The sequence below is a fragment of the Brevundimonas sp. FV1ps31S genome (assembly GCF_058681265.1).
Window position 1 is genome coordinate 3,536,598 of record NZ_CM178735.1, and the last position, 55,983, is coordinate 3,592,580.

Sequence of the window (55,983 nt, forward strand, 5' to 3'; positions counted from 1 at the left end):
GGAGCCCTGTCAGCATCAGGGGCAGGGCCTTGATCCGTCGCGCCATGGCGGCGGGCGTTTCCGGCAGGGGGCCGGCTTCGCGCAGCAGGGCCGCAGCGACCGGCTCCAGGCCCGCCGTCTTGCGCAGATGGTTGGACCAACTGGCCTTTCCGCGCGGACGGGACAGGCGCTCGGTCAGTCGTTCGGTCGTCAGATCCGGCTTCAGGTCGATCTCGATCAGCGTCTGTTCCTGCGCCTCCACCGCCGTCCGCAGCTGGGCCGACAAGGCGTAGACGGTTCCGCCCTCGAGCCCGTATCCGGCGATCATGGCCTCGCCGCGCACGGTGCGGCCGTCATGGGTCAGGGCGACGCCCTTCAACGGTTGACCGGCGAACCGGTCGCGAAACACCGGGGACCAGCCGATGTCGAAACCGGCGTTGGCCGGTCGAAACGGCGTCGTCGGCGCCTCCAGCCAGCCCATCCAGGCGCCGTCCGAACCCAGACGCGGCCAGCTGGCGCCGCCCAGGGCCAGGACCAGGGCGTCCGGCCGTTCCAGGCGCTCGCCGTCGGCGGTCTCGAAGGCCGGCGCCCCGTCCCGCCACCCGACCCAGCGTGACCGGGTGCGAATCTCCACCCCCAGGCTTTCGAGCCGCGCCAGCCAGGCCCGCAGCAGGGGCGAAGCCTTCATGGCGCGGGGAAACACCCGGCCGCTGGAGCCGATGAAGGTCGGCTGACCCAGAGCCTCGACCCAGGCCGTGAGGTCGGCGGGTGAAAAGACGTCCATCCAGGCGCCGACCGTCGCTGCGGCCGGCCCATAACGGCCCCGAAATCGCTCCATCGACTCCGAATGGGTCAGGTTGAGACCGCCTCGACCGGCCATCAGAAGCTTGCGCGCCGGCGACGGCATCCGTTCATGGACCACCACCCTGGCCCCGGCCCGGGCCAGGGTTTCGGCCGCCATGAGGCCGGCGGGGCCGGCGCCGATCACATGCACCTGACGGGCGGACTGGGTCATCGCCCCGCTTTGCCCGCTCGCGGCGACGCTGGCTATAGCCGGCTGAACCCTTATGTTCCGCACCATGAGCGTCGCCTTCACCCGAGAAGAAGATCTGGAAGCCACGGCCGCCGACCTGGTGGACCGCCCGATCTCCCCCCACCCGAATCTGGTCACGCCCGAGGGCCTGACCCTGATCGAGGCCGAACTGGCCTCGGCTCGCGCGGCCTACGCCGCCGCCCAGGTCCAGGGTTCGATCGAGAGCGACCGCACCGCCATGGCCCGGGCGACGAGGGATCTGCGTTACTGGTCGGCCCGGCGGGCCTCGGCCCAACTGGTCGAGGCGGGCGAGAACGACGGCCGGGTGCGATTCGGCGGACAGGTCTCCATCGAGCGCGATGACGGCCGCGCCCAGACCTGGCGTATCGTCGGAGAGGATGAGGCCGACCCGGCCAAGGGTTCCGTCAGCCACGTCTCGCCGCTGGCGCGCGCCCTTCTGGGGCGGCGAGTGGGAGACGAGGCGATCGTGGCCGGCCAGTCGGTGGAGATCGTCGGCCTCGACTGATCCCGTCAGCGCGGGTCGGCGCCTTCGCCCAGCATTTCGCGGATCATGTCCAGGATCAGTTTCTGGTTCCTGGCCGGCAAACGCGACGCCAGCCGCGCGATCTCGACACTGTGTTTCGTCGGCCTGTCCAACGGCCTGTTCGGAGACGGCGGCGCGTGCTCGAAGCCGGGCCCGTCACCTTCCCCCACACTGAAGGCGTCGCCCCGTTGTTCGCCGAATCCCTGGAAAAAGAACGGGATGTCGACCTTCATGAACTCGGCCATCTCGAACAGTTTGGACGCCGAGACGCGGTTGGCGCCCTTCTCGTATTTCTGAACCTGCTGGAAGCTGACGCCGACGGCGCGGGCCAGTTCGGTCTGGGTCAGGCCGAGGCCGAGACGCTTTTCCTGGACGCGCCGCCCGACGTGACGATCGACAGGATGCGGCTCCTCGATCTTGTCACGCGTCATGCCGTTTCCGCCTCAGATCACTGTTCGATTCGCACGAAGCCTAGTTCTTCGAATCAACGGCCACAAGCCGGCGAAGGCGGCGGCCATCAGACCGATGAGGAAGGGCCAGTCGCCCATCCGCCCGTAGAAGGTCACGCTGATCGGACGCGGCAGGCGGGCGTCGATCACCCCCATCACGCCCGGCTCCAGTCGTTGCCCCTCCACGATCCGTCCCCAGGGATCGATCATGGCCGAAATTCCAGTCGGCGTGGCCCTTGCGATGGGCAGTCCGGTCTCGATGGCGCGATAGCTGGCCAGGTTCAGGTGCTGGCGCGGGCCCGAGGTGGCGCCGAACCAGGCGTCGTTGGAGGCGTTGACGATCCAGTCGGGGCGACCGGCCGCCCCAGGGGTGAAGCCGGGATAGAGGCTTTCATAGCAGATCAGCACCTGGACCGGGGGAGCGCCCGGAATCCGGATCGGCGCCGGAACCGGGCCGGCCGAGAAGTCGCTCGGCATATGCACCAGGCTGCGTAGGCCGATGGACGTCATTAGGGACCCCAGCGGCAGATATTCGCCGAACGGCACCAGGCGGTGCTTGTCATAGACGGCGGCGATCCGCAGACCCGGCCCGCCCTCGTCGGCCAGGGCGAACAGGCTGTTGTAATAGCGCGCGCCGTCGGGCGCCGAGGGATCGGCCTCGCCGCGCGCCAGGCCCATCAGCAGGGTTTGGCCGGGCCGGAGAGCCCCCGCGATCGAGGTGGCGTCCGCCGAGGCGAACACATCATTGGCCGACGCCGGCAGGGCGCCTTCGGGCCAGACGACGACGTCCGGCGTCTTCGCGCCCGGCTGTCCGGTCAGGGCGACATAGCGGTCCACGATCGAACGATAGGCCTCGGGCGACCATTTGGTCTCCTGTTTCACATCGGCCTGGACCAGGCGGACCACCGTATCGGTGAACTGCAATTCGGCCTGGGCCAGCCGCACCGCGCCGAAGACGCCGATGGCGGTCATGGCCAGAAGACCCAGTCCGGCCGAGATCAGACGGCTGCGCCGCGCGCCCGGTCCGATCAGGGGCGCCAGGGCGGCGGTCGCGGCGACCGTGACCAGGCTGAGCCCGTAGACCCCGCCCACCGACGCGAATTGGGACATGCCGCCGCCTGCCCGCCAGGTCGCGCCGGCAGGATTCCAGGGAAAGCCGGTCAGCACGTGGCCGCGCAGCCATTCGGCGGCGCAAAACAGGGCGGCGAACAGCAGAACCCGCACCACGCCGATCGGGGCGAACCGGCGATAGAGGGCGCAGGCCGCGCCCCAGAACAGGCCGATGCCGGCGGGCAGCAGGCTGGCCGCGAAGGGCGCCATCCAGGCCTGTTCCGGATTGACGAAGAAGGCCTCCGCCACCCACCAGCAGCCGATGAAGAAATAGGCGAACCCCGCCAGCCAGCCCATCCAGAAGGCGCCGCGCGTCGTGTCCGATCGCTCGGACAGGATCATAAGCAGCGGATAGCCCAGCAAGCCGACCAGAAGCCCGAACGGCGGATGGGCAAGGGCTGTCCCGGCCCCGGCCAGAAGCGCCAGGCCGATGCGGATCAGCCGCCAGGTCAGGGCGCGTCGCTTCTCGGGAAGGGCGCGAACGCGGGCGGCGAAACGGTCGAGCGCGGCGTCGGGAAACATCGGTCAGTCCTGCCCATCTACCGAGGAATCGGCGGCGTAAGGGTCGGCGACGCCGAGCTCGGCCAGGATCTCGCGCTCCTCGGCCTCCATCTCTTCGGCCTCGGCGTCATCCTCATGGTCGCGTCCAAGGAGGTGCAGCACCCCATGGACGACCAGATGGCTCAGATGATCGGCCAGGGTCTTGCCCTGCGCCTCGGCCTCGGTCGCGCAGACGCCATAGGCCAGGACGATGTCGCCCAGATGCGGGGCGGCGCTCTCTGGCGCCGGAAACGACAGGACGTTCGTCGGCTTGTCCTTGTCGCGGAAACGGGCGTTCAAGTCGCGCACGGCTGCGTCGTCGGTCAGCAGAACGACGACATCGCCCTCGACGGCGCCCAGGGCCGCCTCGGCCGCCCGTTCCACCACGGCTTCGGTTTCCGGCAGGGCGCCGGTCCAGGCCTCGGCCTCGACTTCGACCTCGATCATGCCGGGTCTTCGAGGTCCGGCGCCGGACGACCCTTGGCGGCGTCGGCGTCATAGGCGCGCACGATCCGCTCGACCATGGCGTGACGCACCACATCCGAGGCCTCGAACTTGAGGATGCCGACGCCCGTGACGCCGTCCAGGATGCGCAGGGCGTGGGCCAGGCCGGAATCGCGCGGGTTGAGCAGGTCGATCTGCGACGGGTCGCCGGTCACCACCATGCGCGCGCCCTCGCCCAACCGGGTCAGGACCATCTTCATCTGCAGGCGCGAGGTGTTCTGGGCCTCGTCGACGATGACGAAGGCGTGGCTGAGGGTGCGGCCGCGCATGAAGGCGATGGGGGCGGCCTCGATCTCGCCCTTGTCGCGACGACGCTGCACGTCCTCGGCGCCGAGGATGTCGTTCAACGCCTCCCAGATCGGGGCCAGATAGGGATCGACCTTCTCGTTCAGGTCGCCGGGCAGGAAGCCCAGCTTCTCGCCGGCCTCGACCGCCGGCCGGGTGATGACCAGCCGGTCGACCTGCCCGCGCCGCAGCAGGGAGGCACCGTAAGCCGCCGCCAGGAAGGTCTTGCCCGTGCCGGCCGGGCCGACGCCGAAGCTGAGCTCGCAGCGGCCCAGCATGTCCAGATAGGCGGCCTGGGCCTTGGTTTTGGGCACGATGGCCCCACGTTTGCCGCCCGGAAGCGACACGCCCGCCGCCGCCATGCCCGGCGTGCCCTTGCCGCCCCGCGTCTGGCCCAGGGCCGCGCGCACGTCGGCCTCGGTCACCTCGGCGCCCAGGGCCGCGCGCTTGGCCAGATCCTCGATCACATGGCGGGCGTCGGACCGGTCGCGCGTGCCGCCGTTGACGGAGACCCCGCCGCCCGGCGCCTCGATCAGGACCTTGAACGCGTCTTCAATCAGGGCGACGTGGCGACTGTTCGGCCCGACCACCGCGCGCAGTTCTGCGTCGTTCAACGGGACGAATTCGGATTCTCGCGCCACTAGGCCGCCTTTTGCTGGGAAATGAGTCGGCCGGTCAGACTGTTCTGCTGGCCTGCAATGATCTCGACCGGAACGATCTGGCCGATCAGATGATCCGCGTCATCGACGTGAACCGATTGCAGATAGGGGGATCGGCCGATCGCCTGGCGACGGTGGCCGTGGCGCCCCGGCTTGTCGAACAGCACATTCAGGGTCTTGCCGGCCTGGGCGACGTTGAAGGCGGTCTGCTGTTCGGTCAGCAGTTCGATCAGCCGGTGCAGCCGTTCCTTGGCGACCTCGGGCTCGACCTGTTTGCCCATGCCGGCGGCGGGGGTGCCGGGACGGGGCGAATACATGAAGGCGAAGGCTCCTGCGTAATTGACGCGACGCACCAGATCCAGCGTGTCCTCGAACTCCCTGTCCGTCTCGCCGGGGAAGCCGACGATGAAGTCGCCGGCCAGGGCCATGTCGGGCCGGGCCTCGCGGATGCGGGCGATCAGGTCGAAATATTTCTCGCGGCCGTGCTTGCGGTTCATCAGCCGCAGGATCCGGTCCGAGCCGGCCTGCACCGGCAGGTGCAGATAGGGCATCAGGGCGTCCAAGTCGCCGTGGGCCGCGATCAGGTCGTCCGACATGTCGTTCGGGTGGCTGGTGGTGTATCGAATCCGGTCCAGCCCGGTTATTTCTGCCAAAGCATAGGCCAGTTCGACCAGGCTGGACTTGCGGCCGTCCGGCCGTTCGCCGTCATAGGCGTTGACGTTCTGGCCCAGCAGGGTGACTTCGCGCACGCCGCGCCCGGCCAGGGCCCGCGCTTCTTCCAGCACCGAGGCCAGGGGACGCGACCACTCCGCGCCGCGCGTATAGGGCACGACGCAGAAGGTGCAGAACTTGTCGCAGCCTTCCTGGACGGTCAGAAAGGCGGTCGGCCCCTCGGTGAAACGGGCGGCCGGCAGGGCGTCGAACTTGTCGTCGGGGGCGAAGTCGGCGCCGATCCGTTCGCCCCGCGCCCGCGCCGTCCGGGTCAGAAGCTCGGGCAGCTGGTGATAGGCTTGGGGGCCGACGACGATGTCGACCGCCGGCTGGCGACGCATGATCTCCTCGCCCTCGGCCTGGGCCACGCAGCCGGCGACGGCGATGGTCATGTCGCCGCCTGCTTCGCGCTTGAGGTCGCGCAGCTCGCGCATCTTGCCCAGCTCGGAATAGATCTTCTCGGCCGCTTTTTCGCGGATATGGCAGGTGTTCAGGATGACAAAGTCCGCCGCCCTGACGTCTTCGGTCAGGCCATAGCCCAACGGGCGCAGGACATCGGCCATGCGCTCGCTGTCATAGACGTTCATCTGGCAGCCGTAGGTCTTGATGAACAGCCGCTTCGAGGGCGTGTCCGGCAGGGCCTCGGCTTGCGGAACCAGGGTCTCGGTCATGCCGGGCTTATGATCGCCCGCGCGAAGGACGACAAGAGCGAGGCTCAGCCCGCATCCACATCGGCGGGGTTCACCCGGGCGGCGTGGCGCTGGAAGATCAGGCCCTCTCGCTTGGACGGTTCAGCGCCCTCGATCGGAACGCCATAAAGCTCCAGCTTGTGCCCGATCAGCTCGAAACCAAGCCGTTCGGCGATCTCGGTCTTCAGCTTTTCGATCTCGGCGTCGAAGAATTCGATCACCTCGCCCGTCTTGGTGTCGATCAGATGGTCGTGATGGTCGTCGCCCGCCTCTTCATAGCGGCTGCGGCCGTCGCCGAAATCGTGCTTCTCGACCACGCCCGCCTCCTCGAACAGGCGGACGGTGCGATAGACGGTGGCGATCGAGATATGAGGATCGATCGACGAGGCGCGGCGGTACAGCTCCTCGACATCCGGATGATCCTCGGCCGAAGACAAGACGCGGGCGATAACCCGGCGTTGTTCGGTCATACGCATGCCGCGGTCGGCGCAGAGTTTTTCGATCCGGTCCATGGCGACTAGAATAGGCATTCGGATCGCATCAGGGAAGCGTCGCCTTGCGCGGAATCGCAGCAAGGTCGAGACTCAGGACGAGGGCGTCGGTCCGGCCGCCGTCCGGCGCGGCGTAATAGGCCTTGCGACGGCCGATCTGGCGGAACCCCGCGCGCTCATAGAGGGCGCGCGCAGCCTCATTGTCTTCGGCCACTTCCAGGAAGAACCGAGACGCGCCTGCACGGGCGGCCTCGACCGCGCCCCGCCCGGTCAAACGGCCGCCCAGACCCGCCCGGCGCGCGTCGGGCCGCACCGCCAGAGTCAGGATTTCGGCCTCGTCCAGCACGACCCGGATCAGGATAAAGCCCTCCGCCTCCACGACGGCGAAGACCCCCGGTTGAGTCAGCAGGTCGGCGAACTCGACCTCGCTCCAGGGCATGGCGAAGGCCTGGGCGTGGATGTCGGCCAGCAGACGGGGATTGGCCTCGATCATGAAAGCGGCTGGCGAGGCTGGCCCGGCAGACGGCTGGGCGGGGTGGCGTCGGGCGCCCGAAGATAGAGAGGCCGGGGAGGATGATCGGTCGGATCGGCGGCGGCGGCCAGCCGGGCCAGGGCCCGGGGCGAGGGCGCCACGCGGACATCGGACATCGCCACCGTCAGATAGGGGAAGGCCTGGTTCAGGACGGCGGCCCCGCCGCCGACCAGACGGACCCCCGGCCCCAGGGCGGCGGTAAGGCGCGCAGCCTCCTCCAGCGTCAGGGCTTCGTCCGGACCGACGGCGACGCCGCCGACGAAGAATTTGGCGTAGACCTGGCCCCGCCGCGCATCGATGAGGGCCGCGATCGGCGCGCCGTCCCCATCACCGCCCTCGTCCCCGCCCTCGTCCAGCGAGGCCGCCAGGGCGTCGAGCGCCGAGATTCCGACAACGGGCCGGTCCAGAGCTGCGCCGAGACCCTGGGCGAAGGCCAGGCCGACCCGCAGACCGGTGAACGACCCCGGACCGACCGTAACGCCGATGCGATCCAGGGCGTCGAATCCGCCGGCCGCCTCGGTCATGACGTCGCGCGCCAGACCGGCCAGTCGCTCCTGATGGCCCTTGGCCATGGGCTCGAATCGCTCAGCCAGGGATCGGCCGTCCTGGAACACCGCCGCCGTGCAGGCGCCGAGCGCCGTATCAATCACCAGAAGTCTCATATCCCGCCTTCTAGGCGGCTCGCGCGAGAACCTCCACCAGTCGCGTCAGGGCCTGTCGCACGGCACGATCCCCGATGCGGGAAAAACCGTCCGCCATCGCCCGCCCCTCGGGCGTCGCCGCCATGGACCGCATCAGGGAAAGTTCTGGGTTTTCGGTCTCTCCCGGTCGTTCCGGGAAGAAGGCTTCGACCGGCAGGCCCAGCGCCAGGGCCAGATGATGCAGGCGGGAGGCCGAGATCCGGTTCTGGCCGCCCTCGTATTTCTGAACCTGCTGGCAACTGACGCCGATCAGTTCGCCGAGCGCGGTCTGGGACAGGCCCAGAGCCATCCGCCGAGCCGCGATACGCGCACCGACCGCCGCGTCCAGCGGCTCAGCTGCGCGGGGGGTCTTGCGGGGAGTGACGTCCGTCCTGTCCATGACGGGACCATAGCACAACCCTTCCGAGCATACAACCTTTTCGTTTCATGGCTCCAGTCGCGCGATGACAGCCGATATGCGGGCGACCTCGGCGCGATCGAGGACTTCGACCCCATCGAGAGACCCGGCGCCGCGCACATGGACTGCGTCGGCCGCCTCCCCGTCGAACAGCCGGGCCAGGAGGTCGCCATTCTTCATTTCGACGATACACCCCTGGCCGGAGCTGGGCGGGAGGCCCGGCCGCCACTCCAGAATCACGCCTGCAGCCGCCCAGGGCGAAAGGGAGTCGTCGGAGAGCCGAAGTCGCATCGCGTCGGGGGGCGGCGGAGGTTCGAAGCGACGCCCCCGCATTTGCACCTCGGGAGCGGCCAACTGTGACAGTGTCGGTTCGATCGACCCCGCCAGACGCAGGGCCAGCGCCTCGGGCGTCGAGTCCAGGGCGCCGGTCAGGCGCCGCTGCACGTCCGGACGGAACAGACCGGGTCTTCGACCGGATTCGTAAAGCCCCCAGCCCTGACTGGTCATATCCAGGCGCGCGCCCGCCTCGGCCTGGGACAGGCCGCGTTCCCGCCTCAGGGCGGCGAGAGCCTCGCCCAGACGAAGAACCTCGGGATCGGGTATGAAACGCGGCATGAGCGCGGGAGGATGGCGCCCCGTCACTCGTCTGACGAGACGGAAAGCGCGGCCTGGCGTCAGATTGTCTGCTCGACCCGCGTCACTTCGGGCACATAGTGGCGCATCATCTGCTCCACCCCCGCCTTCAAGGTCGCCGATGAGGAGGGGCAGCCCGAACAGGCGCCGCGCATCCGCAGGCTCAACACCCCGGTCGCTTCATCGAACGAGTCGAAAAGGATGTCGCCGCCGTCCTGGGCCACGGCCGGCCGGATCCGGCTGTCCAGCAGCGCCTTGATCTCGGCGACGATCTCGCTGTCGTCCTCGGCGTGGGTCTCGTCCCCGGCGTCGGCGCCCCGCATCAGGGGACGGCCCGAGACGAAATGATCCATGATGACGCCCAGGATCGGCGCCTTCATCTCCGACCAGTCCGGGCCCGCCGGCTGCCGGGTCACCGATACATAGTCCGCGCCGAAGAAGACGCCGTCGACGCCTTCGAGCTCGAACAGGGCTTCAGCCAAGGCGGACCCCTGCGGCGAGGCCGTCGCCTCGTCTATGGTGCGATACTCGACGGCGCGGGCAGGCGAGACGTCGCGACCGGGCAGGAACTTCAGCGCATTGGGATTGGGCGTGGGTTCGGTCTGGATGAACATGGCCGGGAGATGCGCTCGGTCCTTCCCGGTTGCAAGACCTAGCGCCGCTTCAGCCCACCGAGAAGGCCGCGGAGAAGTTCGCGAGTGAGGGTCGATCCCGCCGTCCGCAGCACGGACTTGGTCAAGGCCTCCATCGGGGTCTGGCGGGTGGAGACCCGGGCGCGCGGCGCGGGACGTGTCGCGCCACGGGGAGCGGATCGGGCCTTTTCCCTGATCTGTTCCTCGCCGTTCTCGTCTGATTTCGCCTGAGCTTCGGCCGCCGCAGCGCGATCCGACGCGGCATGGCGCGCCGCCAGGATTTCTTCGGCGGACTCGCGGTTCAAAGCCTGATCATAGAGGCCGCGCACGGGGCTGGCGGCCATGACGGCCATCCGTTCAGCTTCAGTCGCGGGGCCCAGTCGCGAAGCCGGAGGACGAATCCGGGTCCGCGCCACGACCGTCGGGGCCCCCTTTTCGTCGAGCACCGAGACCAGGGCTTCGCCGACGCCCAGACCCTGGATCGCCTCGGCCGTATCGAAGGCCGGATTGGCGCGGAAACTCTGCGAGGCGGCCTTCAGGCCCTTCTGCTCCGACGGCGTATAGGCGCGCAGGGCGTGCTGGATGCGGTTGCCCAGCTGGGCCAGAACGCTGTCGGGGATGTCGGCCGGATTCTGGGTGACGAAATAGACCCCCACCCCCTTGGATCGGATCAATCGCACCACCTGCTCGACCTTCTCCAGCAGGGCGCGCGGCGCGTCGTTGAACAGCAGGTGCGCCTCGTCGAAGAAGAAGACCAGACGGGGCTTTTCAGGATCGCCCACCTCCGGCAGCTGTTCGAACAATTCCGACAGCAGCCAAAGCAGGAAGGCTCCATACAGGCGCGGACTGTTCATCAGCCGGGTCGAATCCAGCACATTGACCTGTCCCCGGCCATCCAGGCCGACGCGGATCATGTCCTCCAGCTTCAGGGCGGGTTCGCCGAAGAAGGCGCCGCCGCCTTGCTGCTCGATCTGCAGCAGCGCGCGCTGGATGGCGGCGATCGAGGCCGGGGCGACATTGCCGACCTCTCGCCCGATCCGATCGGCGTTTTCTCCCACATGGACCAGAAGACTGCGCAGGTCCGCCAGGTCCAGCAACAGCAGGCCTTCCTTGTCGGCGACGTGGAAGACCACCGTCAGAACGCCTTCCTGCACCTCGTTCAGGTCCAGCATTCGCGCCATCAGCACCGGACCGATCTCGGAAACCGTGGTGCGGACGGGATGACCCTTCTGCCCGTAAAGATCCCAGAACACCGTGGGCGCGGCGCGCGGCGTGAGGGTCAGGCCCATGTCGGCGGCGCGGGCGAGCAGTTTCTCGTTCGGAGCGCCCGCCTGGGAAATGCCCGACAGGTCGCCCTTCACGTCGGCGCAGAAGACCGGCACCCCCGCATCCGAAAAGCCCTGGGCCATGATCTGCAGGGTCACCGTCTTGCCTGTGCCGGTCGCCCCGGCGACGACGCCGTGCCGGTTGGCGCGGTGGAACAGCAAGGTTTCCGGCAGGGCGGCGTCGGACTGGCCGAGGAACAGGCCGGGAAGCGCGTCGGACATGGGGGGCTCCGATTGGATGTGCGCCAGATCTAGCGCTTTCGACGCAAGGCCGGAACCGCGATTGACGCGGCCGCTGGACGCCTCGACAAGGGCAGGATGAAAAGTCCTGTCACCGTGCAGCCCTCGGCCGTAACGCGGAACGCCACCGCCCTGCTCGCCACGGTGGCGGCGGGGGCCGCAATCTACTGGCTGAGGGACATACTGACGCCCCTCGCCATGGCGATCTTTCTGCTGATCATGATCGACGGGGTGAAGCGGTCGGTGGCCGCGCGGACGCCGCTGAACGACCGCTGGGCCGGGATCGCCGCCCTGATCCTGGTGGTCCTGGCCTTCTTCGCCTCGATCGCGATCATCGTAAACGGGGCGGCGGGCTTCTTCGGCGAGGCTTCGGGCGTGTCGCAGAACATCGGCCCGCGCATCGACCAAATCATCCGCGACGCCTATGGCCTGGTCCGGCTGGACCACCCGCCGACAGCGCAAGACCTTATAAACGGCATCGACTTTCGGGGTTATCTGACCGGAATGGCCGTCCAGGCCCAGGGCATAGCTTCGGGCGCCTTCTTCGTCATGGTTTATCTCGGCTTCCTGCTGGCGTCACAGATCGGTTTTCGCCGCAAGATCGTCGCCATGTTTCCCCACAAGAGTCAGCGTGACGAGGCCGCCGCCGTCGTCAATCGGGTCCGGGGCGGGGTTGAAGGCTATATCTGGGTCCAGACCGTCACCGGCGTCATGATCTGCATCGCCGCCTGGATCCTGATGCGGGCAGTGGGCCTGCAGAACGCCGAGTTCTGGACCTTCGTGATCTTCATTGTCGGCTTCATTCCGGTGCTGGGGGGCGCGGTGGCCGGCCTGGCGCCGCCGCTGTTCGCTCTTGTGCAGTTTCCCAGCTATTGGCCGGCCCTTATCCTTCTCGTGGGGTTGCAGACGATCCTGTTCATCGTCGGCAATCTGGTCCAGCCTCGGATGCAGGGGGACAACCAGAACATAGACCCGATCGTCGTGCTGCTGTCCCTGGCCTTCTGGGGCAAGCTGTGGGGGGTGGTGGGCATGTTCCTGTCCACCCCGCTGGCAGTCATGGCGATGGCGATCCTGGCCGAATTTCACGGGTCCCGATGGATGGCGATCCTGCTGTCGGGCGATGGCGAACCCTATGCAGACGAGGAGAGGGCGAAACGCCGGTCGAACAAGCGCCTCGGTGAGGCTGGACCCGGCGAAAACGAGGCGTGAACCCCTGCGTCGCCGCGTCGCGCCAAAAGCTGCGCCTTTCTCCCTTGAACCGCGTAACCGGCTTCCCATCTGATCGTCAACGCTGCGGGACACCCCCCTCCGAACCGCGGCGAGCGAGACCGACGCACCCTCCCCTCCCCGAGCGTCGGATCGCGCAGGCCGCCGAGTTCCCCCGCTCGGCGGCCTTCTCGTTTGTGGCGCCGCACAATTTTTCCATCCTGAACACCGTTCATGAGAATCTTCGGTCGTGAGGGGCTTCCCGAGCGACCGGACCTGGCCTAGTCAGCGATGTGGCGCACCGTCGCGCGCCTCGCCCCAGCGGCCAAGGCCGCGTCGCCCGAGACTGTAGTCCATGACCGCCCTCGACCCGCGCTCCGTCGCCGTTCAGCCGATTTCTCCGGCGGCTCTAGAGGCTTCGTTCGCGCGGATTCTGGGGTCTGGCCCCGGCCCGGCTGAAAAGTCCTTTCTGGCTCAGGCGCATGAGGACTACGCCGCCGACGAGACGCCCGAACTGGACGGCGAGGACCTCGCCGCGCTTCTGGCGGCGTCCTGGCGGGCGGCGATGGACTATCCGCCGAGTTCGGCGCCCCTGATCACCGTCGGGCCCCTGGCCGGCGCCGACGGGCAGGCGCTGGACTATGACCTGGTCCGCATTATCCAGGCCGACGCGCCCTTCCTGGTCGACAGCGTCATGGGCGCCCTGGCCGAGGCGGGGGTTTCGGTCCGCGCGCTGTTCCATCCGGTGGTCGAACTTGACGACCGGAGACTGTCGGTGATCATGCTCGTCATCGACGGCGCGCCGCAGGAACGTCGTGACGCCTTGGGCGAAGGCCTGGCCGAATGCCTCGCCGACGTCCACGCCGCCGTCGCCGGCCACGAGGCGATGGCCAATCTTATGCGCCAGGCGGTGCAACGGCTGGAAACGACCCCGCCGGGCGTCGATCCGGAAATCCTGGCCGAGAACATCGCCTTCCTGAAATGGCTGAAGAGCGATCACTTCGTCTTCCTGGGCGCGCGCGACTACGACTATCCGCGCGCCGCCGACGGCGACTATCAGGCCGAGGCTCCGCTCAGCCAGTCCAGCGCCGGTCTGGGCATCCTCGCCGATCCCGATCGCACCGTGCTGCGCCGTGCGTCCGAACCCGCTGTGCTGACCCGGCAGATGCGTCGACAGCTGGATCAGAGCGAGCCGGTCACGGTGGCCAAGGCCAATGCCCGGTCGCGCGTCCATCGCCGCGCCTATATGGATTATGTCGGGGTCAAGCGTTACGGGCCGGATGGCAAGGCCACGGGCGAGACGCGGTTCGTCGGCCTGTTCACCTCGGACGCCTACGACCAGCTGGCGACCGAGACGCCGCTGATCCGTCGCAAGGTGGCCAATGTGCTGACCCGCGCGAACAAGGCGCCCGGCAGCCATAACGAGAAGCGTCTGCGCAACATTCTGGAGAATTATCCGCGCGACGAGCTGTTCCAGATCAGCGAGGATGAGCTGCTCTCGATCGCCCTGGGCATTCTGCACCTGTACGACCGGCCGCGGATCCGTCTGTTCACCCGCCAGGACCCGTTCGACCGTTTCGTCTCGGTCCTGTGCTTCATTCCCCGCGAGAAGTTCGACGCCTCGGTGCGCGAGCGGATCGGCCAGATCGTCGCCCGCGCCTGGGGCGGCCGGATCTCGGCCTGGTATCCCCAGCTGTCCGATGCGCCCCTGGTGCGGGTCCACTTCATCATCGGGGTGACGCCGGGCGATCACCCGATCCCGAACGCGGCCCAGCTGGAGCATGATGTGGCCGAGGCCGGCCGCAGCTGGGTCGAGCGGTTCGAAGGGGCGCTTCGCCGCGCCGACGTGGCGGATGTCGAGGTCGGCCCGCTGAGCACGCGCTGGGCCCGCGCCTTCGGCGCCGCCTATCGCGACCGTTACTCCGCCGACGAAGCCGCGATCGACCTTAGCGAAATGAACCGGCTGAACGCCGGCGGGCAGGTCGGCGCCGGCGAATCGGTCGTGGTGCGCGCCTTCCGCAATCCGGACGACAGCCGCCTGCAGTTCCGCTTCAAGCTCTACCGTCGCGGTCCCTCGGTTCCGCTGTCCGACGTCCTGCCGATCATGGCCGACATGGGTCTGAAGACGCTGGAGGAATACGGCTATCCGATCCGGCCCATGGGCGAGGAGGAGATCCACGTCCACGAATTCCTGATGGAGGACCCGCGGGGCGAGGATCTGGTCTTCGCCGACGTCAAGGAACCGTTCGAGCGCGCCTTCGCCGCCGTATGGAACGGTCGCACCGAGAGCGACGGCTTCAACCGGCTGGTCGTCGAACTCGGGATGGAATGGCGCGAAGCCGCCCTGATCCGCACCCTGGCCCGTTACCGCCAGCAGACCGGCCTTGATCCGTCCCAGGCGGTGCAGGAAGAGGCCCTGCGCGAATATCCCGAGGTGTCGCGAGCCCTGCTGTCGCTCTTCATGGCCAAGTTCGACGCGGCCGGCGGCGCCGTCGAGGCGCGCGAAGCGGCCGTCGCCGAACTGGACGCCAAGATCAACCGCCTGCTGCAGGACGTGAAGAGCCTGGATCACGACCGGGCCCTGCGCCGGATCGCGGCCCTGATCGGGGCGATCAAGCGGACCAACTATTTCCAGCTGGACGCCGACGGCCTGCCCAAGGCCCACATCTCCATCAAGATCGCTTCCAGAGAGCTGGAAGATCTGCCGCTGCCCAAGCCGTATCGCGAGATCTTCGTCTGGGCGCCCCACGTCGAGGGGGTTCACCTGCGCTTCGGTCCCGTCGCACGGGGCGGCCTGCGCTGGTCGGACCGTCGCGACGATTTCCGCACCGAGGTCCTGGGCCTGGTCAAGGCGCAACAGGTCAAGAACGCCGTCATCGTGCCGGTGGGCTCGAAGGGCGGCTTCTATCCGAAGCAACTGCCCCGCACGACGGACCGCGAGGCCATCCAGGGCGAGGCCATTCGCGCCTATCGCACCTTCCTGTCGGGCCTGCTGGACATCACCGACAATATCGCCGCCGACGGATCGGTGACGCGCCCGGCCCAGGTTGTGGCCTGGGAGCAGGACGACCCCTATCTGGTCGTCGCCGCCGACAAGGGGACCGCGACCTTCTCCGACATCGCCAACGGGGTGTCGGCCGCCTACGGCTTCTGGCTGGGCGACGCCTTCGCCTCGGGCGGATCGGTGGGCTACGATCACAAGGCCATGGGCATCACGGCGCGCGGCGCCTGGGAAGCGGTCAAACGCCACTTCCGCGAGATGGGCAAGGACATCCAGACCGAACCCTTCACCATGATCGGCGTCGGGGACATGTCCGGCGATGTCTTCGGCAACGGCGCCCTGCTGTCAGAGGCGACCAAGCTGATCGCCGCCTTCGACCACCGTGACATCTTCATCGACCCGGATCCCTTCCCGGCCATCAGCTGGAAGGAGCGCAAGCGACTGTTCGACCTGCCGCGCTCGTCCTGGCAGGACTATGACAAGGGCTTGATCTCAAAGGGCGGCGGCGTCTTCTCGCGGTCGGCCAAATCGATCCAGCTGACGCCCCAGATCAAGGCGGCCCTGGACATAGCCGAGGACGAGCTGGACCCCGTCAGCCTGATCCGCGCCATACTGAAGGCACCGGCGGAACTGCTGTATCTGGGCGGGATCGGCACCTATGTGAAATCGGGGGCCGAGACCGACGCCCAGGTCGGGGACAAGGGCACGGACGCCCTGCGGATCAATGCCGACGAGCTGCGAGTCAAGGTGGTGGGCGAGGGCGCCAATCTGGGCTTCACCCAGGCCGGGCGGATCGTTTTCGGTCAGGGCGGCGGACGGATCAACACGGACGCCATCGACAATTCGGCCGGGGTCGACACCTCCGACCATGAGGTCAATATCAAGATCCTGGTCGGCTCGGCCGTGACCAATGGCGTCCTGCCGGTCGAGGAGCGGACCGCGCTTCTGGCCTCCATGACCGACGAGGTCGGGCTGAAGGTCCTGGCGCACAACTACGACCAGACCCTGGCCCTGACCCTGCAGCAGGCGGAGGGTGTCGGCGCCCTCGACGCCCAGCAACGGTTCATGCAGAGCCTTTCGGCGCGCGGCAAGCTGGACCGGAAGGTCGAGGGCCTGCCCAACGACGCCCGCGTCAAGGAGATGATGGCGGCCGGCGTTCCGATGGCCCGGCCTGAACTGGCGGTCCTGACCGCCTACGCCAAGCTGGAGCTGTCTGAAGAGATCGTCGCCTCCCAGGCGCCGGAGGACCCCTTCTTCGAACAGGTCCTGGTGCGCTATTTCCCGCACGAACTGGCCCGGTTCGAACCCCAGATGAAGAGCCACCGGCTGCGGCGCGAGATCATCGCCACGGTCATGGCCAATGAGGTCGTCAACATGTGCGGCCCGACCTTCCCGGACCGGCTGCGCGGCTCGGCCGAGTGCGACACCACGGCCCTGATCATCGCCTTCGAGGCGGCGCGGCGCGTCTTCCGACTGGACGAGGCCTGGGACGCCGTATCCGCCCTGGACCTGAAGATCTCGGCCGAGGCCCAGACCGCCCTCTATCGTGAAATCGCCGTGGTGCTGCGGCGCCAGACCTTCTGGCTGGCTCGCCGCGCCAAGGCCGGCCTGTCCGTCCGGGCCCTGATCGACCGCTATCGCCCGGTCGCCGACGCCCTGCAGGACGAAGGCGCCCCGGTGCTGTCGCGCTTTGAACAGGCGTGTCTGGACGCCAGAATCAAGAAGTTCGCCGATCACGGCGCGCCGCAGGACCTGACCCGCCGCATCGCCATCATGCGCCCCCTGGTGGCCGCGTCCGATGTGGGCGACCTGGCGGCGGAGACCGGATGGCCGGTGGCCGCCATGGCGCGTCTGTACCATCAGGTCGGGGCCGCCTTCGACTTCGATCGGCTGCGCGCCGCCGCCGGCTCGATTCCCTCGGTGGACCATTTCGACCGACTGGCGGTGCGCCGGCTGATCGAGGACCTGATGAACGAACAGGCCACCTTGACCCGCGCCGTGGCCCGCGCCTCGGACGCCTCGGCCGGTGTCAGCGAAGACGCGGCGGAGACCGCCGTCGATCGGTGGATCGGATCCAAACAGAAGGTGGTCGAGGGCGTGCGCGCTTCGGTGGACGAGATCGAACAGTCCGGCGCCGGATGGACGTTCGCCAAACTGACCATAGCCAATGCGACGATCCGCGACCTGGCCAGCGCGGCGGTCGCTTCTTGAGATCCGCTCCGGGCGTTGCGCAGGTGGAGACCCGATCACGGGGGCGCGGCTTGACGAAGGCCGCGTCTCGCGGCCTCTTCGACCGTTAGAGCGAACCAAGGGGGCCGTCATGCCGAGAAAATTCCTCGTCGTCGTCGACGACAGCCCGGAGTTCGAGGCGGCGCTGCGCTTCGCCTGCCGCCGCGCCAGATCGACCGGGGGGCGGGTGGTGATGCTGCGCGTTCTGCCGTCGAACAGCGACGCCCACTGGTCCGGCGCACAAGAAGAGATCGAACGCCAGCAGCGTGAAGAGGCCGAGGCCCTGCTGAACCGTCTGGGCGAGGAGGCGCTGGAGCGATCCGGCGCCCCGCCCGTCTTCCTGATCGAGAAGGGCGAGGCCCAGGGCGCGATCAAGAAGGTCGTCGGCGAAGATCCCGACATCAAGATCCTGGTCCTGGCGGCCGGGACCGGGTCGCGGGGACCGGGCCCGCTGGTCTCGGCCATCATAAAACAGGGCGCTCAGCTGGGCGGACGCAAGCTGCCGGTCACCATCGTACCCGGCGAACTGACCGAGGCCGAAATCGAGGATCTGGCCTAAAGGCCATAGAAGGGCGCCCTGTCTGGAGGAGCGTCTCGCAGCGGCCACGAGGGCTCTAGCCCCGGCCGGCGGTCTCCAGCCGCTTGATCGGGGAAATGTCGGGAGGTCCCCTTTTCGGCGACAAAGGGCCTTGGGGGCGTCAGCCCTTGGGGACCAGCCGCCACATGTGGAGGGGATGGCGAACGGTTCCGGCCTCGGCGCCGGCGGCGTCGCCCCGGCCCATATAGAGGTCGGCGCGGACCGGGCCGCGAATGGCCGAGCCGGTGTCCAGCGCCATGGCCAGACCGCGGTAGGAGGCCGTGGCGCCGCGCAGGTTCCCGCCGTCGGCCTCCAGCCAGACCAGTTCGCCATAGCGCCAGTGGGACGGATCGACCGCAATGGCCCGGCGCTCGGTCAGGGGGATGCCCGCCGCGCCCGGCGGGTGGCCGTTGTCGTCGGGATCCAGGCGGAAGAAGATATAGCGCGGGTTCAGGGCCATCACCGCCCGGGCCTCATCTCCCCGGTGATCGGCCAGCCACTCCCGGATGGCGTCGCCGGACGTGCCGTTTTCCGGCAGCAGACCCTGGCGAGCCATTGGTCGGGCGATGCCGACGAAGGGCCGGCCGTTGTCGCCGGCATAGGCGGCGCGGCCGCGCGCGCCGTCCTCAAACGTCAGATAGCCGGAGCCCTGGATCTGCAGGAAGAACAGGTCTTCAGCTCGCATCCAGGCCAGGGCCTGGTCGGGGCGGGCGTCGGCCTCAATGGCCGCCCGGTCTCCGGCGCTGCGCGGATCGGCGGGCTTGGGCAGGACGGGGGCCGAAAACTCGGCGTCCGGGACCCGGCGGGCCGGATATTCCGGCGCGAAATAGGAGGTCAGCAGGCCCGGCGCTCCGTCGTGGGTACGGGCGGGCTCGGCGCTGAAATTGGCTTCGAAGAAGGCGCGGGCGTCGCTTGGCGTCAGGGCGGGGCCTGAGGTCATCGTCTGGGCGCGGGCGCAGACCGCCCGGCCGGCCACATCGCGCGCCGCGCCGCAACCCTCGACATAGGCCTGGAAGGCGGCGAGGTGATCCTCGTCGTTCCAGCCCGGCAGGACAGCGGGACTGAGAGCGTCGGACGCAGAGGGCCGGGGTGGTGGGGCTTCCGGCGACGGCGAGGGGACATAGGGTTTAGGCCCCCCCGTTCCCGGCGTCGCCGGAGCGGAGGGTGTCATGGGACCGGTCGAACAGGCGGCGGCCGTCAGAACCGACGCGAGAATCGGCGCCCAGCGGGCGACCTTCCCGGCCGAAGACATCAGGCGTTGGCCGGCTCGACCCGCGCCAGAACCCAGTTGGGGTCGGCCGCGCCCAGAGTGCGTTCGAAGGTCCAGTGTTCGGCCGTACGACGTTCCTCGACCACCGGCTCGCCATGGGCGGGGTCGGCGTCCTCACCCGAAATCTTGGTCACGCGACTGCGAATTTCCGCAAGGAAGCGAACCTTGGCCACCGCCTTGTCACCCTGGGCGGTGGCGCCTTCCAGATCGGCGCGAGGCGGGAAAAGGAACTCGACAGTCTCGGTTTCGCCGCGGGTCTCCCGGGCCGCGATGCCCGCGTCGAACGACGCCATGACGGTCGGCGTCAGAAGCGGCTTGAGCGCCGCCCGGTCGCCCGCAGCATAACCACGCACGATCGTCTCATAGGCTTGACGCGCGCCTTCGACGAAACGGTTCGGATCGAAGGCCGGATCGCGGGCTTTCAGTCCCGCAATCGAGGCCTGGGTCGCGGCGTCCAGCACCGGGGCTTTGGGCGCTTCAGGCGCAGCCGACGCGGAAACCGCTGGGGTCTTGGCGTCCTCCTGCGGCTGACGACCGACCCTCTTGCCCAGGACATTGTAAAGCTGGAACAGAACGAACGCCGCGATGACGGCGAAGATCACGATCTGGAATTGGACCGGAAAGGCGGGCAAGGCGGATTTCCTGATTGGCGGCGCGAAAGCAGGATGCGCCAGGGAGACGATTAGGGGCTCATATAGGACGAAGCAAGGCGGCGCGCGCCCCCTGGACGTGAGCGACGTTGCGGCCAAGCGTCTCGCCGTGGTAGTCGCGGCGCCTTATTCCGGCCCAATCGGCCCTTTTTCCCATCGAAGACGCCCATGACCGACGCCGTTCCGCCCGCCGAAACCAACCCCGCTCAGGGCGAGGCACAACCGCAGCAAGGCCAGCCGGCCGGACCTGGTTTCCGCATATTGGCTCAGTATGTCCGCGACTTCTCGTTCGAGAACCCGCGCGCGCCGGAGTCGCTGCGGATCGACGGGAAGCCCGCGATCGATCTGGGCGTCGAGATGTCGGCCCAGGGACGTCCCGACGGCCTGTTCGAACTTGATCTGAAGCTGTCGATCAAGGCGACCCACGAGAACCAGGCGGTCTTCCACGTGGAGCTGGTCTATGGCGGCCTGTTCCAGCTGGCCAATGTTCAGGAGCAGGACATCGAGCCGCTGTTGCTGATCGAATGCCCGCGCTATCTGTTCCCGTTCGCCCGCGAGATCATCTCGCGCGCCACGGCGGACGGCGGCTTCTATCCGCCCTTCATGCTGGATCCGATCGACTTCGCCGCCATCTATATCGCGCGCCAGCAGCAGATCGCCCAGCAGCCGGTCGAGACGGGCCAGGCGTAAGAACGAACGAAAACCTCCCTCCCCCTGCGGGGGAGGGGGGCGAAGGCGTAGCCGAAGCCGGGTGGGCCGGGCCGAGCAAGGCCTCACCGACCTGATTTGGATCCGTGCGCTACCGCCTGGCCGCCCCCACCCCGTCGCTACGCGACGCCCCTCCCCCGCAGGGGGAGGGAGAAAGAACCCTAGGCCGCCTCTTCCTCGACCTTGACCCCGTAGGCGTCCCACAGGGACCGGTCCTTGAGCACCTCGGCCAAGAAGGCGAGATGAGCGGCCTGTTCGTCCGGCGTTGAGCGCGGCGCTAGCGGGCGAGGGCGGGCTCCATAGGCGGCGGCCTGGATGAGGCCGGACCCATCCCGGCCCGCGACCGGGGCCGACGACAAGTCCAGAACCCGCTCCTTGCCGCCACGAAGCTCCAGATAGACCTCGGCCAGCAGACGGGCGTCGATCAAGGCGCCGTGCAAGGTCCGTTCAACCAGCGACACCTTGAACCGCTTGCACAGGGCGTCCAGCGAATTGGGCATGCCGGGAAACCGGCTCTGGGCCAGTTTCAGCGTATCGATCCAGCGCGCCTCGCCGGTAATCGGGCGGCCGCACAGCTTGTACTCATAGTCGATGAAGTTGCGGTCGAAGGCGGCGTTGTGGGCGATCATCGGCGCATCGCCGATGAATTCGATCAGATCGTCAGCGATCTCGTGGAATTTCGGAGCGTCCTTGACCTTGTCGTCGGTGATGCCGTGGACCCGGATCGCGTCGGGCGGGATCAGGCGCTCCGGGTTGACGAACCGATGGAAGGTGCGGCCGGTCGGCAGCAGGTCCTGAATCTCGATACAGCCGACCTCGATCAGCCGGTCGCCCGTCTTGGGGTCGAACCCGGTGGTCTCGGTGTCCAGAACGATCTCGCGCGCCATTGGCTCTTAATGGAGTCGTTCGTCGCTTTTCGGAAGACCGGCTTTACCGTGGCGAGGAGATATCCACGCCGGATCCAGCACCGTCTCGACTATGGCGGCGACTTCGGCGCGGGCTGGTTCGAGTCCGTGCCCCGTATCAATGACAAAATCGGCGCGGGCGCGCTTTTCCGCATCAGGCATCTGGCGGGCCAGGATGGCTTCGAGCCGCTCGCGGGTCATGCCGGGGCGGGCCAGGACGCGTTCGGCCTGAATCTCCGGATCGGCGGTGACCACGACCACCGCATCCACATGGGCGTCGCCACCGGTTTCGAACAGCAGGGGGATGTCCAGCACGGCCAGTTTCACCCCCATGGCCCGCGCCGCCGCCAGATCAGCCGCTCGGCCTCGCGTCACCAGAGGATGGACGATAGACTCCAGTCGGCGGAAGGCGGTCTCGTCCCGACCCAGGGCCTCGGCCAGACGGGTGCGGTCCACGGCCCCCTCCACGACCACGCCCGGAAAGGCGGCGCCGACCGGTTCGACCGCAGCGCCGCCGGGCGCATAGAGCCTGTGTACGGCGTCGTCGGCGTTCCAGACCACCGCGCCCAGATCGGCGAACATGGCCGCCGTGGTCGACTTGCCCATGCCGATCGAGCCGGTCAAACCCAGCAGGATCATGTCACTTCGCCCAGATGCGCCGTCAGCAGGGCGCGCAGGTCCAGCGGCGGAGGCGGGCGGCGGAACAGGGCCTGGAACGAGGGCGCCGCCTGACCGATCAGCATGGCCAGACCGTCCACGGTCGGCAGGTTCCGCGCCCGCGCCGCCGTCAGGAAGGCGGTGGCCAGAGGCTTGTAGGTCATGTCCATCATCACCGTGCCGGGGGCGACGGCGTCGAAATCCAGATCCGGCTGGACGCTGAGGGCGTTGATCACCAGGACAGCGCCGTCCAACGCCTCAGACGCGGACATGACGCGGACCGAAGGGCCCAGATCGGCGGCCAAGACCAGGGCCCGGTCAGGCGAACGATTGACGATCCGAACCTGAGCCCCCGCCTCGACCAGGGCGCCGGCCCCGGCGCGCGCCGCACCGCCCGCGCCCAGCATGACGACCGGGCGGCCAGAGAGGTTCAGGTCCGGCGCCTGTTCCTTCAGCCCCAGCATCAGGCCAAGGCCGTCCGAACTGTCGGCCGAGACCCGGCCGGCGTCGAAGGTCAGGATATTGGCGGAAGAGGTCCGCCGGGCCGCAGGGGTCGCCTGATCCGCCAGGGCGAAGGCCTGTTCCTTGAACGGCGCGGTGACGTTCAGGCCGGTGAGCAATCCAGCGCGGCCCGCCGCCACCAAAGCCTCGAAACCTGCGGGGTCGACAGGGGCGAAGGGGACATAGGCGCCGTCGATGTCGCCGGCCGCCAGCCAGGCGTTATGGATGACGGGGCTGAGGGAATGGGCCACCGGATTGCCGGCGATCCCGGCGACCAGAGCGGCGCCCGTGATGCGATGACGGCTCATGCCGGCAGCACCCCGGCGCGGCGCAGCTCGGCCAGGACCGGCCAAAGCGGCAGGCCCAGGACGGTGAAATAGTCGCCGTCGATCGCCGCGAACAGCTGCGAGCCCATGCCCTCGAGCCGATAGGAGCCGACGCACGCCAGCAGGGCCTCGCCCTCGGCGTGCAGATAGGCGTCGAGGAAGGCGTCGGAAAAGTCGCGCATCCGCATCTCGACCGTGTCCACGCCGGACCAGACGATCTGGCCCTTTACCGCCAGGGCGGCGCCGGAGTGGAGGTGGTGGGTCCGCCCGCGCATGGATTTCAGCCGCTCGCGGGCGGCGTCGAGCGACTTCGCCTTGGAAATCAGGCCGCCGTCGAAGGCCAGGGTCTGGTCCGAGCCCAGCACCCAGGCGGCTTCGTCATCGCGCGAAACGGCCAGGGCCTTGGCTTCGGCGAGGCGCACCGCGAGGGCGACGGGGTCGAGATCGGTCGAGACGGCCTTGATCGCGTCCTCGTCCACATCGGCGACGCGGACCTCGAACGGGACGCCGGCGTTTTCCAGCATGGCGCGCCGGGCGGCGCTCTTGGACGCCAGAATGAGCAGTTCGCGCTCAAATAGGCCTGAGGACGATGGCGCGGCGGAATTAGCCATTTACCAGGTTGTCCCGATCTTGTGGTTGCGGTGCTCGCTGAGCAGGTTGGTGATGGCGGCGGCCGTTTCCTCTACCGAGCGGCGGGTGACGTCGATGGTGGGCCAGCCTCTCCGGGCGAAGGCGCGTTTGGCCTTGATCGTCTCCTCGCGGACGGCGTCCTGGTCCGTATAGGCGGACGCCTGGCTGGCGTTCAGATTTTCGATACGGTTGCGGCGGATCTGGACCAGGCGGTCGGGGGAGACGGTCAGGCCGATCACCAGGGGGTTCTTCAGCTGCGTCAAACGCTCGCCATCCTCCTGGCCCGGCACCAGGGGCACGTTGGCGGCGCGGATGCCGCGGTGGGCCAGATAGATGCAGGTCGGGGTCTTCGAGGTCCGGCTGACGCCGCACAGGACGACGTCAGCCCCCTCCAGCTGGTCCAGCGAGCCCTGGCCGTCGTCATAGGCCATGGCGAAGTCCAGGGCGGCGATGCGGTTGAAATAGTCGTGGTCCAGCGCGTGCTGGGCGCCGACGCGCGTCGAGAGCGCCGCGCCCAGATAGCGGGACATGGCCCCGACGAGAGGATCAAGCGCGCCGATCTGGGGGATGTCCAGGTTTCGGCAGCCCTCTTCCAACTGTTCGCGCAAATCCCGGTCAACGAGCGTGTGCAGGACCACGCCCGGCGCGGCCTCGACCTCTTGCAGCACCCGGTCCATCTGTTTCTCCGACCGGACCAGGGCGTAGATGTGCTCGATCGGAATGACCCCGTCGAACCGGGCCGTGACCGCCTTGGCCATGGCGTTCAGGGTCTCGCCCGTCGAGTCCGACACCAGATGGACGTGGAAATAGGTCGCCAGACGCGTAGGACCGGGGCGAGCGGGGCTCATGCGATGTTCGACTCCCTGTTGAAAGACACGGTGCGCCCTGGGGACGGCGGGGGACCGTCGGGGCGCCGTTCTCCTTAACGCCTGATCGATCCGCCTGCGAGCGGGGATGAGGGTGGATGACCAAGACCGTCCGATCCCGGTTCATCCCAAGGCGGAAAACCGGTTTCGGCTTGGCTGTGGAAAATCCTAACGAGAGGTTAACGCCGGTTTACCCCGTTCACAGCCTCAGGCCCCCGCAAAACCTTTGGCGTTAAGGTTTCGTTAGGGATTGTCCACCGGTTGGATAGTCCTGTTCCAGATCCCCGATCAGCGCCGACCATGCGTGGATATCCGCTTTTGTTCCGCCGCCGCCGTCGCATTCGTCCCCGCCGTTCCCCCCCCCTATCTGCCACTTCGAATCTTTTAATTCTAAATCTGATTAGGGATTGAGAGCGGGGGGCTGTGACCTTAATCGTCCGGCATGACCGATCCGACCCAGAACGATGTTCCGACGCCCATGATGATCCGGGCTCTCCGAGGGGAGACGTTGGATCGTCCGCCGGTCTGGTTCATGCGCCAGGCGGGACGGTATCTGCCCGAGTACCGACGGCTCCGGGCCGAAGCGCCGGACTTCATCGCCTTTTGTCTGAACCCGGAGATGGCGTCCGAGGCGACGCTTCAGCCGATGCGTCGGTTCGGCTTCGACGCGGCCATCGTGTTTGCGGACATCCTGTTGATCCCGCGCGCCCTGGGCCAGGACGTCTGGTTCGAGACAGGCGAGGGGCCTCGGCTCGGCGAAATGCCTATTCCCGGCCGGATGGCGGAACTTGCGCCCGAGGCGGGCGCGCGTCTGTCGGCCGTGGGCGAGACCCTGTCGATCGTGCGTAAGGCCCTGGAGCCGGAACGCGCCCTGATCGGGTTCGCCGGCGCGCCCTGGACGGTGGCCACCTATATGCTGGACGGCGAACACCGGACCATCGGCAAGGGCGAACGCGCCCAGGCCCGGACCTACGCCTATGCCGACCCCCGTCGTGTCGACGAGACGCTGGAGGTTCTGGTCGAGGCGACGGCCCGATATCTGAAGATGCAGGCCGACGCCGGCGCCCAGGTGCTGAAGATCTTCGAGAGCTGGGCCGAGGGGCTGCCGGACGACCTGTTCGAAAGATTGGTCCTGAAGCCCCACCAGGCGCTTGTGACGCGTACGCGGGATCTGGGTGTCACCGTGCCCCTGATCGGCTTCCCACGGGGCTCTGCGGCGCTTGCAGAGCGGTATGCGCAGGAGGTTGAGGTCGACGCCGTAGCCCTGGACACTGCCTGCCCGCTGGAAGTCGGCAAACGGGTGCAGCAGATCAAGCCGATCCAGGGCGCGCTGGACCCCCTGTTGCTGCGCGCCGGGGGCGAGCTGCTGGATCGCCGGGTGGATCAGCTGATGGAGGCCTGGGGCCAGGGGCCATGGGTGTTCAACCTCGGCCATGGCATATTGCCGGACGTGCCCATCGACCATGTCGAACGGGTTCTGAAAAGGATCGGCGCCCAATGACGGAAACCCTGAAAGGCCGCCGGATCGCGGTGGTGCTGTTCAATCTGGGCGGGCCGGATGATCAGGCCTCGGTGAAGCCCTTTCTGTTCAATCTGTTCAATGATCCGGCCATCATCGGCTTGCCGGGGATTGTACGGACGCCCCTGGCCAAACTGATCTCCAGCCGGCGCGAGACCAGCGCCCAAGCCAACTACGCCCTGATGGGGGGCGGATCGCCGCTGTTGCCAGGCACCCGGCGTCAGGCCGAGGCCTTGGAGGCGGTGCTGAACGCGCGCCTGGCCGGAGACGAGGTTCGCGTCTTCATCGCCATGCGCTACTGGCATCCGCTGACGGAAGAGACGGCAGTGGATGTGGCGGCCTTCGGTCCTGACGAGGTGGTGCTGCTGCCCCTCTATCCGCAGTTCTCGACCACCACGACCCAGTCCTCGCTGAAGATCTGGAACGAGACCTATGCCGGGTCCGGCGTCAGTCGCGCGGTCTGCTGCTATCCCAGCGCCGACGGCTGGGTCGAGGCCCAGGCCCAGGCCATCGGGTCGAAGCTGGACGAGGCGGGCGAGGGGCCTGTGCTCGTGCTGTTCTCGGCCCACGGCATTCCTGAGAAACTGGTCAGCGGCAAGGGCGATCCCTATCAGGAACAGGTCGAGACGACGGTGGCCGCCGTGGTCGCTGTCATCGAACGCGACCGAGGCCCCATAGACCACGCCCTCTGTTACCAGAGCCGCGTCGGGCCGATGAAATGGCTGGGTCCGTCCACGCCCGAGGCTATCGAGCAGGCCGGTCGCGATGGGGTCGGGGTGGTCATCACCCCCATCGCCTTCGTCTCCGAACACATCGAGACCTTGGTCGAGCTGGATATAGAATACGGCGAACTGGCCCATGAAAAAGGGGTAAGTTCGTATCTGCGGGCGCCGGCCGTCGGCATCACCCCTCTGTTCATCGACGCCCTGGCCGATGCGGCCGTCGGCGCCCTGGATCGAACGGGCGTCGCCCCCTTCGGTCAGGGCTGCAAGACGGACTGGAAGGCCTGTCCGTATCGCAAAGGAAAACACGCGGCATGAACCCCTATGACCTGGCGCGCGGCCTGCATATCCTGGCGGTGATCGCTTGGATGGCGGGGCTGCTGTTCCTGCCGCGCCTCTATGCCTATGACGCGGAACAGAACGCCAAGCCCGAGCCGTTGCGCAGCGAGATGCAAGGGCTGTTACGCCTGTGGCAAACCCGGCTGCTGCGGATCATCGTCAACCCGGCCATGATCCTGGCTTTCGTTTTCGGCGGTTGGTTGCTGTGGCTGCGTAGCGGCGAGGGAGCCGACTGGAGCTTCGCGCATCAGCCATGGATGGTGACCAAGCTCGTTGGAGTCTTCCTGTTGGCCGGCTGGCACGGCTTCCTGGCCGGGCAGAGGAAGAAGATCGCGGCGGGAACCTCGAAATATTCCGGCAAGTTCTGGCGGATGACGAACGAGGTCCCGTTCGTTCTGGCCATCATCATGGTGCTGTCGGTGACGACGGAGTGGACGTTCGGGTGACGGTCGTCCTCGGGCGTTGATTGAAGCCTAACCTCGGCCGTGAGAGGTTTCGCCCATGACATGCGAACTTCTGGCTCTGCTGATGTTGGCGTCCTTTCAGTCGGAGGAGGCTGTGAGGCCCCTCTCAGAAGATGCGACTCGACCACAAGGAGAGGTGCGACGCCTCGTTGACAGCGAGGTGGCGACCTATGTCGTCAATCACGGCGTCTATCCGGCCGGGATCATGGGAGAAGTCGGAGAGGCGTTTGGCCCCGATGGAATGGCTTATGGTGGGGGACGAATCCCTCGCCGGGGAAGCTACGGAATCGATGGCGGAAAACTGTGTGTGAGATTCTATGGGCACGAGCAGTGCCGCTTTCTCTATGCCGATGAGGTTGGCGTGGTCTTTTCTTCCATATTGAATCCAGATGGGACTGAAGGGCCGATGTCTGCGCTAGACCCCAACAGGACAAGGATTCATCGCTAGGCTTTCGCTGTCAGAGTTTGGGAAGTGATAGGTTGAGGAACGCCTCCGCTTGACCTGACCTTCCGCCTGTGGTTCCGCTGGCGATGAACCGTTCGGTCCTTCCGGCGGTCCCTCTCTTTTAGCGACGCCCGCCGGTTCGACCAGCGGGAGCCCGTCGTGCTCCCCTTCGGCCTCACGGCCAGACATTTCCAGAGACCTGACGCCGTGCGGTTCCGTGCGCGCGTCCGCGAGCCTGTATCATGACCGACGTCACCAACAACGATACCCCCGAGACCGAGAATACCGAGGCCGAAGCTTCGACCCATCACGGCATCGAGCATGAGGCCGGCGAGGCGGCGGGCGCCGATTCCGGCGTGGACACCACGGCGGACGAAGACGACGACGGCGAGTCCGTGGTGCCGAACGGCCGGATCACTCTGGCCGAGCTGAACGAGAAGACGCCGGCCGACCTGGTCGCCTTCGCCGAACAGCTGGAAGTCGAGAACGCCTCGAACCTGCGCAAACAGGATCTGCTGTTCGCCATCCTGAAGGCCCTGGCCGACGAGGAAGTCGAGATCATCGCCGACGGCGTGCTGGAAATCCTGCCCGACGGCTTCGGCTTCCTGCGCAGCTCGGACGCCAACTATCTGCCCGGTCCCGACGACGTCTATGTGTCGCCGTCGCAGATCCGCCGCTTCGGCCTGCGCTCGGGCGATACGGTCCACGGCGCGGTGCGGGCGCCGCGCGAAGGCGAGCGCTATTTCGCCCTGCTGAAGGTCGACACGATCAATCTCGAAGACCCCGAGATGGTCAAGACCAAGGTCCTGTTCGACAACCTGACGCCCCTCTATCCCGAAGAGCGGCTGCACATGGAAATCCAGGATCCAACCCTGAAGGATCGTTCCGGCCGGGTTATCGACATCGTCGCGCCCCTGGGCAAGGGCCAGCGCTGCCTGATCGTGGCGCCGCCGCGCGTCGGAAAGACGGTGATGCTGCAGAACATCGCCAAGTCGATCGAGAAGAACCATCCGGAAGTCATCCTGATCGTCCTGCTGATCGACGAACGGCCGGAAGAGGTCACCGACATGCAACGGACGGTCAAGGGGGAGGTCGTGGCCTCGACCTTCGATGAACCGGCCACGCGCCACGTCGCCGTTGCCGAGATGGTGATCGAAAAGGCCAAGCGTCTAGTCGAGCACAAGAAGGACGTGGTGATCCTGCTGGACTCCATCACCCGCCTGGGCCGCGCCTATAACGCCACTGTGCCGTCGTCGGGCAAGGTGCTGACCGGCGGTGTGGACGCCAACGCCCTGCAACGGCCGAAGCGCTTCTTCGGCGCCGCGCGGAATGTGGAACAGGGCGGGTCGCTGACCATTATCGCCACGGCCCTGATCGACACCGGCAGCCGGATGGACGAGGTGATCTTCGAAGAGTTCAAGGGCACCGGCAACTCGGAAATCGTGCTGGACCGCAAGGTCGCCGACAAGCGCATCTTCCCGGCGATCGACGTGCTGAAGTCCGGCACCCGCAAGGAAGACCTGATCACGCCTAAGGATCAGCTGGCCAAGACCTATGTCCTGCGTCGCATCCTGAACCCCATGGGGCCGCAGGACGCGATCGAGTTCCTGCTGGACAAGCTGCGTCAGTCAAAGAACAATTCGGACTTCTTCCAGTCCATGAACACCTGATCCGCCGCTTGGCGGTTTCACGTGAAACAGGAGGGCGACAGGCATGAAGGTTCAGGTTGAGATCGATTGCACCCCTGCCGAGGCGCGCGCCTTTCTCGGTTTGCCTGACGTTGCGCCCCTGAATGACGCCATGGTGGCCGAGATGCAGAAGCGGATGGCGGCGAATGTCGCCGCCATGCAACCCGACGAACTGATGAAGACTTGGACGAGCTTTGGCTTACAGGCTCAGGACCAGTTCCGCAGACTGATGGAAGCGGCGGTGAAGTGAGCCGGCCGCATCCGTTCCCCGCGATATAGGGGGCTGAAATGACCGACACGATCTTCGCCCTGGCGTCCCCGCCCGGACGGGGTGCGATCGCCGTGTTGCGCCTGTCCGGACCGGCCGTCGAACAGACCCTGATCGCCCTGGGCGCAAAACGGCTCAAGCCGCGCATGGCCTCCCTGCGAGACCTGACCTACGGCGGGGCCCCCATAGACCAGGCCCTGGTGATACGGTTTGCCGCCCCCCATTCCTACACGGGCGAGGACGCGGCCGAACTGCATCTTCACGGCGGCCGGGCGGTGGTTGAAGCGGCCAGTCAGGCGCTGATCGCCCTTGGCGTGCGACCCGCCGAACCGGGAGAATTCACCCGCCGCGCCTTTCAGAACGGCCGGATGGACCTGGCCCAGGCCGAGGCGGTCGCCGACCTCGTCGACGCCGAGACAGCGGCCCAGGCGCGTCAGGCCCTGGGCCAGCTGGACGGCCGGCTGAGCGAAACCTACGCGGGCTTCCGTCGGGACCTCCTGCAGGCTTTCGCCTTGATCGAGGCTGAAATCGATTTCCCTGACGAGGAGGTTCCGGACAATCTGGCCCGCACGGCTGGACCTGTGCTGGACCGGTTGGCGGATGATCTGCGCAGGGCGGTGGAGACAGGACGGCGAGGAGAGCGGGTCCGTGACGGTTATCGCATCGTGCTGATCGGCGAGACCAATGCCGGCAAATCGTCGCTGTTCAACGCCCTGGTGGCGCGGGAGGCGGCCATCGTTACGCCGATCGCCGGGACCACGCGCGATGTCCTGGACGTCGATCTGATCATCGGCGGCTATGCCGTCACCCTGTCGGATACCGCCGGTCTTCGAGAGAGCGACGATCCGATTGAGGCCGAGGGCGTGCGACGGGCGCGGGCCAGGGCGGAACAGGCGGATCTGAGGATATGGGTCCGCGCGCCCGGCGACCCGGAAGGGGTTGCGGCCGACTATGTCCGACCGAGCGATCTGGTCGTGGCCAACAAGTCTGATGTCGGCGGCGGAGAGGTCCCGGGATGTGGCCTGGAGGTCCTGAGCCTCAGCAGCCGGACCGGCGCGGGCTTGTCGGAGCTTCAGACGTGGCTCGCTGCTCGATTGTCCCGGGATCTGTCGGGGGCGGACTTCCCGGCTGTGACTCGCGAACGACATCGCCTGCGTTTGCTGGAGGCGCTGAAAGCTGTGGAGGCTGGGCGGGGCGCGCTCGAGGTCGCGCCCGAAATGGCCGGAGATGATTTGCGCCGCGCCGCGGCCGCCTTGTCGCGCGTCACCGGAGAGGTGGGCGTGGAGGAGGTCCTCGGCGAGGTCTTCTCCAATTTCTGCATCGGCAAATAACGCCGATGTTTCACGTGAAACCTGCCCGGCGTGGTCCCGTTCACGCGAGCTGACGCCCGGTCAGCCCCTAGCGAAATCACCGGATCTGGCCTATGTGGCGCGGATGAAAGACCCTCAAGACACCTGTTTCGACGTCGTCGTCATCGGCGGCGGCCATGCCGGCTGTGACGCCGCTGCGGCTGCAGCGCGGGCCGGCGCCCGCACGCTTCTGCTGACCCAGAAGCTCGAAACCATAGGGGAGATGTCCTGTAACCCGGCCATAGGCGGCCTCGGCAAGGGGCATCTGGTGCGTGAGATCGACGCCCTTGACGGGCTCATGGGGAGGCTGGCCGATGTCTCAGGCATCCAGTTCCGCCTTCTGAACCGCTCGAAAGGGGCGGCCGTACGCGGTCCCCGCAGTCAGATCGACCGGCGCCTGTACCGTGAAGCCATGCAGGCGGAGCTGGCGCGCACCCCCGGTCTGACCCTGAGGGCGGGAACAGCGGAACGGCTGATCCTGGACGGTGACCGCGTCACGGGCGTGGTCACGGACGCGGGAGACGTGCTGCACGCGGGCGCCGTGGTGCTGACGACCGGAACCTTCCTGAACGGTGTCATTCACCGGGGCGACGAACGGATCGCGGCAGGGCGGCATGGCGAGCCGCCGTCGACCGGACTTGCGGCCGACCTGCACGCCGCCGATCTGCTGATGGGGCGGCTCAAGACCGGCACGCCCGCCCGTCTGGATGGTCGGACCATCGCCTGGGATCGGCTGGAGATGCAGGAGGCGGACGAGACGCCTGAGGCCTTCTCCTTCCTGACCGAGCGGATCACCGTGCCTCAGATCGCCTGCGGCGTGACCCACACGACCGAGGAAACGCACCGGATTATCGCTGAGAACCTCGGCGAGAGCGCCGTCTATGGGGGCCGGTTGTCGGGACGCGGACCCCGCTACTGCCCTTCGATCGAAGACAAGGTGGTCCGGTTCGCCGACAAGACCAGCCATCAGATCTTCCTCGAGCCGGAGGGGCTGGACGACCCGACCGTCTATCCGAATGGAATCTCCACCTCGGTCTCCGAGGCCACGCAGCTCGCCTTTCTGCGCACCATCCCCGGTCTGGAGGCGGTCGAGGTGTTCCGGTACGGCTATGCGATCGAATACGATTATGTCGACCCGCGCGAACTGACCCCGGCCCTGGAAGTGAAGAAACGGCCGGGCCTCTATCTGGCGGGCCAGATCAATGGCACGACGGGATATGAGGAGGCGGCGGCCCAGGGTCTGATGGCGGGATGGAACGCGGCGCGGGCAGCGGCTGGGCAGGCGCCGGTGATCCTGGGGCGGGACCAGGCCTATATCGGGGTGATGATCGACGACCTGGTCACGCGCGGCGTGACCGAGCCTTATCGCATGTTCACCAGCCGGGCCGAGTATCGTCTCAGCCTGCGCGCGGATAACGCCGATCAGCGGCTGACGCCTCCGGGTCTGGCGATGGGGATTGTCGGGGCCGTCCGTGGCGGCCTGTTCCAGACCAAGGCTGACAAGTTGGCGCGCGCCAGCGCTGTTTCACGTGAAACCCTGTTCACCCCCAAGGAAGCGAACGCCCTGGGCGTGCCGGTAAACGCCGACGGCCGGCGGCGATCGATCCGGGAGCTTCTGGCCTTTCCGGGCGTGACGTTGGACAATTTCGTCGCCGCCTTGCCCCAGATCTCCGAATGGGATCAGGATATCCGCGAGCAGGTCGAAATCGACGCCGTCTACGCCAATTACCTGGATCGGCAGGCGATCGACGCCGAAGCCCTGCGCGTCGAGGACGCCATGCTGCTGCCGGCCGACCTTGATTATGCCGCCATCGGCAGCCTCTCGAACGAGGTGAAGGAGAAGCTGATCCGGGTTCAGCCTCGGACCCTCGGCCAGGCCGGACGGATCGAGGGCATGACGCCCGGCGCGCTGACGGCTCTTCTGGCCCATGTGAAGCGGTCGCCTGGCCAGCCGCGTTCGCAAAGCGGCGTGGCAGCCTGATGCTGGACGCAGAACAGGACGGGCTTCAGGACCGGTTGCGGGCGCAGTTTCAGGACCGGACGGGCGCCACAGCGACGCATATGGCGGATCTGGATCAGTTCCGGCGACGTTTGACCGAGACCAACGCGGTGATGAATCTCGTGGGACCCGAGAGTCTGCCCGACTTCTGGAACCGCCATGCCTGGGACAGCGCCCAGCTCCTGGCCTTGGCGCCGACCGCCTTGACCTGGGCCGATCTCGGAGCCGGCGCCGGATTTCCCGGAGTCGTCCTGTCGATCCTGCTGAAGGGCAGGGCGGACGCCCAGGTTTGGCTGATCGACAGTCTCGGAAAACGCTGCCGGTTTCTGCAAGAGGTGGTGGACGCCCTCGATCTGCCGGCGACCGTGATCAACGGCAGAGCCGAAGCCCAGGCGATCACGGTTGATGTTGTGACCGCCCGGGCTGTGGCGCCGATGGAGAAGTTGCTGGGTTATGCACAGCCCTACTTCCAAAGGGGTGCACAAGGTCTGTTTCTGAAGGGGGAGAAGGCCGAATCCGAGTTGATTGAGGCGCGGAAATCCTGGCATTTCGAAGCTGAACTGGCCCCGTCGCAAAGCGACCCGCGCGGCCGTATCGTGACAGTCCGGAGTGTTCGACGTGCCCGCCACCAGCACTAGCAAACTGCCTGCCCGCGTTCTCGCGGTGTCGAACCAGAAGGGCGGCGTGGGCAAGACCACGACCGCGATCAACCTGGGCACGGCGCTCGCCGCGATCGGGAAGCGGGTCCTGATCGTCGACATGGATCCGCAGGGCAATGCGTCCACCGGTCTGGGTGTTCCACGTGAAACACGGCGGGTGACGATCTATGATGTGGTGGTCGATCAACGCTCGATCGATGACGCCGCCGTGCAGACCACGGTTCCCGGGCTGTGGATCGTGCCTGCCGACGCCGACATGTCGGGCGTGGAGATCGAGTTGAGCCAAGCCGATCGCCGATCCTATCGTTTGCGCGACGCTCTTCGGACGCATGACCAGGGCCCTACCGCGTATGACTATGTTCTGATCGATTGTCCGCCCTCGTTGAACCTCTTGACGCTCAACGCGATGGCCGCTGCAGACGCGGTGCTGGTCCCGCTTCAGTGCGAGTTCTTCGCCCTGGAGGGACTGAGCCAGCTGATGCGGACCATCGAGATGGTCAAGCAGAGCCTTAATCCGGCGTTGGAAATTCAGGGTCTGGTCCTGACCATGTTCGACCGCCGCAGCGCCCTCTCGGGTCAGGTGGCCAATGACGTCCGCGCTCATTTCGGCGAGAAGGTCTATGAGAGCGTCATACCCCGCAATGTTCGCGTGGCCGAGGCCCCGTCCTTCGGCAAGCCGGCGCTGATTTATGATCTCAAATGCGCCGGCAGCCAGGCTTATCTCCGGCTGGCGAAGGAAGTGGTGAAGCGCGAGCGCCAACGGCTCAAGCTGGCGGCCTGACGACGGTCACTCCGGGTGATCGACCCCTAGAAGAAGAAACGGAACAGTATCTTGGCTGAACGACAAAGAGGCCTGGGTCGCGGCCTTGCGGCTCTGATGGGCGAGAATGTGGAAGCGGCCACCGCTGCCGGCGCCCCCCTTCCAACCGGCGTGCAGACGGCGCCGATCGAGAGCCTCAAACCCAACCCGGACCAGCCGCGCAAGGTCTTCACCCAGGAGCATCTGGAAGAGCTGACGGCGTCGATCCGCGACAAGGGCGTGCTTCAGCCCATCCTGGTGCGGTCGCAGCCCGGCGAGGACGGGGTCTGGCAGATCATCGCCGGCGAACGTCGCTGGCGCGCCGCCCAGGCCGCCCGTCTGACTGATGTGCCGATTGTCGTGCGCGAGATGGACGACGTCGAGGTGTTCGAAGTCGCCGTCATCGAGAATGTTCAGCGCGCCGATCTGAACCCGCTTGAAGAAGCCGACGCCTATCGGGTTCTGATGGAACGGTTCGGCCGCACCCAGGATCAGGTCGCCGGCGTCGTCGGCAAGAGCCGCAGCCATGTGGCTAATACCCTGCGCCTGCTGCAGCTGCCGGAGGAGGTCCTCTGGTACGTCCGCAACGGCAAGCTGACGGCCGGCCACGCCCGGGCTCTGGTGACCGCGCCCAACGCAGCGGCGCTGGCGGAACAGGCTTTCAACGAGGGCTTGAACGTCCGCCAGGTCGAGGCGCTGGCGCGCCGCGCGGCCGAAGGGCCCAAACCCGTCAAGGCCAAGCCGGCCGGCGGCGGGGAGGGCGCCGCCGACGTCGCCGCCCTTCAACAGGATCTCGCTGACGCCCTGGGCCTGAGCGTCCAGTTGAACGACAGGAACGGCAAGGGCGACCTGACGATCCGCTACGGCTCGCTGGAACAGCTGGACGAGTTGTGCCGTCGCCTGATGCGGGGCTAAGGCGCCAGACTCGTTGAGGCGCGCGTGCTAGGGTGATCCCATGACCGACGAAACAACGCCCAGCGCAGCCGACAAGTTGAAACAGGCGCTCGCCGCCAAGAAGGCCAAGGCCGGGATCCCCGGCCATGGCTTCAACGCCCAGGTCGGAGCCCGAGCCGAGGAAAAAACCGTCTCCGCGCGCAATGTCGCCATGGCCCAGCCGGCCTTCCGCAAGGCGTCCAAACGGGGGTGAACCCGTCAGGCGGGCATGAGGGAACGGCGTCCCCTTGCGTCCGTTGTTGAAACCGCTGTCCCCATAGCCTCGGCGTCACGATGAACAGGGCTTCATCGAAGCGCCGGAATATGGTCTGGCTCACGTCATTCCGACGCCAAGCCGCTGGGGCAAGACGGCAGGATCGCTGACTATCCCGAGACCGAACTCATGACCGAACGCGCCAAACCCATAGCTCTGTCCCTCGCCCCCATCGAACTCCAACGCCGGCAGCTGTTGCTGGGCGCGGGTCTGGCGGCGGGCTTTACGGCGCTCGGCGTCTTTGATGTCGCTCACGCCCAGGCGAACCTGTCGGCTGAAGACCGCGCCGCAGTCCAGCAAGCCCAGGCCTATCTCCAGGCCCTTGTCTCGGCGCAGGGAACCTTTGTCGAAACGGGCCGCGGCGGACAACGGCGTGAAGGCCGCTTCTATCTGCAGCGGCCGGGCAAGATGCGGTTCGAATACACCAATCCGGCTGGACTTCTGGTGGTGTCGGACGGCTACAACGTCAAACGCTATGATCCGCGGCTGAAGAATTTTCAGCAGGTTCCGCTGGGGCGCACCCCCCTTTCGACCTTCCTGGCGCGCAATGTCCGCCTGGACCAGGGCGTCCGCATCGATCGGGTCACGCGGATGAGTTCCGGCGCCTTCGCCATAACGGCTCGCGACGCCGGCCGCCCCAACGACGGAACAGTGGTCCTGGCCTTTGCAGGCGAGCCGTTGCGGCTGCACGAATGGACGATCACTGACGCCCAGGGCGCACGGACGCGGACCCAATTGACCAGTCTTCGACCGGCTTCGGGTCTTTCGGCCAGCCTGTTTCAGCTCCGCGATCCGACGCGACGCCCTGGCCGCAACTAGAACGGGGTCACGAATCACCGTTATCCATCCGTTGCCGGATGATCACGCTCAAGCGGCAAATATGACAGTTTGACCTTTTGCGTCGGCCGTGACATCTAAAACACAGAGCGGCGGCGGCCGTTCTAACCGCTCGGATTTATCCCCCTCCCGGCGGCGAGAGAGACGATCAAACTCCATATGGCCCGGCCCGTAGCGGCCGGGCCTTTTTTATGGGGCAGGGCCTGCTAAAGCGGGACCATGACCCTTCGCCTCGCCACCTGGAACATCAACTCCGTCCGCCTGCGCATCGACCAGGTCGCCCGGTTCGTCGCTGAACGCGCGCCCGACGTCCTGCTGTTGCAGGAGATCAAATGTACGACGGACCAATTTCCCCGCGCCGCCTTTGAAGCCATGGGCCTGCCGCATCTGCGGGTGGCGGGGCAGAAGGGCTGGCACGGGGTCGCCATCGCCTCGCGGCTGCCGCTGGACGACAGCGACACGTTCGAAGTCTGCAAACTCGGCCATGCCCGCTGCGTATCGGCCCGGGTTGCGGGGATCGACGTGCAGAATTTCTACATCCCCGCCGGGGGCGATATCCCCGATCGGGCGCTGAACCCGAAATTCGATCACAAGATGGACTTCTACGAGCGGCTCACCGGCATTGTGGCGGGCGAGGACCAGGCTCGCCTCAGGGTCATGGCCGGGGACTTCAACATCGCTCCGGGCGAGGGGGACGTGTTCAACCATCGCTACATGTCGAAGATCGTCAGCCACACCCCGATCGAGGTGGAGACCCTGAACCGGCTGCAGGAAACCGGCGGCTTCGCCGACGTGCTGCGTGACCGTTTTCCGGAGCCGCAGAAACTGGCCAGCTGGTGGAGCTATCGCGCCGCGGACTTCCGCAAGTCCAACCGCGGCCTGCGCCTCGACCATATCTGGACCTCGCCGGGCCTGACGCAGGCGGTGGTCAAGGACACAGCCCGGATCCACGACGATGTTCGCGAATGGGACCGGCCGTCGGACCATGCGCCGGTGACGGTTGATCTGGAATTGTGAAGGCCGCGACGGGGAAGGAGAAGCTCTTAACCCCGACATTTCAACTATCATACAAGCTTTACCGTACTGAAACAGGATCGGTACCCCTTGGTCATGGGGCCGCTCTAGATGGACCGCGCCGCCCGAGGGGGACGGTGCTTTTCATTTGGATGATCCATGACCATTTCCGGTTCGCTCGCCCGGCGCGCCCTTCTGTGCGCCGCCACCAGCCTCATCGCCTTGAGCGCGGGTTCGGCGCTCGCCCAATCCGGCGTTAAAGTATCGACGCCTGACAGGTCTGAAGACGCCACGCTGCAGGAAATCGTGGTGACCGGCGCCCGACGCGCCCAGACAGTGCTTGAACAGGAGCGCGAAGCTGTCGGGGTTGTCGACGCCGTCGCTGTCGGCGACATCAGCCTGAACCCCCAGACCAATATCGCCGATCTGGCCAAGCGGCTGCCAGGCGTCTCGGTCAGCCAGGATCAAGGCCGTAACCAGTCGGCGACGGGCGAGGCCCAGTACGTCGCCATTCGCGGTTTCGACACCAGTTTTAACGCCTATACGCTGGACGGCCTGCGTCTGCCCCAGACGGCCGGCGGTCGTTCGATTTCGCTGAACCTCTTCAGCCCGTTCGCGATCCAGGCGATCGGAATCGACAAGACGCCGAACGCGGCGCTCGACGCCGACGCCATCGCCGGCATCGTCAATCTGGTCACCCCCTCCGCCTTCGACTTCGGCGACCAGATGCTGCGCCTGCGCGCGGTCGGACAGATGGCCGAACTGGCTGAGGATCGCGGTCAGGACGGCCTGGGCGGCGCGGTCGGCCTGGACATGGCGCGTCGCTTTGCTGACGGTCGTCTGGGCGTCTATGTCGCTGCCTACTATGAGCAAAAAGACAGCGCCGCCGAGAGTGTCGCGGTTCAGAACGACTACAAGACCTCAAAGGGCGATGTCGGTTCGGCGCGCGACAATGAAAACGCCTTGTCGGCGGACGGTCTGCAGTGGAACTTCTTCAACTCCACCGTCGAACGCTATGGCGCGACGGCGGCTCTGGACTATCGCACCCAGCCCTTGGATTTGTTCGCGCGGGTCAATTATGCGACCTACACCAATACCAATACGATGAACCAGGCGGGTCTGCGCAGCGAGCGGACCTCGGGTCAGACCAATCCCAATGCCGCTTCCAATCCGGGGGGCGCCAACTACAACGCCGCTGGCGACTACACGCCCTACGGCATCAACCCCGCTAACTATTTCCGCGTCGAGGATGTCGAGCAGGAACTGCTGTCGGTGCAGACCGGGGGCAAGTTGCGTTTCGGCGATTTCACCGCCTCGCTGGAAGCCGCCTATGCCGACGGTCGGCTGGACTCGCCCAACACGATCGAAGCCGCCTGGCGCGGCGTCGCCTACAACGGCGCGCCCGGCAATACCGGCGCCTCGTCCGAGGGGTTGAAGATTGACTTGTCAGACGCCCGCTGGCCGATGCCGGTGCTGTCGTCGGGCGCGACCGCCTATGTCGCCAGCCAGGACCGCCCCAGCCAGATCTATGTGCAACGCGGCTACAGCTATCTGTCGGAGGTCAAGAAGACGGTGAAGGGCGATCTGACCTGGACGGGCTCGGGCCTGCTGGCCAGCGCCTCGATCGGCGGACTTTATGAAACGGCGGACCAGGACGGCCGCAGCCTGACGCCGGACGACACCCGCTACAAATTCCGCACCTCCCTTCAGGCCGGCACTGTGGACGGCCCCTCGATTGGCGCGACGCCCGGCCAACTGATCACCGACTTCATGGGGCACGGCACGGTGCGCCCGGTCAAACTGGTGGATCGTCGCTTTGTGGAGCATGAGCTGGATCTGTACGGCTCGACGGTCACGGTCTCTCAAGAAAAGCTGAACCAGGGCCTGTCGGACAGTAAGGAAGACCGTTCGGCCGCCTTCGCCGCCGCCACGCTGAAGTTGGCGGGCGGCGATCTGGAGATCACCCCCGGCGTTCGCTACGAAGACAATCACTTCGAAGCCCGCTTCTTCGTCAAGGATGCGGATGGCGCTCGTTTCGCCACGGCCGACCGGGATTATGACCATGTCGATCCCAGCGTCGTCGCCGCCTGGCGTCCCAATGACGCCCTCGTGGTTCGCGCGGCCGCCCGGTCCAGCTACAGCCGCCCCTCGGGCAGCCAACTGGCGGGGCCCACCATCGTCAGTCGCGATCCCGTCACCAACGACGTCATCAGCATCAGCCAACCGAACCCGGACCTGAAACCGGTCGAGGGCTGGAGCTATGACCTGGGCCTGGAATGGTACGCCGTCGGCACCAATCTGCAGCTGGCCGTCTACCACAAGGATCTGGACAATATCGTCGTGCCGACCGCCCTGCGGAATGGGACGAACGAGACCAGCGACGGGGTGATCATGATCAAGCCGTTCAACGGTTTGGGCGGCTCGGCCACCGGCGTCGAACTGGGCGGCCATTACGCGCTTCCGGTTGATGGCTGGCTGGAAGGCGTGTCGTTTGGCGGAAACCTGACCTATCAGCAGACCCGCGCCGAATACCGCCTGTCCTCGACGGTGACGCGCGAGAGCGACCTGCCTCAGGCGCCCGAGCTGATGTACAATCTGGAAGCCGGCTATGAGCATGGGCCGTTGCGCGCCAGCCTCTGGTACAACCACACCGGTCGGCGTCTGGACACGGTTCAGGACAGCCAGCCGGACATCTATATCCAGCCGTCCAAGGAGTTGAACCTGGGCGTCGCCCTGACCCTGGCGCCGGGGCTGGAAGTGGGGGCGGCGGTCCGCAATCTGACCGACGAGCCGACCCGTTGGTCGACCGTCGGCGCGGGCGAACGCTACGTCTCGCCCGACCGCAAGGGCGGTTACCTGGAAACCGGTCGGGTCTTCCAGGTCAGTGTCAACGCCACCTTCTAAGGCGCGGACGTCAGAACCGAGGCAGACCTGACAGAGGGCGGCGGCGTTCAGCCGCCGCCCTCAAACCTTCCGCGACGGCTTCAATAGACAGGGACCGAGCGGCTGTGGGTCGTGGCCGTCGGTCTGGTCTTGCGCTTCAGAGCCTTAACCCCGCGCGCCAGTCGTTCCACAGCCTGTTGCAGTTCGCGCTCAGGCAGGGTGTAGGGCAGGCGCAGGCGTTGTTCGAAGGCGCCGTCGATCCCGAAGCGTGGCCCGGCCGCCAACCTCAGCCCTTCGACCTCGGCCCGGGCTGTCAGGGCTGAGCTGACCGGTGCTGGAAGTCGCACCCAGAGCGACAGGCCGCCCGCAGGTCGGGGGCAGACCCAGTCCGGCAGATGCTGCGCCAGTTGCGCCCGAAGGTGGTCCCGCCGCGCCCGCAACAGGGGACGCCGCGCCGCAAGGGCCGCGCCGCCGTCGTGCAGCAGTTCTACGGCGGCCAGTTGTTCGAGGATGGGTACGCCCAGATCGAAGCTGGCGCGGCTTTGGGCTAGGCGCTGGATCACCGCGCGGTCGGCGCGGATCCAGCCGATGCGGAGACCGCCCCAGACGCTCTTGGACATGGAGCCCAGCCGCACGACGCGCGGGGCGTCGACGGCCGAGGCGGTGAGCGCCGGCGGGCCGCTGAGCGTCAGCTCGACCAGGGTCTCGTCCAAGACCAGCAGGGTCTCCGACCCCTTCAGCCCGGCCAGAAGTCGGGCGCGATCCGGGGCGCGCATCATCCGGCCCGTCGGGTTGTTATGATCCAGCACCAGATAGGCCATGGGCGCGCCGCTATTCCGACACGCCGAGATCAGGCCGTCGACATCCCAACCGTCCTCGCCGTCGTCGTCGGGCAAGGCGACCGGCGTCGGCCGCCCGCCCGCCGCCAGGATGGCGTCGATCGCCTGGGGGTAGGTGGGGTGATCGAAAACCACCGGGGCGCCGGGCCGAACGGTCAGGCGCAACAGGTGGACCAGCCCGTTGTGTGCGCCGTGGGTGATCAGGATCTGGCCGGACGAGGTCGGCAGGCCGCGTCGCCGGTAGCCCTGGGCCACGGCCTCGCGCAGTTCCTCGAGGCCGGCCGCTTCGTATCCATGGCCGGGCAGGTTCGCCGGAAGCCGCTCCAACGCCTTCACATAGGCGGCGTGGACATTCGGGTCGGCTGGGAGGACAGCGGCCGTCAGGTCGATCATGCCCGCCGCCTGGACGAGCCGCTGGGCGGTATCTGATTGTCGGAGGTTGGGACCGGCGGGCAGACTGGTGCGTGCGCCTTCCCCCTGACCGCCGACCAGAAACCCGTCATCCCTCAGTCGTCCATAGGCGGACGAGACGGTCGTACGGCTCAAACCCAAGGCCCGCGCCACTTCGCGCTCGCCCGGCAGGCGGACCGCCAACGGCAGGCGTCCGTCGAGGATCAGAAGTCGTACCGCCGCCGCCAGCTGTCTATAGGTCGCGCCGGCGCCTGGGGTGCGCCAGGCGCCCAGGTGACGGACAAGAGAGGGGAGACCTATCGGACGCGGCGGCATAGGGCCAGAATGGCGGAACTGGCGCTTTTTTGTAAGTCCAGTATCGCCCAAATCATCGAAATGACCCGTCGCCTTTTCCAGCTCTTCGCCGGCCTCGTCCTCTACGGCCTGTCCATCGCCCTCATCGTTCGCGCCGATCTGGGGCTGGATCCGTGGGACGTGCTGAACCAGGGGGTGTTCGAGCGGTTCGCCGGCCCGGCCGGAATCAGCTTCGGCCTGGTGGTCAATCTGATCGGTATGGCCGTTCTGCTGCTGTGGATTCCCCTGCGCCAGCGGCCAGGGATAGGGACTGTGGCCAATGTTCTGGTGATCGGCACAGTCGCGAATTTCGGTCTGGACTGGATCCCGTCTGACCTGGGCCTACCGATGCGAGCAGGCCTGTTAGGCGCGGGCGTCGTGCTGAACGGCGTCGCCAGCGGGGCCTATATCGGCGCGGGCCTGGGCCCGGGCCCGCGCGACGGCTTGATGACCGGCATCGTGGCGCGCACGGGCTGGCCGGTGAAATGGGTTCGGACCGCCATCGAGCTGAGCGTCATCGCCTTGGGCTGGCTGCTGGGAGGCTCGGTCGGCGTGGGCACTGTGCTTTACGCTGTGACCATCGGCCCGCTGGTCCACCTGTTCCTGCCGATGTTCACGATTCACGGCCGAGGCGCGGACGCCTAGGGCTGCAACCGATAGCCGCCGGCGTCAGTCAGCAGCAGGCGGGCCTGGCCCGGCTCGGGCTCGATCTTCTGCCGCAGGCGATAGATGTGGGTTTCCAGCGTGTGGGTGGTGACGCCGGCGTTATAGCCCCAGACCTCGGTCAGCAGTTCCTCGCGCGACACGGGCTTGGCCCCGGCGCGGTAGAGGTATTTCAGGATGTTGGTTTCCTTCTCGGTCAACCGCACCTTCTTGCCCTTGGCGTCCATCAGGACCTTGGCGGCCGGGCGGAACTCGTAGGGTCCGATGGAGAAGACGGCGTCTTCCGACTGTTCGTGGCTGCGCAGATGGGCGCGGATGCGGGCCAGAAGCACGGCGAACCGGAAGGGCTTGGTGACATAGTCATTGGCGCCGGCGTCCAGGCCCAGGATGGCGTCGGCGTCGGCGGACTGGGCCGTCAGCATGATGACCGGGGTCGAGACCCCGTCCTTGCGCAGCAGGCGACAGGCCTCGCGGCCGTCCATGTCCGGCAGATCGACGTCCAGAAGAATCAGATCGGCGCGGATCTCGCGCCCCATCCGAACCCCGTCGGTCGCGGTCGCGGCCTGCTGGGTCTTGAACTCCTCATGGAGGTTCAACTGCTCGGCCAAGGCCTCGCGCAGGTCGTCGTCGTCGTCGATGATCAGGATGGTCTTGGGCGTGGGCATGTGCAGACAATGGCGAGGCTTGGCCCCCGCGCCAAGGCTTGGGGGTGCGAATTCACGTCAGGTTACGGCCTAGAGGGTGTTTAAGGACGATTTCGTTCCCCGAACAACGCCGTTCCCACGCGAACATGGGTGGCGCCGCAGCGAATGGCGGTCTCGTAATCGCCGCTCATCCCCATCGAGAGCACCGACAGTCCGTTGCGGCCTGCGATCTGATTCAGAAGGGTGAAATGGGGCGTCGCGTCCTCGTCCGCCGGCGGAATACACATCAGGCCGTCGACCTTCAGGCCGTATGTGTCGCGCGCGACCTGGATCAGGGCGTCGGCCTCGTCGGCCAGGACGCCCGCCTTCTGGGGCTCCGCGCCGGTGTTGACCTGGACCAGGACGCGGGGCGTGCGGTCGAGCTTCTGTCCCGCCTCGGCCAGCGCCCGCGCCAGTTTTTCGCGGTCCAGGGTCTCGATCACGTCGAACAGGGCCACGGCGTCCTCGGCCTTGTTGGTCTGCAAGGGGCCGATCAGACGCAGCTCCAGGTCATTCAAACCGGGGAGCCGCTCGGTCCAGCGGCCCTGGGCCTCCTGCACCCGGTTTTCGCCGAACACCCGCTGGCCTGCGGCCAGTATGGCGTCGATCGCCTCGGGCGGTTGGGTCTTGGACACGGCGGTCAGGGTCACGGCGGCCGGGTCCCGGCCGACGGCGCGGCAGGCGGCGTCGATTCGCGCGCGAACCTCGGCCAGGTCTTCGGCGATGGACGCGGGCGAGGAAGCGGGGGAAGTAGGGGTCATGATCCTGTCGGCCAATTACAGCGATGAGGCGCGTGCGCTCTGGGATGCGGCGACCGCTCTAAACCGCGCCGCAGCTGCTGTCAGCCCGAGCGCCGCGGGTTTGCCGCCGCTGTTGTTCTTCACCGACCCGGAACGCACGCTTCGCCCCTGGGAGACGGCGGCCCGGCTGCCGGCGGGGTCGGCGGTGGTCTACAGGGCCTTCGGGGCCGCCGATGCGGTTGAGACAGGCCGGCGCCTGCGCGAGGCGACCGAAGCCGCCGGGGTCAGGCTTCTGGTCGGGCGGGACATGGCGTTGGCGGAGGCCGTGGGGGCGGATGGCCTGCATCTGCCCGAACGCGAGGCGGAAAGGGCGGCGGAAATCCGCGCGTATCGCCCGCGCTGGCTTCTGACCGCCGCCTGGCATGGCGGCGCGTTCAGGGCCGAAGCCCTGGACGCCCTGGTTCTGTCGCCGGTCTTCGTCGCCGGCGGCGCGTCGGCCGGCCGACCGGCGCTGGGTGTCGCGAGTTTTGGCGAGAAGGCCAAGGCCGTCGCCCTGCCTGTCTACGCCCTGGGCGGGATCAGGCCGGACAATACCGAATTGCTGGGACAATCGGGCGCGTGCGGCCTGGCGGGAGTGGAGGCGATCCAATCCGCATTTGCTGCAGCCTGAAGCGCCGTTGCTGGCGCACGTCGAGGGTCAGAACTTGAAGATGGTCTCAAGCCGCACACGCGGCTGGGCCCGGCCGCTGGTTTCGGGCGCGCGGGCGGGATCGGCTTCCGGCGAGGCCACGGCGGCGGCGGCGCCGACGCGCAGCCGGTCGTTGAGGCGGTAATAGGCGCCGGCTTCGACATCGCCCCAGTCGGTCTCGCGGCCGACCGGTTGGCTCAGATTGAAATCGAGACCCCAGCGGCCGCGGTCGTTCAGACGCAGGCCGCGCCGCTGCGGCGGGGCGTTGCGCTGGGCCGCTTGGGCTTCGGACAGGGTCACGGTGGGCGCCCGGCTCTGAGACGCCGATCCTGACGCCTGTGCAGCGAACACGGGTGTGGCGACGGCTAAGGCCATCGTCCCAATCACCACCTTCACGAGGCCGCCGAACCGCATTTCAAACCCTTCGGACGTCGCCGACGACGACATCGCAAACCCTGAACCGACCTTCTGATCGGGACCACCGCGATTAGACATCGAGGGTCCGCCCGGTCAACGCAACGTGCCCCTGATAACGAGGTTCCTGGCGATTGTTGCAGTGCGATGTGGCTCAAGCGTCACGGGAATTGCCCGAAATCGGCGAAGTCTGTCAGCAACTTGTCATGGAACGGCGCAATCGGAATTGCCGCCTTCCTTCACTTCGCCCCTCACTTCGCCTCACACTTCACCCCACACTTCGCCTTGTCATCGCCCCTTTTGCCCGTGTTATAGGGTCACGCAGCGGCGTGGAGGAATCCGCAAAGCCGTGCGCGTGTGGGCGAGGGCCCCCACGTCCCTGAGTTTACGGAGACTTCCTTGATGAGCCTCAACAAGGCCCTGGTTCGCGGCGTCGCTGTCGCCCTGGTCTCGGGCGTCGCCCTGAGCGCCTGCTCCAGCATTCCCTTCGTCGGCGGCGGCGACAAGACGCCCAAGACCGACGTGCAGCAGGGCATCGGCGTCAACGGCTATCTGTGGCGCGCCTCGCTGGACACCCTCAGCTTCATGCCCCTGCTGACCGCCGATCCGTGGGGCGGGGTCATCAACTATGATTGGTACACCAACCCCCAGACGCCGAACGAGCGCTTCAAGGCGACCGTCTTCATCCTGGACACCCGTCTGCGCGCCGACGCGCTGAACGTCACGGTGACCAAGGAAGTGAAGGGCGCCGATGGTCAGTGGACCGCCGCCCCGGTCGCCGCCCAGACCGAGGCCGATCTGGAAAACGCCATCCTGACCAAGGCGCGCCAGCTGAACCTGTCTAACGCGGGCTAAAGCAGGCGAACGCCTGCTTTAGCTTTCCTTGTAGGTGCCACCGCCCTTCGGGCTGCTTGAGCACCGTTTGGCTTAGACTCAGCCGCCGTTCTCGGACAGCCGAGACGCATTACTTCTTGGGCGCTGTCGTCCTTCGGGCTAGTGAGCCGGGAGGGCGGCAGCGCCCTTTTGACTTCAGGACGACCGTGGCCCGTTACGAACCCAAGACCGCCGAACCCCGCCAACAGGCCCGCTGGGCCGAGGCCTCCGCCTTCGTGACGAAGGACACCGGCCAGCCGAAATACTATGTGCTCGAGATGTTCCCCTATCCGTCGGGCAACATCCACATGGGCCACGCCCGCAACTATGTGATGGGCGATGTGGTGGCGCGGTCCAAGCGCGCCCAGGGCTATGACGTCCTGCACCCGATGGGCTGGGACGCCTTCGGCATGCCGGCCGAGAACGCGGCCATGGAACGCGGCATCCACCCCAAGGGCTGGACCTACGACAATATCGCCCAGATGCGCGACCAGCTGAAACTGCTGGGCCTGTCGCTGGACTGGTCGCGCGAGTTCGCGACCTGCGACCCGGAATATTACGGCAAGCAGCAGGCCTGGTTCCTGGAGCTGTATCGGCGCGGCCTGGTCTATCGCAAGGACGGGGTGGTCAACTGGGACCCGGTCGACAACACGGTCCTGGCCAATGAACAGGTGATCGACGGGCGCGGCTGGCGCTCGGGCGCGGTGGTCGAGAAGCGCAAGCTGAACCAGTGGTTCCTGCGCATCACCGACTATGCCGACGATCTGATCGACGGTCTGAAGACCCTGGACCGCTGGCCCGAGAAGGTCCGGCTGATGCAGGAAAATTGGATCGGTCGGTCCAAGGGCCTGCAGATGACCTGGAAATGGGCGGGCGAAGCGCCGGCGGCTTCGCCTGACGGTCTGGAAATCTACACCACCCGCCCGGACACGCTGTATGGCGCGTCCTTCATGGGCATCGCGCCGGACCATCCCATCGCCAAGGCCCTGGCGGAGGCCGACCCGGCCGTCGCTGACTTCGTCGCCAAATGCCGTGCCGGCGGCACGTCCCAGGCCGACATCGACCAGGCCGAGAAGATCGGCTGGGACACTGGCCTGAAGGCCGTCCATCCCTTTACAGGGGCGGAAATCCCCGTCTGGATCGCCAACTTCATCCTGTCGGAATATGGCACGGGCGCCATCTTCGCCTGCCCGGCCCATGACCAGCGCGACCTGGACTTCGCCCGCAAATACGGCCTGCCGGTGATCCCGGTGGTCCGTCCCGAGGGCGCCGGCGACGACTTCGCCGTGGGCGACGAGGCCTATACTGGTCCCGGCGCCATCTTCCATTCCGACTTCCTGGACGGCCTGGACATCGAGGCCGCCAAGGCCGAGGCGGTCCGCCGCATCGAGGCGGCGGGCACGGGCAAGGGCGCGACCATCTATCGCCTGCGCGACTGGGGCGTGTCGCGCCAGCGCTATTGGGGTTGCCCGATCCCGATCATCCACTGCCCGTCCTGCGGCCCGGTGGAGGTTCCCGCCGATCAGCTGCCGGTCGTCCTGCCCGACGACGTGACCTTCGACGTGCCCGGCAATCCGCTGGACCGCCATCCCAGCTGGAAACACGTTCAATGCCCGTCCTGCGGTCAGGATGCGACGCGTGAGACCGACACCCTGGACACCTTCGTCGACTCCAGCTGGTATTTCGCCCGCTTCACCGACCCGACGGCGGCCGAGCCGATCAACACCGAGGCGGCGAACCGCTGGCTGCCTGTGGATCAGTATATCGGCGGGGTCGAGCACGCGGTGCTGCACCTGCTGTACGCCCGCTTCATCACCCGCGCCCTGTCCGACGCCGGCATGCTGTCGGTGAAGGAGCCCTTCGCCGGCCTGTTCACGCAGGGCATGGTGGTCCACGAGACCTATCGTCGTGAGAACGGCCAGTGGGTCGAGCCTACCGACGTCGAGCTGACCAATGCTGACGGCGTCCGCTCCGCCCGCCAGCTGTCGACCGGCGAGACCCTGGTGATCGGCGACATCGAGAAGATGTCCAAGTCCAAGAAGAACGTCGTCGCGCCCCAGGAAATCCTGGAATCGCACGGCGTGGACGCCGGCCGTCTGTTCGTCCTGTCCGACAGCCCGCCTGAGCGGGACGTGCAATGGACCCCCGGCGGGGTGGAGGGCGCCAGCCGGTTCGTGCAGCGCACCTGGACCCTGTTCGACGCCTATGACGCGGGCTTCGCCGGCGAGGACAAGGCCAACGCCGAGCTGCTGCGCGAGACGCACAAGGCGATCAAGGCGGTGTCCGAGGGGGTGGAAGGCTTCCGCTTCAACTCCGCCATCGCCAAACTGTACGCCTTCGTCGCCACCGTCCGCGACAGCGCCCAGGCCGGCGGCGACGCCAAGCGCCAGGCCCTGTCGGCCTTGGCGCGCCTGATCGCCCCCTTCACCCCGCACCTGGCCGAGGAATGCTGGACCCAGCTGGGCGAAGACGGGATGGTTCTGGACGCGCCGTGGCCCGTGTGGGACGCTGCGCTCGTGGCCGACGACGAGGTGGTCCTGCCCATCCAGATCAACGGCAAGCGTCGCGCGGAAATCCGCGTGCCGCGCGGCATGGAGCCCGCCGAGGTCGAGGCCCTGGTTCTGGCCGACGAGACCGTGCAGGCGCGTCTGGAGGGTCTGAGCGTGAAGAAGATCGTCGTGGTCAAGGACCGGATCGTCAATCTGGTGGCCGGCTGATGCGCGGTGCAGCAGTCCTGGCGGTTCTGGGCGCGCTGGCGGTCTCCGCCTGCGGCTTCACCCCCATGTACGCCGAGCCGGGCGTGGGCTCGCCCCTGCGCCGGATTGCGGTCTCGGCCCAGGACGACCGACTGGGCTATCGGCTGCGCGAACAGCTGGAGGACGCCCTGGGCTGGGATCGGTCCGCTGCGCCCCTGTACCGCCTGACCACCCGGGTCGAGCAGGACCGGCGCTCGCTGGGGCGCCGGATCGACGACACCGCCACGCGTTACGAGCTGACGGTCAAGGCGACCTGGACCCTGACCCCCGTGGCCGGCGGCGCGGCCGTCACGGGCGCGGAGACCGTGACCACCACCTACGCCTCGGCCGACCAGCCCTATGCCGCCATCGCTGCGCAGCAGGACGGCGAGGAGCGGGCGGCGTCGGAGCTGGCGCGCCTGATCCGGCTGGACCTGATGCAGGCGCTGTCGAACCGGTGATCCTCGCCAAACGCCCAGAGATCGATCGCTTTCTGAAGGCGCCCGATCCGGCCATCCGGGCGGCGGTGATCCACGGCAAGGACCGGTCGGGCGTCGCCGAACGGGCCGAGGTCCTGTGCCGGACCATCACGCCGGATTTGAACGACCCGTTCAACGTCACCGTCCTGACCGACAGCGACATCGACAGCGATGAATCCAAGCTGGAAGAGGCCCTGACGGCCATGTCCCTGATGGGCGGGCGTCGTCTGGTGCGGATCCGTCTGTCGGCGCTGAAACCCGGCGTGGACAAGGCGGTCGCCGCCGCCGTGAAGATCCATGCCGAGGGCGGCTATAATCCCGACGCCATGCTGGTGGTCGAGGCCGACCAGCTGGGCCGCGACTCCGCCCTGCGCAAGACGGCGGAGAAAGAGAACGGGGCCGTCGGCATCGTCTGCTACGAGGACGAGACCGGCGACGTCGCCCGCATGACCCGCGAGGCCCTGGCCGTGGACAAGGTGGGCCTGACCGCTGATGCCCTGGACCGGTTTGTCGGCCGTCTGCCGCGCGAGCGGGGCCTGATGCGTCAGGAGATCGAGCGCCTGGCCCTGTTCATCGGCCCCGGCTCGGGCCGGACCATTGATGTCGAAGAGCTGGAACAGCATCTGGGCGTCGAACCCGACGCCTCCCTGTCTGACGCCGCACTTCAGGCCTTCGGCGCCCGGCCCGGTCCCGCCCAGTCGGGCCTGAGGCGTGCCTTTGCTGAAGGTGAATCCTCGGTTCTGGCCGTGCGATCCGCCGCCCTGCATCTGGGACGGCTGCGCCGGATCAATATCCTGCAAGCCAATGGCGCCGGGGCCAAGGAGGCGGCCAAGGCGGCCGGGGTTTTCTGGAAACAGGAGGCGGAAATGCTGCGTCAGGCCCGCGCCTGGCGTCTGGAGGCGCTGGACGAGGTGCTGGACAGCATCAACACCGCCGACGTCGCCACCAAGACGACCGGCATGCCGGATCAGTTGATCGCCGAACGCCTGCTGCTGGAAATCGCCGGGCGGGCGCGGCGTCTGGGGCTCTAAGGCCAGAAACTGAAGCCTGGGGGCCTCAGACCATCGGCGGCGGACCGGCCAGGACATCGCGCTTGCCGGCGTGGTTGGCGGGGCTGACCACGCCTTCCTGCTCCATCCGTTCGATCAGCGAGGCGGCGCGGTTGTAGCCGATCTGCAGACGACGCTGGACGTAGGAGGTCGAGGCCTTGCGGTCGCGGGTGACCACGGCCACCGCGCGGTCGTACAGATCGTCACCCGAACCGCCGCCCCCGTCATCCATCGCCCCGTCGGCGTCGCCGTCCGGTTCGTCGGTGATCAGGTCCAGATAATCGGGCTCGGCCTGGGCCTTCAGATGTTTGCAGACGTCCTCGACCTCCTTGTCGTCGACGAAGGGACCGTGCAGGCGCGTGATCCGCCCGCCGCCGGCCATATAGAGCATGTCGCCCTGACCCAGCAGCTGTTCGCCGCCCTGTTCGCCCAGGATGGTGCGGCTGTCGATCTTGGAGGTGACCTGGAAGCTGATGCGGGTCGGGAAGTTGGCCTTGATGGTGCCGGTGATGACGTCCACCGACGGGCGTTGCGTGGCCATGATCAGGTGGATGCCGGCGGCGCGGGCCATCTGGGCCAGGCGCTGGACGGCGCCCTCGACGTCCTTGCCGGCGACCAGCATCAGGTCGGCCATCTCGTCCATGACCACGACCAGGAAGGGCAGGGGCTCGGGCCGGATCTTCTCGGACTCATAGACCGGGCGGCCCTGGTCGTCGAAACCGGTCTGGACCGTGCGTTCGAAATGCTCGCCTTTCGCCTGAGCTTCGCGGGCGCGCTCATTGTAGGAGGCGATATTGCGCACGCCCAGCTTGGACATGCGGCGATAGCGGTCCTCCATCTCGCGCACCGTCCACTTCAGGGCCACGACGGCCTTCTTCGGATCGGTGACGACAGGCGCCAGCAGGTGCGGGATGCCGTCATAGACCGACAGCTCCAGCATCTTGGGGTCGATCATGATGAAACGGCACTCGGCCGGGCTGTGGCGATACAGGATCGACAGGATCATGGCGTTGACCCCGACCGACTTGCCCGAGCCGGTGGTGCCCGCGATCAGCAGGTGGGGCATGCGCGCCAGGTCGGCGACATAGGGTTCGCCGCCGATGGTCTCGCCCAGGGCGAGGGGCAGAAGATGGCCCTTCTTGTCGTATTCGGCGCTGGACAGCAGGTCGCGCAGATAGACGGTCTCGCGCTTGGCGTTGGGCAGTTCGATGCCGATGGCGTTGCGGCCCTGGACCACCGAGATGCGGCAGGCGCGGGCGGACATGGACCGGGCGATGTCGTCGGCCAGGGCCACGACGCGGCCGTGCTTCACGCCGGGGGCCGGCACCAGTTCGTACAGGGTGACGACGGGGCCGGGGCGGATCTGATCGATCACGCCGCGCACGCCGAACTCTTGCAAGACGCCTTCCAGCATCTTGGCGTTCTGCTTCAGCGAATCCTCATCGACCGCACCCACGCGCTGGGGGGGCTTGGTCAGTATGCCCAGGGGGGGCAGGTCGAAGGCGCCTTCCGGACGGTCGAAGACGAAGGCCTGTTGATCAGCGTCTTCCTTGCGGGGCTTGGGCGCCTTGACGGCAGCGACGCGCGGTTCGACCGAACGGGGCGCGGCGCGGGCCGCGGGGGCGGGTTCGTCCTCCCACGGCGGCAGATCGTCATAGGCCGTCTGGGGACCGTCGGGGTCCTGATCCGGCGCGAAGGCGGCGTCCATGCCGGGTGCGGGTGCGCGAACCTCGGGCTTAGGCTTCGGCGCCGCCTTGGCGCGCGGTTTGCGAGCAGCCGGCGGGGGCGGCGCGGCGGGCGCGCGCAAGGACCTGCTCCAGTGGAGCGTATCGACGAAGTCCATGGCGCGCAGGCCGATGGCGAAACCGGTCAGCCAGAGGCCGCCTCCCAGGAAGACCAGGCCCGCGATGATCCGTCCGCCGGGGATGCGTAGCGCGCCCAGGCCCTGGGCGGTCAGACCGGTGAAGACGTCGCCCCACAGGCCGCCCAGACCGGCGGCCAGAGGCCAGGCGGCGGGCGCAGCCAGGGCGGCGAGGGCGCCGGACAGCAACAGGGTTCCGGCGGTGGCCGCCAGGGCCTTGATCGGGCTGGGCTTCAATCTCTGCTGGATGGCGTCGCCGACCGCGCGGGCCAGGCCGAAGGCGACCAGCAACAGGGCGGCGGGCCAGGCGGCGAGGCCCAGCGACTGCATGAACAGGTCCGCGAACAGGGCCCCGTTCGCGCCGAGCCAGTTGGTGGTCGGCAGGCTGGAGGCGGCGTTCAGACTGGCGTCCGCCGGGTTCCAGGAGACCAGGGCGATCAGCAGCAGGGTCGCCAGCAGGGCTTGCAGCACCCCTCGGAAACGCACGACGAAGGGCGCCTCCCACAGGATGCGGGCGCTGATCCAGGCCTGGCGGCCGACGGCGAGGGCGGTGGACATGAAAGGCGGACCTTCCGGGCGGCTGACGTTCGGCAGTCCTTTTCGCACCTTCAGGGTTAAGGGGTTGTTTACCAGCCCCGTCCGGATGTCAGATGATCACCGACTCGACGGAACGACGCGGGGACAGAGGCAGGGTGGCGCCGTAGCCGAACCGGAGCACGAGATTCGGGCGCTTGCCGCCTTCCCCGACCAGGGCGGCCAAATCGGGGCGCAGGGCCGCGACCTCGACCGGCTGATTGACGAAGGCATGGCGCAGGCCCAGGCCCGTCGCGGCCAGCATCAACCTCTGACAGGCCCGACCGACGGCGATCCAGTGGGCCGGGTCGGACCGTTCCGCCACGAAAACGGCCACGGCGGAGGAGGAGGCGATCTGGGCCTGATAGCGGGCGTTCTCGCTCGCGGCGGTGAAGAACTGATCGAAGGCCAACCCGCCCAGGGCGTCGGGCAGGACGGGGCTGCCGCTGGCCGCCGAAAACAGGCCGTCGCCGTGGCGAAGCGCCGCGCGCGGATTGAACCGCAACCACTGTTTCAGCTCGGCCATGAAGGCCGGATCGGCCATCTGGGCGCTGTTGCCGGCGACGACCAGGTCGCGGACGCGGTCCAGACTGGGCCGGTCGATCAGAAGATGGACGGCGATCCCCGGCGCCGTCGCGGCCTGACGCAGCCTCGCCAGCGCGCTCGCGGGTATGGGGCGGCCGTCATAGAGGGTGCGGCTGGAGCGTCGGGCCGGTATGGCGGCGAACAGGGGGTCCGGTTGGGCGGGGCCAGAGGTGAAGCTGTAGCGCAGGCTGAGTCCGTCGGCGCCTACGGTGAGTTCGCCGGGGCGGCCTGTCGCGGCGGCGGCGATCCGCAGGTTTTCGGCTGCGCAGCCCAGGCTGACGAAGAGATGGTGGTCATCCGGATCGACCGCCGGCGTCCGGCGCGACAGGTCAGGCAGGATGTCGATGGTGCCGTCGGAGAGGCGAAACCGCCACGGCTGGGTGTTGTGACCGCTGGCCGCCAGGGCCGCGTAGCGGATCAGTTCGGTGAGGGGCGGCGCATCTGTCAGGGGGACGCGGAACCCGGTCGTCAGACGGTCGTAGTCGCCGGGTGATCCGGTCGAGGCCCGCCAACCGACGCCGCCGACCGCGCCCAAGGCGAGCGTAGCGCCCGCGCCGATCAGAATCCGTCGCCTGTTCACCGTCAGTCTCCTGCTCGCGACAACCCTGCGGCCCTCGACCGGAGAAAGCCTTGACCTCAGTCAAGGCCCGTTGCGGCTGTGACAATTTCCAGTCTGGACGTTTAGGTCATCGAGCGCGACAAGCCTGTCATGGCAGATACTGACCGCTACGACATCGTCATCGCCGGCGCGGGTTTGGCCGGGGCGGCCTTCGCCCTGGCGGCGGCGCAGGGCGGGCTGAAGGTGGTGCTGGTCGATCCGCAGCCGTTCAGCGCCCAGCTGGCGCCGACCTTCGACGGGCGTTCGACCGCCGTCGCCTTTTCGACCTTCCGCATGCTGGACGCCCTGGGGCTTGGTCAGACGCTGCGGCCGCACGCCTGCCGGATGGATCACATCCTGGTGACGGACGGGCGGCGGCCCGGCGCGGCCAGCCGGGCGGCGTCGCTGGCCTTCCTGCGGTTTGACGCCGATGAAATCGGCGGGCGCACGGGGGGCGAGCCGCTGGGCTATATGGTCGAGAACCGGCGGATCCGTTCGGCCCTGGCCGAGGCGGTGACGGCGGCGGGGATCGAGGTCCGGGCGCCGGCCTCGGTGGTTTCGGTCGAGACCGACGCGGGTCAGGCGACCGTGACCCTGGCCGACGGCGCGATCCTCAAGGCGCCTCTGGTCGTCGGCGCCGAGGGGCGCGGCTCGACCGTGCGCCGCGCCGCCGGGATCGAGACCGTGGGCTGGGGCTATGGCCAGAGCGGGGTGGTGGCCACGGTGCGGCTGGGGCGCGATCACGGCAATGTCGCCCATGAATATTTCCTGCCCAGCGGCCCCTTCGCCATCCTGCCCCTGACGGATCAGCGCGCCAGCCTGGTCTGGACCGAGACGACACGCCGGGCCGAAGCCTTGCGCGACGCCTCGGACGCGGCCTTCCAGTCCCATCTGATGCGGCGGTTCGGGGAGTTTCTGGAGGGGGTCTCCGTCGAGGGGCCGCGCTTCGTTTATCCGCTGTCGCTCAGCCTGGCCGAAAAACTGGTCGCGCCGCGTATCGCCCTGATCGGCGACGCCGCCCATGGGGTGCATCCGGTGGCGGGCCAGGGGCTGAACATGGGGCTGAAGGACGCCGCCGCCCTGGCCGAGGTGCTGGCCGAGGCCGCGCGCCTGGGCGAGGACCTGGGCGCCGAGACGGTGCTGGAACGCTACGCCCGCTGGCGCCGGTTCGACAATGCGGCCCTGGCGGCGGGTTTCGACGCCTTCGTGCGGCTGTTCTCCAACGACATCGCCCCGGTGCGACTGGCGCGCGATCTGGGCATGGCGGCCGTGAACCGGATCGGGCCG

At 67.4% G+C, this 55,983-nt stretch carries 52 protein-coding genes (2 of these 52 running past the window's edge); 26 read left to right on the top strand and 26 right to left on the bottom strand.

Translation table 11 applies throughout. From position 1 onward, the window contains the following. Positions 1-994, bottom strand: the 5' portion of a protein-coding gene (locus tag ACVPT3_RS16975) for a BaiN/RdsA family NAD(P)/FAD-dependent oxidoreductase (RefSeq protein WP_492042007.1). The gene continues 212 nt to the left of window position 1, outside the view; the window shows 994 of its 1,206 coding nt (coding positions 1-994); its start codon is at positions 992-994; the stop codon falls past the left edge of the window. A 64-nt stretch (positions 995-1,058) separates the two neighbouring features. Between ACVPT3_RS16975 and greA the strand changes: the two genes are divergently transcribed. Continuing rightward, positions 1,059-1,538 carry a transcription elongation factor GreA gene (greA, locus tag ACVPT3_RS16980; RefSeq protein ID WP_492043839.1) on the top strand — a complete coding sequence of 160 codons (480 nt, stop codon included), beginning with the start codon at positions 1,059-1,061 and terminating at the stop codon, positions 1,536-1,538. 5 nt (positions 1,539-1,543) lie between these two features. On the opposite strand, the gene ACVPT3_RS16985 is transcribed toward greA, so the two are convergent. Genes ACVPT3_RS16985 through ACVPT3_RS17040 form a run of 12 tightly spaced genes read right to left on the bottom strand, consistent with a single transcriptional unit; the run spans position 1,544 to position 11,436 of the window. Further along, on the bottom strand, positions 1,544-1,987 hold the full coding sequence (locus tag ACVPT3_RS16985; protein WP_492042008.1) for a helix-turn-helix domain-containing protein: 444 nt from the start codon (positions 1,985-1,987) through the stop codon (positions 1,544-1,546). A 12-nt stretch (positions 1,988-1,999) separates the two neighbouring features. After that, entirely contained in the window at positions 2,000-3,637 is a 1,638-nt protein-coding gene (gene lnt / locus ACVPT3_RS16990) for an apolipoprotein N-acyltransferase (RefSeq protein ID WP_492042009.1), read from the bottom strand. A gap of 3 nt (positions 3,638-3,640) precedes the next feature. Further along, positions 3,641-4,102, bottom strand: coding sequence for an rRNA maturation RNase YbeY (ybeY, locus tag ACVPT3_RS16995; protein WP_492042010.1), 462 nt, complete (start codon positions 4,100-4,102; stop codon positions 3,641-3,643). Continuing rightward, positions 4,099-5,085 (bottom strand): PhoH family protein, encoded by a 987-nt coding sequence (locus tag ACVPT3_RS17000; protein ID WP_492042011.1) that lies wholly within the window; start codon positions 5,083-5,085, stop codon positions 4,099-4,101. Before ACVPT3_RS17000 ends, ybeY begins: the two co-directional genes overlap by 4 nt. Then, positions 5,085-6,485, bottom strand: coding sequence for a tRNA (N6-isopentenyl adenosine(37)-C2)-methylthiotransferase MiaB (gene miaB / locus ACVPT3_RS17005; RefSeq protein ID WP_492042012.1), 1,401 nt, complete (start codon positions 6,483-6,485; stop codon positions 5,085-5,087). The genes ACVPT3_RS17000 and miaB overlap by 1 nt, the downstream gene beginning before the upstream one ends. Positions 6,486-6,529: 44 nt before the next feature. After that, entirely contained in the window at positions 6,530-7,015 is a 486-nt protein-coding gene (locus tag ACVPT3_RS17010; RefSeq protein WP_492043840.1) for a Fur family transcriptional regulator, read from the bottom strand. 28 nt (positions 7,016-7,043) lie between these two features. Beyond that, positions 7,044-7,487 (bottom strand): ribosomal protein S18-alanine N-acetyltransferase, encoded by a 444-nt coding sequence (gene rimI, locus ACVPT3_RS17015; protein WP_492042013.1) that lies wholly within the window; start codon positions 7,485-7,487, stop codon positions 7,044-7,046. Further along, positions 7,484-8,188: a tRNA (adenosine(37)-N6)-threonylcarbamoyltransferase complex dimerization subunit type 1 TsaB gene (gene tsaB, locus ACVPT3_RS17020; protein WP_492042014.1), complete on the bottom strand. Its 705-nt coding sequence runs from the start codon at positions 8,186-8,188 to the stop codon at positions 7,484-7,486. Before tsaB ends, rimI begins: the two co-directional genes overlap by 4 nt. A 10-nt stretch (positions 8,189-8,198) precedes the next feature. Continuing rightward, the gene (locus tag ACVPT3_RS17025; protein ID WP_492042015.1) at positions 8,199-8,606 is read right to left on the bottom strand and encodes a helix-turn-helix domain-containing protein; all 408 of its coding nucleotides are present in this window, start codon (positions 8,604-8,606) and stop codon (positions 8,199-8,201) included. Between the two features lie 45 nt (positions 8,607-8,651). Further along, positions 8,652-9,239 carry a helix-turn-helix domain-containing protein gene (locus tag ACVPT3_RS17030; protein ID WP_492042016.1) on the bottom strand — a complete coding sequence of 196 codons (588 nt, stop codon included), beginning with the start codon at positions 9,237-9,239 and terminating at the stop codon, positions 8,652-8,654. Positions 9,240-9,298: 59 nt separating this feature from the next. Continuing rightward, positions 9,299-9,871 (bottom strand): NifU family protein, encoded by a 573-nt coding sequence (locus ACVPT3_RS17035; RefSeq protein ID WP_492042017.1) that lies wholly within the window; start codon positions 9,869-9,871, stop codon positions 9,299-9,301. A gap of 38 nt (positions 9,872-9,909) precedes the next feature. After that, positions 9,910-11,436: a helicase HerA-like domain-containing protein gene (locus ACVPT3_RS17040; RefSeq protein ID WP_492042018.1), complete on the bottom strand. Its 1,527-nt coding sequence runs from the start codon at positions 11,434-11,436 to the stop codon at positions 9,910-9,912. 96 nt (positions 11,437-11,532) lie between these two features. On the opposite strand from ACVPT3_RS17040, the gene ACVPT3_RS17045 reads away from it, so the two are divergent. The 3 genes from ACVPT3_RS17045 to ACVPT3_RS17055 all read left to right on the top strand — a co-directional run bounded on the left by ACVPT3_RS17045 (position 11,533) and on the right by ACVPT3_RS17055 (position 18,449). After that, positions 11,533-12,663: an AI-2E family transporter gene (locus tag ACVPT3_RS17045; protein ID WP_492042019.1), complete on the top strand. Its 1,131-nt coding sequence runs from the start codon at positions 11,533-11,535 to the stop codon at positions 12,661-12,663. A gap of 352 nt (positions 12,664-13,015) precedes the next feature. Beyond that, positions 13,016-17,872, top strand: a complete 4,857-nt coding sequence (locus ACVPT3_RS17050) for an NAD-glutamate dehydrogenase (RefSeq protein WP_492042020.1) — start codon at positions 13,016-13,018, stop codon at positions 17,870-17,872. 109 nt (positions 17,873-17,981) lie between these two features. Then, on the top strand, positions 17,982-18,449 hold the full coding sequence (locus tag ACVPT3_RS17055; RefSeq protein WP_492042021.1) for a universal stress protein: 468 nt from the start codon (positions 17,982-17,984) through the stop codon (positions 18,447-18,449). A gap of 139 nt (positions 18,450-18,588) precedes the next feature. On the opposite strand, the gene ACVPT3_RS17060 is transcribed toward ACVPT3_RS17055, so the two are convergent. Together ACVPT3_RS17060 and timA are read right to left on the bottom strand one after the other, a co-directional pair. Further along, entirely contained in the window at positions 18,589-19,719 is a 1,131-nt protein-coding gene (locus ACVPT3_RS17060) for an MltA domain-containing protein (protein WP_492042022.1), read from the bottom strand. Further along, complete coding sequence (gene timA, locus ACVPT3_RS17065) at positions 19,719-20,369, bottom strand: TIM44-related membrane protein TimA (protein ID WP_492042023.1); 651 nt, start codon at positions 20,367-20,369, stop codon at positions 19,719-19,721. Before timA ends, ACVPT3_RS17060 begins: the two co-directional genes overlap by 1 nt. A gap of 186 nt (positions 20,370-20,555) precedes the next feature. Between timA and secB the strand changes: the two genes are divergently transcribed. Then, positions 20,556-21,077 (top strand): protein-export chaperone SecB, encoded by a 522-nt coding sequence (secB, locus tag ACVPT3_RS17070; protein WP_492042024.1) that lies wholly within the window; start codon positions 20,556-20,558, stop codon positions 21,075-21,077. A gap of 179 nt (positions 21,078-21,256) precedes the next feature. On the opposite strand, the gene dnaQ is transcribed toward secB, so the two are convergent. From dnaQ to ACVPT3_RS17095, 5 genes are read right to left on the bottom strand one after another with little or no spacing between them, the layout of a single operon-like run. Beyond that, positions 21,257-21,982 carry a DNA polymerase III subunit epsilon gene (gene dnaQ / locus ACVPT3_RS17075; RefSeq protein WP_492042025.1) on the bottom strand — a complete coding sequence of 242 codons (726 nt, stop codon included), beginning with the start codon at positions 21,980-21,982 and terminating at the stop codon, positions 21,257-21,259. Between the two features lie 6 nt (positions 21,983-21,988). After that, on the bottom strand, positions 21,989-22,639 hold the full coding sequence (gene coaE, locus ACVPT3_RS17080) for a dephospho-CoA kinase (RefSeq protein WP_492042026.1): 651 nt from the start codon (positions 22,637-22,639) through the stop codon (positions 21,989-21,991). After that, on the bottom strand, positions 22,636-23,466 hold the full coding sequence (locus ACVPT3_RS17085) for a shikimate dehydrogenase family protein (RefSeq protein WP_492042027.1): 831 nt from the start codon (positions 23,464-23,466) through the stop codon (positions 22,636-22,638). Before ACVPT3_RS17085 ends, coaE begins: the two co-directional genes overlap by 4 nt. Beyond that, complete coding sequence (locus tag ACVPT3_RS17090; protein WP_492042028.1) at positions 23,463-24,095, bottom strand: Maf family protein; 633 nt, start codon at positions 24,093-24,095, stop codon at positions 23,463-23,465. Before ACVPT3_RS17090 ends, ACVPT3_RS17085 begins: the two co-directional genes overlap by 4 nt. Then, entirely contained in the window at positions 24,096-24,962 is an 867-nt protein-coding gene (locus ACVPT3_RS17095; RefSeq protein WP_492042029.1) for a pyruvate, water dikinase regulatory protein, read from the bottom strand. 460 nt (positions 24,963-25,422) lie between these two features. Between ACVPT3_RS17095 and hemE the strand changes: the two genes are divergently transcribed. From hemE to ACVPT3_RS17165, 14 genes are all read left to right on the top strand, one after another. Continuing rightward, complete coding sequence (gene hemE, locus ACVPT3_RS17100; protein ID WP_492042030.1) at positions 25,423-26,481, top strand: uroporphyrinogen decarboxylase; 1,059 nt, start codon at positions 25,423-25,425, stop codon at positions 26,479-26,481. Then, positions 26,478-27,539: a ferrochelatase gene (hemH, locus tag ACVPT3_RS17105; protein WP_492042031.1), complete on the top strand. Its 1,062-nt coding sequence runs from the start codon at positions 26,478-26,480 to the stop codon at positions 27,537-27,539. Before hemE ends, hemH begins: the two co-directional genes overlap by 4 nt. Continuing rightward, positions 27,536-28,006 carry a CopD family protein gene (locus ACVPT3_RS17110; protein ID WP_183197018.1) on the top strand — a complete coding sequence of 157 codons (471 nt, stop codon included), beginning with the start codon at positions 27,536-27,538 and terminating at the stop codon, positions 28,004-28,006. Before hemH ends, ACVPT3_RS17110 begins: the two co-directional genes overlap by 4 nt. A 705-nt stretch (positions 28,007-28,711) precedes the next feature. Continuing rightward, positions 28,712-30,139, top strand: coding sequence for a transcription termination factor Rho (gene rho, locus ACVPT3_RS17115; protein ID WP_492042032.1), 1,428 nt, complete (start codon positions 28,712-28,714; stop codon positions 30,137-30,139). Between the two features lie 43 nt (positions 30,140-30,182). Next, positions 30,183-30,407: a DUF6489 family protein gene (locus tag ACVPT3_RS17120; protein WP_492042033.1), complete on the top strand. Its 225-nt coding sequence runs from the start codon at positions 30,183-30,185 to the stop codon at positions 30,405-30,407. Positions 30,408-30,445: 38 nt separating this feature from the next. After that, entirely contained in the window at positions 30,446-31,756 is a 1,311-nt protein-coding gene (mnmE, locus tag ACVPT3_RS17125) for a tRNA uridine-5-carboxymethylaminomethyl(34) synthesis GTPase MnmE (RefSeq protein ID WP_492042034.1), read from the top strand. A 103-nt stretch (positions 31,757-31,859) separates the two neighbouring features. Next, complete coding sequence (gene mnmG / locus ACVPT3_RS17130; protein WP_492042035.1) at positions 31,860-33,755, top strand: tRNA uridine-5-carboxymethylaminomethyl(34) synthesis enzyme MnmG; 1,896 nt, start codon at positions 31,860-31,862, stop codon at positions 33,753-33,755. Further along, positions 33,755-34,411 (top strand): 16S rRNA (guanine(527)-N(7))-methyltransferase RsmG, encoded by a 657-nt coding sequence (gene rsmG, locus ACVPT3_RS17135; protein WP_492042036.1) that lies wholly within the window; start codon positions 33,755-33,757, stop codon positions 34,409-34,411. Before mnmG ends, rsmG begins: the two co-directional genes overlap by 1 nt. 4 nt (positions 34,412-34,415) lie before the next feature. Then, on the top strand, positions 34,416-35,213 hold the full coding sequence (locus tag ACVPT3_RS17140) for a ParA family protein (RefSeq protein ID WP_492043841.1): 798 nt from the start codon (positions 34,416-34,418) through the stop codon (positions 35,211-35,213). A 51-nt stretch (positions 35,214-35,264) separates the two neighbouring features. After that, positions 35,265-36,146 carry a ParB/RepB/Spo0J family partition protein gene (locus ACVPT3_RS17145; RefSeq protein WP_492042037.1) on the top strand — a complete coding sequence of 294 codons (882 nt, stop codon included), beginning with the start codon at positions 35,265-35,267 and terminating at the stop codon, positions 36,144-36,146. 40 nt (positions 36,147-36,186) lie between these two features. Beyond that, complete coding sequence (locus ACVPT3_RS17150; protein WP_492042038.1) at positions 36,187-36,378, top strand: hypothetical protein; 192 nt, start codon at positions 36,187-36,189, stop codon at positions 36,376-36,378. Between the two features lie 189 nt (positions 36,379-36,567). Then, the gene (locus tag ACVPT3_RS17155; RefSeq protein WP_492042039.1) at positions 36,568-37,257 is read left to right on the top strand and encodes a LolA family protein; all 690 of its coding nucleotides are present in this window, start codon (positions 36,568-36,570) and stop codon (positions 37,255-37,257) included. A 237-nt stretch (positions 37,258-37,494) separates the two neighbouring features. Then, positions 37,495-38,292 (top strand): exodeoxyribonuclease III, encoded by a 798-nt coding sequence (locus tag ACVPT3_RS17160; RefSeq protein ID WP_492042040.1) that lies wholly within the window; start codon positions 37,495-37,497, stop codon positions 38,290-38,292. Positions 38,293-38,448: 156 nt separating this feature from the next. Continuing rightward, positions 38,449-41,193 (top strand): TonB-dependent receptor, encoded by a 2,745-nt coding sequence (locus ACVPT3_RS17165; RefSeq protein ID WP_492042041.1) that lies wholly within the window; start codon positions 38,449-38,451, stop codon positions 41,191-41,193. 80 nt (positions 41,194-41,273) lie between these two features. Here the strand turns inward: ACVPT3_RS17165 and yczR are convergent, their stop codons facing one another. Next, entirely contained in the window at positions 41,274-42,737 is a 1,464-nt protein-coding gene (yczR, locus tag ACVPT3_RS17170) for a MocR-like transcription factor YczR (RefSeq protein ID WP_492042042.1), read from the bottom strand. 60 nt (positions 42,738-42,797) lie between these two features. Between yczR and yczE the strand changes: the two genes are divergently transcribed. Further along, positions 42,798-43,400, top strand: a complete 603-nt coding sequence (gene yczE / locus ACVPT3_RS17175; protein WP_492042043.1) for a membrane protein YczE — start codon at positions 42,798-42,800, stop codon at positions 43,398-43,400. On the opposite strand, the gene ACVPT3_RS17180 is transcribed toward yczE, so the two are convergent. Beyond that, complete coding sequence (locus ACVPT3_RS17180; RefSeq protein WP_492042044.1) at positions 43,397-44,083, bottom strand: response regulator transcription factor; 687 nt, start codon at positions 44,081-44,083, stop codon at positions 43,397-43,399. The two genes, yczE and ACVPT3_RS17180, sit on opposite strands and share 4 nt — an antisense overlap. Positions 44,084-44,163: 80 nt before the next feature. After that, a complete protein-coding gene (locus ACVPT3_RS17185) occupies positions 44,164-44,862 on the bottom strand; it encodes a YggS family pyridoxal phosphate-dependent enzyme (protein WP_492042045.1) in 699 nt (232 codons plus the stop codon). Here ACVPT3_RS17185 and ACVPT3_RS17190 point away from each other — a divergent pair. Then, positions 44,861-45,511: a thiamine phosphate synthase gene (locus ACVPT3_RS17190; RefSeq protein WP_492042046.1), complete on the top strand. Its 651-nt coding sequence runs from the start codon at positions 44,861-44,863 to the stop codon at positions 45,509-45,511. The genes ACVPT3_RS17185 and ACVPT3_RS17190 overlap by 2 nt on opposite strands. Positions 45,512-45,538: 27 nt before the next feature. Here ACVPT3_RS17190 and ACVPT3_RS17195 read toward each other — a convergent pair whose 3' ends face one another. Next, entirely contained in the window at positions 45,539-46,024 is a 486-nt protein-coding gene (locus ACVPT3_RS17195; protein ID WP_492042047.1) for an NtrZ family periplasmic regulatory protein, read from the bottom strand. Positions 46,025-46,345: 321 nt separating this feature from the next. Here ACVPT3_RS17195 and ACVPT3_RS17200 point away from each other — a divergent pair, with 321 nt between their 5' ends. The 4 genes from ACVPT3_RS17200 to holA all read left to right on the top strand — a co-directional run bounded on the left by ACVPT3_RS17200 (position 46,346) and on the right by holA (position 51,061). Next, the gene (locus tag ACVPT3_RS17200; protein ID WP_271164932.1) at positions 46,346-46,798 is read left to right on the top strand and encodes a DUF3576 domain-containing protein; all 453 of its coding nucleotides are present in this window, start codon (positions 46,346-46,348) and stop codon (positions 46,796-46,798) included. 185 nt (positions 46,799-46,983) lie between these two features. After that, positions 46,984-49,533: a leucine--tRNA ligase gene (gene leuS / locus ACVPT3_RS17205; RefSeq protein WP_492042048.1), complete on the top strand. Its 2,550-nt coding sequence runs from the start codon at positions 46,984-46,986 to the stop codon at positions 49,531-49,533. Further along, positions 49,533-50,012, top strand: a complete 480-nt coding sequence (gene lptE, locus ACVPT3_RS17210) for an LPS assembly lipoprotein LptE (protein ID WP_492042049.1) — start codon at positions 49,533-49,535, stop codon at positions 50,010-50,012. The genes leuS and lptE overlap by 1 nt, the downstream gene beginning before the upstream one ends. Then, positions 50,009-51,061, top strand: a complete 1,053-nt coding sequence (holA, locus tag ACVPT3_RS17215; protein WP_492042050.1) for a DNA polymerase III subunit delta — start codon at positions 50,009-50,011, stop codon at positions 51,059-51,061. Before lptE ends, holA begins: the two co-directional genes overlap by 4 nt. Positions 51,062-51,086: 25 nt before the next feature. Here holA and ACVPT3_RS17220 read toward each other — a convergent pair whose 3' ends face one another. Together ACVPT3_RS17220 and ACVPT3_RS17225 are read right to left on the bottom strand one after the other, a co-directional pair. Continuing rightward, positions 51,087-53,498: a DNA translocase FtsK gene (locus ACVPT3_RS17220; protein WP_492042051.1), complete on the bottom strand. Its 2,412-nt coding sequence runs from the start codon at positions 53,496-53,498 to the stop codon at positions 51,087-51,089. 88 nt (positions 53,499-53,586) lie between these two features. Beyond that, on the bottom strand, positions 53,587-54,678 hold the full coding sequence (locus ACVPT3_RS17225; RefSeq protein ID WP_492042052.1) for an Acg family FMN-binding oxidoreductase: 1,092 nt from the start codon (positions 54,676-54,678) through the stop codon (positions 53,587-53,589). 129 nt (positions 54,679-54,807) lie between these two features. Between ACVPT3_RS17225 and ACVPT3_RS17230 the strand changes: the two genes are divergently transcribed. Continuing rightward, positions 54,808-55,983: the 5' portion of a UbiH/UbiF/VisC/COQ6 family ubiquinone biosynthesis hydroxylase gene (locus ACVPT3_RS17230; RefSeq protein ID WP_492042053.1), read on the top strand. Its footprint extends 78 nt past the window's final position; the window shows 1,176 of its 1,254 coding nt (coding positions 1-1,176); the start codon lies at positions 54,808-54,810; the stop codon falls past the right edge of the window.

What these genes read in the sequence shown, in the direction of transcription:
- greA (WP_492043839.1), top strand. Translation starts at nt 1,059, where the DNA reads ATGAGCGTCGCCTTCACCCGAGAAGAAGATCTGGAAGCCACGGCCGCC.
- ACVPT3_RS16985 (WP_492042008.1), bottom strand. Translation starts at nt 1,987, where the DNA reads ATGACGCGTGACAAGATCGAGGAGCCGCATCCTGTCGATCGTCACGTC.
- lnt (WP_492042009.1), bottom strand. Translation starts at nt 3,637, where the DNA reads ATGTTTCCCGACGCCGCGCTCGACCGTTTCGCCGCCCGCGTTCGCGCC.
- ybeY (WP_492042010.1), bottom strand. Translation starts at nt 4,102, where the DNA reads ATGATCGAGGTCGAAGTCGAGGCCGAGGCCTGGACCGGCGCCCTGCCG.
- miaB (WP_492042012.1), bottom strand. Translation starts at nt 6,485, where the DNA reads ATGACCGAGACCCTGGTTCCGCAAGCCGAGGCCCTGCCGGACACGCCC.
- ACVPT3_RS17010 (WP_492043840.1), bottom strand. Translation starts at nt 7,015, where the DNA reads ATGGACCGGATCGAAAAACTCTGCGCCGACCGCGGCATGCGTATGACC.
- rimI (WP_492042013.1), bottom strand. Translation starts at nt 7,487, where the DNA reads ATGATCGAGGCCAATCCCCGTCTGCTGGCCGACATCCACGCCCAGGCC.
- tsaB (WP_492042014.1), bottom strand. Translation starts at nt 8,188, where the DNA reads ATGAGACTTCTGGTGATTGATACGGCGCTCGGCGCCTGCACGGCGGCG.
- ACVPT3_RS17025 (WP_492042015.1), bottom strand. Translation starts at nt 8,606, where the DNA reads ATGGACAGGACGGACGTCACTCCCCGCAAGACCCCCCGCGCAGCTGAG.
- ACVPT3_RS17030 (WP_492042016.1), bottom strand. Translation starts at nt 9,239, where the DNA reads ATGCCGCGTTTCATACCCGATCCCGAGGTTCTTCGTCTGGGCGAGGCT.
- ACVPT3_RS17035 (WP_492042017.1), bottom strand. Translation starts at nt 9,871, where the DNA reads ATGTTCATCCAGACCGAACCCACGCCCAATCCCAATGCGCTGAAGTTC.
- ACVPT3_RS17040 (WP_492042018.1), bottom strand. Translation starts at nt 11,436, where the DNA reads ATGTCCGACGCGCTTCCCGGCCTGTTCCTCGGCCAGTCCGACGCCGCC.
- ACVPT3_RS17045 (WP_492042019.1), top strand. Translation starts at nt 11,533, where the DNA reads ATGAAAAGTCCTGTCACCGTGCAGCCCTCGGCCGTAACGCGGAACGCC.
- ACVPT3_RS17050 (WP_492042020.1), top strand. Translation starts at nt 13,016, where the DNA reads ATGACCGCCCTCGACCCGCGCTCCGTCGCCGTTCAGCCGATTTCTCCG.
- ACVPT3_RS17055 (WP_492042021.1), top strand. Translation starts at nt 17,982, where the DNA reads ATGCCGAGAAAATTCCTCGTCGTCGTCGACGACAGCCCGGAGTTCGAG.
- ACVPT3_RS17060 (WP_492042022.1), bottom strand. Translation starts at nt 19,719, where the DNA reads ATGTCTTCGGCCGGGAAGGTCGCCCGCTGGGCGCCGATTCTCGCGTCG.
- secB (WP_492042024.1), top strand. Translation starts at nt 20,556, where the DNA reads ATGACCGACGCCGTTCCGCCCGCCGAAACCAACCCCGCTCAGGGCGAG.
- dnaQ (WP_492042025.1), bottom strand. Translation starts at nt 21,982, where the DNA reads ATGGCGCGCGAGATCGTTCTGGACACCGAGACCACCGGGTTCGACCCC.
- coaE (WP_492042026.1), bottom strand. Translation starts at nt 22,639, where the DNA reads ATGATCCTGCTGGGTTTGACCGGCTCGATCGGCATGGGCAAGTCGACC.
- ACVPT3_RS17085 (WP_492042027.1), bottom strand. Translation starts at nt 23,466, where the DNA reads ATGAGCCGTCATCGCATCACGGGCGCCGCTCTGGTCGCCGGGATCGCC.
- ACVPT3_RS17090 (WP_492042028.1), bottom strand. Translation starts at nt 24,095, where the DNA reads ATGGCTAATTCCGCCGCGCCATCGTCCTCAGGCCTATTTGAGCGCGAA.
- ACVPT3_RS17095 (WP_492042029.1), bottom strand. Translation starts at nt 24,962, where the DNA reads ATGAGCCCCGCTCGCCCCGGTCCTACGCGTCTGGCGACCTATTTCCAC.
- hemE (WP_492042030.1), top strand. Translation starts at nt 25,423, where the DNA reads ATGACCGATCCGACCCAGAACGATGTTCCGACGCCCATGATGATCCGG.
- hemH (WP_492042031.1), top strand. Translation starts at nt 26,478, where the DNA reads ATGACGGAAACCCTGAAAGGCCGCCGGATCGCGGTGGTGCTGTTCAAT.
- ACVPT3_RS17110 (WP_183197018.1), top strand. Translation starts at nt 27,536, where the DNA reads ATGAACCCCTATGACCTGGCGCGCGGCCTGCATATCCTGGCGGTGATC.
- rho (WP_492042032.1), top strand. Translation starts at nt 28,712, where the DNA reads ATGACCGACGTCACCAACAACGATACCCCCGAGACCGAGAATACCGAG.
- ACVPT3_RS17120 (WP_492042033.1), top strand. Translation starts at nt 30,183, where the DNA reads ATGAAGGTTCAGGTTGAGATCGATTGCACCCCTGCCGAGGCGCGCGCC.
- mnmE (WP_492042034.1), top strand. Translation starts at nt 30,446, where the DNA reads ATGACCGACACGATCTTCGCCCTGGCGTCCCCGCCCGGACGGGGTGCG.
- mnmG (WP_492042035.1), top strand. Translation starts at nt 31,860, where the DNA reads ATGAAAGACCCTCAAGACACCTGTTTCGACGTCGTCGTCATCGGCGGC.
- rsmG (WP_492042036.1), top strand. Translation starts at nt 33,755, where the DNA reads ATGCTGGACGCAGAACAGGACGGGCTTCAGGACCGGTTGCGGGCGCAG.
- ACVPT3_RS17150 (WP_492042038.1), top strand. Translation starts at nt 36,187, where the DNA reads ATGACCGACGAAACAACGCCCAGCGCAGCCGACAAGTTGAAACAGGCG.
- ACVPT3_RS17155 (WP_492042039.1), top strand. Translation starts at nt 36,568, where the DNA reads ATGACCGAACGCGCCAAACCCATAGCTCTGTCCCTCGCCCCCATCGAA.
- ACVPT3_RS17160 (WP_492042040.1), top strand. Translation starts at nt 37,495, where the DNA reads ATGACCCTTCGCCTCGCCACCTGGAACATCAACTCCGTCCGCCTGCGC.
- ACVPT3_RS17165 (WP_492042041.1), top strand. Translation starts at nt 38,449, where the DNA reads ATGACCATTTCCGGTTCGCTCGCCCGGCGCGCCCTTCTGTGCGCCGCC.
- yczR (WP_492042042.1), bottom strand. Translation starts at nt 42,737, where the DNA reads ATGCCGCCGCGTCCGATAGGTCTCCCCTCTCTTGTCCGTCACCTGGGC.
- yczE (WP_492042043.1), top strand. Translation starts at nt 42,798, where the DNA reads ATGACCCGTCGCCTTTTCCAGCTCTTCGCCGGCCTCGTCCTCTACGGC.
- ACVPT3_RS17180 (WP_492042044.1), bottom strand. Translation starts at nt 44,083, where the DNA reads ATGCCCACGCCCAAGACCATCCTGATCATCGACGACGACGACGACCTG.
- ACVPT3_RS17190 (WP_492042046.1), top strand. Translation starts at nt 44,861, where the DNA reads ATGATCCTGTCGGCCAATTACAGCGATGAGGCGCGTGCGCTCTGGGAT.
- ACVPT3_RS17185 (WP_492042045.1), bottom strand. Translation starts at nt 44,862, where the DNA reads ATGACCCCTACTTCCCCCGCTTCCTCGCCCGCGTCCATCGCCGAAGAC.
- ACVPT3_RS17195 (WP_492042047.1), bottom strand. Translation starts at nt 46,024, where the DNA reads ATGTCTAATCGCGGTGGTCCCGATCAGAAGGTCGGTTCAGGGTTTGCG.
- ACVPT3_RS17200 (WP_271164932.1), top strand. Translation starts at nt 46,346, where the DNA reads ATGAGCCTCAACAAGGCCCTGGTTCGCGGCGTCGCTGTCGCCCTGGTC.
- lptE (WP_492042049.1), top strand. Translation starts at nt 49,533, where the DNA reads ATGCGCGGTGCAGCAGTCCTGGCGGTTCTGGGCGCGCTGGCGGTCTCC.
- ACVPT3_RS17220 (WP_492042051.1), bottom strand. Translation starts at nt 53,498, where the DNA reads ATGTCCACCGCCCTCGCCGTCGGCCGCCAGGCCTGGATCAGCGCCCGC.